Source organism: Bradyrhizobium sp. 45 (genome assembly GCF_023073155.1).
Taxonomy (GTDB): Bacteria; Pseudomonadota; Alphaproteobacteria; order Rhizobiales; family Xanthobacteraceae; genus Bradyrhizobium; species Bradyrhizobium canariense_D.
On the sequence record NZ_JADPIX010000138.1, the window covers coordinates 1 to 57671 of the forward strand.

Below are 57671 nucleotides of genomic sequence, written 5' to 3' on the forward strand. Positions count from 1 at the left end.
GATAGCAGTATGCACTGTGTCCATTCTAAGCCTAACGGTCGAAACCGAACCGCAGACTCGCAGATCACACCGTCATCCGGTAGGTGGCCGCTGAACAGCGCTTACCCTCGACCCGCGGCTGTGATGGGTGAGAGTGCGGCTGTGCCGGTCACAGCGGCGAGCGTTGTCGTCGCCCAATTGCCGTATGTCCCCGCCACCAGCGCTGCAAACGTGCCGCGCTCAAGCGCGGCGGATAGTCCAACCTGCGTCCAACAGCACCCCAGCCCCAAAGGAAAGTCCCGTTCATGACGCCCTAAAGGTGCGCCGCAAGCCCACCCTCCTGTTCGAGAAGCTTTGTTCGGCCAAGCCGGTCAGCAACCCCAATAGGAACAGAACCATCCCGTGCCACAGCAGCCAACGTCCGATTGTCTGCACGCTTCGCCGTCTGCGATTTCGGGTTCCGGTATTTAACCTGCAGCCCCGACATCAAGCTTAATTCGCGACTTAGGTTGCCCCGGCCTCCGGCGACGCTAGGCTGAACACCGGACATTGCCCCCGTCCGGGTCCATCAATGGCGAAGTCGGCGCGCCATCACATTGGGCGCGTCGGTTTCGCGTTTTTGCTATGGATAGCGCGAGCCCCGTTTTGACGAATGATCCGGATGATCACCCGCTCGATTTAGTCGAGAGACGAGGACAGATCACGGCGTTGCGCTCGCAACACTCTGACAATCGTCTCGTCACATCGCGATTGAACCGCTTCCTCGTCGAGATTCTTAGAGCCAAAAGATGCGGCGCACACTCGACATCTTCGGTCTGAATCCGCTCGGATGCTGCGAGCTGTCGAGGAAATGGTCTCACGCGGCCGATCCACGAAGCGGCCGAACGTAGTTAGGCCGCGGTTCAAGTAACACTAACGCACGGACGATCTTGCGTCGATCGGGCCCAGCGCCCATGCTGGATGCAGTCGCGAAGTGGTCCGCGTCTCGCGTAACGGCGCCTTCGCGGCGAGGGGTCGCCGCAGTCACAAGCGACGGCCCCGCCCATGATCAGCTCTAGTGACCGCGCCGCACTGCTCGGGGCACAAACGGCAGTCTCGGAGAAAACGACTTCGCGATCGCGAGAACTGCGGCTTCGTCAGTTTCGAGTGCGATCTTCTGGGCGAGCATCACATCGCCAACTGCCAACGCCCGTTCGGGGAGGAAGCACCACCCCACCTTAGGCTCCAAGTTTTCATCCAGCTCCAAAACATTACTCATCGTGCCCTGATAAATTCGGTATCGACGGCCAGTAAGAGAACCAGCGACTTCAAAAAAGCCATTGGCATCAAATTGCGCGCGCTGTTCTGGAGATAACCATTCCCGCAAAAGACGACGTGCACGCGCTTCCGGGCCATTTTGCTCGTTGAAGCTCCGATAAAGGGCACGCAGGGCACGTAGACGCGCGCCCTGGGCGACGTTACGTCCGAACAAAAACATCTTTGATGCTGGACGGTTCTAACCGCCGACTAAGTGCGGATAGAACAGCGTTTCATCCGCTGTTGGATCAAATGACCGTATCAGCTTGAGATCGCCGGCCGGCGTCCGAGTGGCAGCGGTAAATCCCTGGGCGGTGAACTTCTTGAAGCGCCGCTCAGCCTCGGCGAGCCCCTTCGGGTCCTTTCGCTCAAAGAAATGTCTGCTGTCGCCTGTGCTGTCCATTACGATCTGGGTAGCCATGGAAGAGAACTCCGCGATCCCTAGCCTCTGATGAAAAACAAACCTCGCCCCGGTGAATAGTGTTCCTGCTCTCGGCAAATTTCGTTCTGCCGTCTTTTTAGTCGGGATCGTCTGGCTCGCTGAAATCGATGAGAACCTGATCCGCGACCTGAGGGCGGCACAACGGGCGAAGCTGGTCGCAAAGCGGAAGCCGGCTTATGAGGCGGTGCATCCGAGACGAAGAAGGGCGGCGACCGCAGATCAATCCGCCAAATTGGCGGTACGGGCAGCTTCGCAAAGGACACGGCAGAAAAGAGCGGAACACCGCTTCGTACGGTCGAACGGATAGTACGCGCACTCGGAAGCTAGGTCCCGATCTCGGACCATGTTTCAACAAGTTGCGTACCAACCCTCAGGAAATGGAACGAGCAGCGAGGGGCCGTCCTCGTTGTTATCGTTTGCAGCTTCGGGCCTGCCGGTCGCTAGAGGCTCGGCGGCGAACTCTTCCACCTCAACGGCACTCGCCGCGTGACGCCCGGCGCACCTTAAATCGCTTTGCATGAACAAAACTCCCCACCGGGGTACGATCAAATTTGGAGCGTCTTCAAAGATTTCGATAAAGATTTCGATCAAAAGGTTACGGCGGCAAAATATCAGGTCTCCTTCCCAAGCGATAGGAGCGCGACCCTGTCCTTTTCGCATCCTAATCGTGCAGCGCCATCGGCGTTGCAGTGCAGCCAAGAGTCGCCCCTCATCGTTTGAGCAACGGACGCGAGTTGCAACGGCGAAGCTCGCTCGCCACAGTCACGTCCATCTCAGCAGCGCACACACAATGTGGAAAGCCGCCCCCGTGATGCTTTGCGACGGGAGGTGATCGGCCGTCACGACGTCGTCATGGAGCAGCTCGTAGGTAAGGTCATCTTCGTTCTCGAGCCCACTGTTTCGCGAGCACGTAGCACTTTTGAGCCTAGGCCAGAACCGGGGCGCGTCTGCATGTCGTTCTCCTCAACCGCCTCAGCATTGCGCTCGACAGCCTGTGCGACCAGGTCCATCGTGCCGCGCTCTTCATCGGCGAGCGCGACCATCCTCGGCCGGATCACGATCGGCCGCGGCTCGACGATTGGGGGCAACGTCTGGGTGACCGAAGATGCGCCGCCAAACAGCTTCGTGACGCAGGCTACGGCCCGCAACAACGGGGCTAGGCCGCTACGGGCGCCTTCCAGCGCATCAAGCGACGTTCCAGCGCCTCGAGGATCGCGTTGAAGACGAGGCCGATCACGGTGATGCCGAGGATGCCGAAATACATCTGCGGGATCAGGAAACTGTACTGGCTGTTGATGATGAGATAGCCGAGCCCGGACTTGGCACCGACCATCTCGGAAGCGACCAACACCAGCATCGCGGAAGCGCTTGCCAGCCGAATGCCGACGAAGATGGTTGGCAGCGACGCCGGCAGGATCACCTTGCGGAACAATTGGCCTGGCGTCGCGCCCATCGTCCGCGCCGACTTGACCAGCAGCGGATCGACCTGCCGCACGGCCGCGATGGTGTTGAGCAGCAGCGGCCAGGCGCAGCTATAGACCACCATCGTGACCTTCGAGAGCTCGCCGATGCCGAGCAACAGGATGAACACCGGCAGCAGCGCCAGCGGCGCCGTGTTGCGCGCGATCTCAATGGTCTGGTTCAGCAGATCGCCAAGCCGGGCGTACCATCCCGTCAGCAGGCCGAGCGGCACCATCAGAACGACCGCGATCAGGAATCCGCTCAGCGCCCGCAGCAGGCTCGCACTGACGTCCTCATAGAGTTCACCGTTCTGCGCGAGCTGCCAGCCCGCGGCGATCACCTCGGAGAACGGCGGCAGGAACGTCACGTCGATCAGACCCAGCCGCGGCGCCGTCTCCCAGACTGTCAGGAACAGCACCAGCAGCAGCGATCGCTGCCCGATGACACCGAACCATCGCGCGAAGCCGCCCGTGGCCCCGGTAAGCGCACCGACGCGTTGTGCGGCCCGGTGCTTCGGACTTCCCTCGGCCAGCTCCAGCAGCGTCAGCACCTCCAGATTAGACATGAGCCAGTTCCTCCGCCTTTGCGACGCCCTCGCCGTCCGCTGCTGGGCCCTGAGCTCCTTGCGCCTTCAACACCTCCTCGCGCAGCAAGGACCAGACCTCATGCCGCACACGCCCGAACTGAGGCAACGAGCGGACGTCCTCGGTTTCGCTATGCAGTTCGTCGGGAATATCGACGATCTGCTTGATGCGGCCGGGACGCGAAGTCATCACCGCCACGCGCTGGCCGAGGACGACGGCTTCGTCGATGCCATGCGTGATGAACAGGATGGTCTTTCCGGTGCTGCGCCAGATCCGCAACAGCTCGCCTTGCAGCGTCTCGCGCGTCTGCGCGTCGAGCGCCGCGAACGGCTCGTCCATCAGCAGCACCTCGGGATCGTAGGCGAGGCTTCGCGCGATGGCGACGCGCTGCTTCATGCCGCCCGAGAGCTCGTGCGGGTAGCGGTCGGCAAAGCCGGACAGCCCGACTAGGTCGAGATAGTGCAGCGCCTTCTCCCGCCGCGCCCTCGCTTTCAGGCCGGCGATGTCGAGCCCGAACTCGACATTCTGCACAGCCGTGCGCCAGGGAAACAGCGCGTATTGCTGGAATACGATGCCGCGGTCGCGCGCCGGTCCGTCGATGACCTTGCCGTCGAGCAGGATGCGCCCATTGCTCGGTGCCGTCAGGCCACCGAGCAGATCCAGCAAGGTCGACTTGCCGCAGCCGCTCGGCCCGACCAGCGCAAGGAACTCGCCGGGCCGAACATCCAGCGTGATGTCGTCCAGCGCAGTGAAGCGTTGCGCCGGCCCGCCATCCTTGCCCCGGACCAGGAAGTCCTTCCGGACATGCTCGAAGCGGATCTTGGCCATGGTCATTTGGCCTCCGCGGTCTTGCCGGCGCGGAAATAGTTGAACTCGTTGGTGTAGAGATCAGCTGGCTTGAGCTGGTCCGGCTTCAAGAGACCATCCTTGACCAGCCAGTCGACCCACACCTGAAGCTCGGCATCGCCGATCACGCCGCCCTTGGTCGCAACACCCGTGCTCTTCCAGTACTTGATCGGTGTGGCGTCCTCGTTCCGCTTGCGATCGGCGATGATGCGCTCAAAGCGGGCGCGAACTTCCTCCGGCGGCGTCGTCTGCGCCCAGGCGATGGCACGGGACACGCCCTCGACCAGCCTGCGCGAGGTGTTGGGATTGTCCTTGATGAACTTGTCCCTCAGCACGTAGGACCCGCCGGTGAAGTTTCCGAAGATGTCGGTGTCGGCAAACAGCCTGCGGATGCCGCCGCGTTCGAGCGCCTTGTCGCGCAGCACGCCATTGAGCGTGGTCACCTCGACTTGCCCCTGTCGCAATACCTGCTCGCCGGTGACGGGCGGGATCGCGACCAGCGTCACCTGCTTCGCCTCCGCCGGCGTCAGGCCATTGCGAGCCAGATACTCGCGGAGCACGAATTCGAGATGTGCACCGAGCGTGTTGACGGCGACCTTCTTGCCGATCAGGTCCCGCGCGGACTTGATCAGGCTGTCATCCTTCACGTAATAGCCGTTGTAGGTGTTGTCGTCCGAGCCGTAATAGCCGACCACCGCCTTGATCGGCGCCTTGGCCGCGATCAGCTTGATGATCGCGCCATAGAACGCGCCGCCGATGTCGATGTCGCCGGTCACCACCGTCTGGATGTCCTGCGGACCGCTAATGGTGTTGCCGATCCATTTCAACTTGAGCGGGGCGAGATAGCCGAGATCGTCGGCCAGCTCAACGAACGTCACCTGTCCGGCCCAGCCTTGATAGCGGACCTCGGTCCTTTCGAGCTGCGGCTCGGCCATGGCGCTGCCGACGAGCCCTATCAGCCCGAGGGCGGCGAGGCCAAGTTGCCGCCCTCTTGCACGCAGACCGGCAACCAGGCGACGCAACGCAGAGATAGCGATTTCCATTGTATTCACTCCTCGCTCGTTTCAGGCGGCCTTCGCCTGTGGCTTGGTCGACTTGACGCGGGTGACGCTGTTGCGGCCATCGATGCTGACCGGCACTTCGCCGTCGATGGTGGCGCGCCGGACGACGCGGTGCTGGTCGCCGTAATCGTTGACGGCGTAGTGCTGGGTAGCGCGATTGTCCCAGATCACCACATCACCCTGCTGCCAGCTCCAGCGCACCGTATTCTCGGGCGCAGTGATGTGGGACTGGAACAGGTCGAATAGCTTCTGGCTGTCGTATTTCGACAGGCCGACGAAGCGCTGGACGAAATTGCCAAGCACCAGCGTCCGTTCTCCGGTCTCGGGATGGACGCGAACGACGGGATGCTCGGTCTCGTAGATCGTGCCGGTGAAGACCTCCTCGAAGTGCTTCCTGTCGGCCTCGCTCGCGCGGGTCTTGACGGCGTAGTCATAGGCGTTGCTGTGCACCGCCCAGAGTTCGTCCGCGAGCTTGCGCAGCGGCGCCGGCAGATCGAGATAGGATGCCGCGGTGTTTGACCAGATCGTATCGCCGCCGAACTCGGGGATCACGACGCCGCGCAGCACGGAGATCTTCGGATAGGCGTCGACGAAGGTAACATCGGTGTGCCACTGGTCGGCGCGGCCGCCGCCGCGTCCGGAATCGAGTTCCAGGATCGACGCCGTTCCCTTGGTCGCGCCGACCGTCGGGTGCGGAACCAGTTTGCCGAGCCTCACGGCAAAACTCTCCTGCCCCGCGTCGTCGAGATGGTTCTGGTCGCGGAAGAAGACGACCTTGTGCTCGAGCAGAACCTGGTTGATCGCCGCGATCGTCCGGTCCGGGAGATCGCCCGAGAGCTTGATGTTCCTGATCTCCGCGCCGATACGTGCCGACCGCTTGACGATATCCGCGCGCGGAATGACGTTGTCGATGGTGATTGCGTCCGTCATGTCATTTTCCCCAAGATCGCGATCCCGTTTGGACAAAGCTCCGCCGTTCGCCGATCGCTGATGCGATGGCGGAGTAAACACACAGCTCATGGTCGTGATCGATCCTCTTGCAGTATCGCCGTCTGCTCTGGCGGCAATCGGGTCTGGCGGGATCTTCCCCGAGAGGCTGCATCAATGCAGCGTTTCGCTCAGTCACAGGATGCTAACTCAAGGTCCTCGGAAATAGCTTCCAAAGTTGGAGGGAGCTGGAAAATAGTTGCACGCACTCGCACGACGTATCCGATTGATATCTGCGCTTTCTGCTATTCAGCCGCGACGACGCTCTGCGTGCGCCACACCGCAGGCGCATAAAGTGCAGGTTCGAAATCGTCGGCGATCGGCGCATTGATGCGGGCCTCATGCGAGGCAAGATCGTCCAGAAAGAGATCCCTGCTGATTTGCGCGATGACGGCCGGGATATCACGCTTGAAGCTCGGGACGTCTCCAATTGGCAAGCCGAAGCTCACGAACGCCGCAGGGTTGAAGACGTGGATGTTACGGAGATAGGGCGCGCGGCCGGGTGCCTTCTCGAGGAATTCGTGCCCCGACCCGAGATAGGGATGTGCGCTCAGGGTTTCGTCCTGCTCGTCCGCAGAAGGCGAAAAGCGGTCGCGCCACAACAGGATGTTGTCGGAGAAGGCGGCCAGCTCCGGTGTTTTTGCGAGATCGACCCGATAACCCGTACCGGCGATCACGAAACCGAATGCGATATTGCCATCCGGCGTGGTCGCAAGCAGCCGCCGCTCGAACGGCTTGGCCGACGTCCACGGCGCCGACAGATGAAGGTGGAAATTCGGGAACTTGACGGCGCGCGCGACCGCATCAGGCGGTGGCGTGGATCCGGCACGGCGGAAACGGATGGCCTGGTGCCAGCGAAGAGCGTCCGGCAACGATCCGTAATTGTCGTAAGCTCCCGGATAGCCGCGCGTCCTGATCACCGGCTCCGAGGCAAGCCTGTCGCGCCGCGCGAAGAGATGCACCTCCCTCGCCCCGGCTTCGAGCGCCACCGCCGTCGCGTCGAATGCGGAGGCCGCGCTGCCCAGCACCGCGACTAACCTGTCGCGCAGTTTCTCGAAATCGATCGCTTCCAGCGTATGAGCGTAAAGCTCCTTTGGCAGATTGCGCGAGAGCACGTCGGGAACGGACGGACCGCCGTTACTGGGGAAGCCACCGGCAAGAATGATCTTGCGGGCCGTTTCCGTTCGCGCTTCGCCGGCCAGGTCGAGATGAAGCCGCAAATGATCAGCGGTCGGCTCGACACGGAGAAGCCGCGTCCGGCAGCGCACGTTGATGCGAAGCGTGCTGCGATATCAGTCGAGGTAGGCGGCCCAATCCACCCGGGCAATGCGATCGATCGCTTCATACGCGGCGGCGCTGTGGCGGGCTTCATACCAGGCCTGGAAACTCAGCCCTGTCAAACCGAGTTCGGGCCCAGGCAACCCTTTCGGCGTACGCAGCTTGTTCATGCGCGCGCTGCTCAACCAGGGGCCGGACGAAGCAGCGTCGTCGGCGGCATCGATCAGGGTGACCTTGCCGATGCCGGCACGACGCAACGCAAAGGCGAACGCGCTTCCGGATTGCCCGCCGCCGATGATGGCGACGCTGTGATCGATCCCCTGACGGTCAGGGATCCAGTTCTGCGGATCGGGTCCAATCAGGCGCAAGGTCTCGCGCGCCGCAGTGTCGACAACGGACTGAAACATGTTCGCACCTCGAGGTTTCAGCATCAAATGCGGTCAAATCGTAGAAGCGAACGATACTCAGTCAATGAAATGGAATCGGCGTTGTTTTTCAACCCGCACAACGAGCCAATCGCCGGGCTTCGGCGTGTTGAAAGATTTGCGTAGTGTCGTGGAGCGAGCCAGAGACCGGGGTGAGACGCTCGGCATGCGCTGGGGCATCCAATTGAGACGATCGGTTTGCAACATCATCTCTTCCAGGGATGCGCGCCGCTAGATTCATGCTCGCATCACACCGAACGACGCAATTCAATTTCATCGACATTCCTCGTTCCGACAACATAAACTTCGTCCAATCAAGCTGTCTCGACGGCCCGTTGGAGATTTGAGAAGCACGATGTCGACCTCCGGCGTCATCAGCCTTGAACGAGACACACCCGAGCTTGCTCGCACCTATGAGCAGGCCGGCATCCTCCAGTTTCATCACGGTAAATTCCTCGTCGGCCCGCTCGCATTGAAGGCCGGGAATCACGTGCTCGATATCGGTGCCGGTACGGGCCGCCTTACCGAATTCGTCGCACAACTTGTCGGGCCTGACGGCCGTGTGACCGGCATCGATCCTCTCGAGAACCGCATTGCCATCGCGCGTCTCCGCGCGTCGAAGACGTTGACATTCGCGATCGGCCGCGCCGAAGACCTTTCGCGCTTTGAACCTGCGGAATTCGATGCCGTCTATCTCAACAGCGTGTTCCATTGGATCTCAGACAAGCGGCGAGCCCTGCACGAAATTCACCGCGTTCTCAAGCCGGGCGGCCGGATCGGGTTGAACGTTCAGGACCCGACCAAACCTCACGAGTCCCGCACTTTGCTTCGGCAGGCGACCGAACAGGCTGGGTTCGCCGAGAGGAGTGGTGAAGCGCACCGGGTGCTCGGAGCCACCGACGACGAGCTCAAAATGCTCTTCGTTGAGGCCGGTCTCGTCGATTACCGAAGCGACCTGCGTTCACTGGTCGATTTGCATGACGACGTGAGTTCGGCGCTCGGATGGTCCGAGGCTAGTGCATTCGGTAACTTCCTCGGCGGCTTTTCCACAGCGGAACGGGAAGCGATCGAGCGCGCCTTTGCTGGCTTGGTCGAGGCGAAGCGTACCCCGGAGGGCCTCCGCCTGGAGCGATATCTGCGCTTCGCGTTCGCTCGAAAGCCGGAGCCACGGGATTCCTCTCCGGGTCTTTAATCGTTCAAGTCTCACCATTGGCCATCGCATCGGAACAAACGAACCATGAGCAACCAACGCCAGCTTCTTCTCAATCTCTTCATCTATCCGGGCGGCCATCACGAAGCGGCGTGGCGCTATAAGGGATCTGAACCAGACCGCATCCTCGACATCACCCATTATCAGGAGCTGGCGCAACGGGCCGAGGCGAGCAAATTCGACGCCATCTTCTTTGCCGACGGGCCGGCGCTGGCCGACAATGTTCGGTACGCCCAGCGCCTTCGTTTCGAACCAATCACCTGGCTCGCAGCGATTGCCGCCGTCACCAGCCGTATCGGGCTGATCGCGACGGCGTCAACGACCTATACCGAGCCGTACAATCTGGCACGGCTGTTTGCGTCTCTCGACCATCTCAGCCGGGGTCGCGCCGGCTGGAACATCGTCACCACCGGTGCGCAGCAGGCCGCACAGAACTTTGGGTTGCCTGAACATCCCCCTCACCACGAGCGCTATGAGCGCGCCCGCGAATATCTCGACGTGATCTCCCGGCTGTGGGATAGCTGGGAGGATGACGCGCTCGTCAACGATCCGGCTTCTGGCATCTTCGCCGACACCAGCAAGATCCACACGCTCGACCATATCGGCAAGCATTTTCGCGTTCGTGGCCCGCTGAACATCTCGCGGGCGCCGCAGGGACGGCCGGTCTACGTACAGGCCGGCTCCTCCGACGACGGCCGCGCGTTCGCCGCCCGGTTCGCGGAGGCAATTTTCACGGCGCATCAGACACTGGAGTCGGCGACGGCGTTCTATGCCGACATCAAGCGCCAGGCCCGCACCTTCGATCGCACTCCCGACGAGATCAAGATCCTGCCCGGCATCAGCCCCTTCATCGGCAGCACGCAGGCTGAAGCCGATCGACTTCAGGACGAATTCAACGAGCTGATCCAGCCCGAATTCTCCCTGACGCAGCTGCGTCAGATGATAGGCCTCGACCTCACCGGCTACGATCTCGATAGCCCGGTTCCCCGGGATCTCATCGACACAGCGAGCGCGCGCGGAGTCGCGAGCCGCTTCAAGCTCGTGGTCGATATCGTCGACCGCGAGAAGCCGACCATTCGCCAGCTGGTGCAGCGCCTCGCCGGCGCGCGCGGCCACTGGGTCATTGCCGGCACGCCCGAAAAGATCGCGGACAACATGCAGACCTGGTTCGAGCGCGGCGCAGCCGATGGCTTCAACGTGATGCCGCCATGGCTGTCCGGCGGCTTCGATACCTTCGCCGAGCAGGTCATCCCGATCCTGCGCAAGCGCGGCCTGTTCCGCGAGGACTACACCGGCACGACCTTGCGCGAGCACTACGGACTCGCGCGGCCGGCCAGCGTCTACTCCAGCGCAGTCAAGGCGATTGCCTGAGACTGTTTCCGCACCCACATCCAGACTCGCGAACAGTAAGCAGGCATGAAGACGGCGTTCTTTCTCCTCTCCAGCCTTTTGGCCATTTTCCTCCTCGCCGCCGGGTCCTATGTCGATTTCTCAACAGGTGCTGAAGCCAACAACGCCGTGTTCAAGTCCGAGATCGACTCCATCCTGATTCGTACAGTCGTGTCGGCCTTCTTGCTATTAACGATCGGGCTGGCCAACTATTTCATTCTAAATCGACGCGACCGATAATAAGGTCCGGTTCTACGCGAAGGGCGGCCGACCGCGTCAACCGACGCAATCGCAAGGACCGAGTGTTGGAGAGTCGGCAGAAATGGGCGGTCGTTCGCCAAGGGCTAGTAAGTTCAGGTTGCGGGAGCAAACACGGTTTCTTGCGATTGATCGACAGTATAGTTCCGCGACGGATTGCGTGGCGTAAATGTCTTCCGCTCGCCGGTCGCAACGTCAGGCGACAGAAACGACGTTTACTGGGTGCCGGACGAGGATTTCGCGCAGAGCTTGAAGGACATGCTGAGGCAGATGCGGGTTGCTGCGGGATCCCCCTCGCCGACCGCTGACGCGGCGCGTGGACGGCCTCCCGATCATCGGCGCCCATCCCAAGCACGGGGCAAACGCATTTGAGCGTGGCATAGAGGCGGTCACCAATGCAGTCGAGTTTCAGCGCCCTTACGTTTGTTGGTGGACGTGATCGCTGATGAAGCTGCTTGACCAGCATCAGCTACGTTGGGCTGCGATGACGCAACCGAAACCATTGAGCGTTCTGCGCACCGACCGCTCTACACCACCGAATGAGTGCCGAAGGGCTCGGTCGCGATCTTCGCTAGAAGCGAAGATAGCGACCAGCAACCGACTGTCAAAGCACGCGCAAGGCGCCGTGGTTGATGGCGCCCGAATGATTCTCTCTGTCATGCGGAGCTCTTCATTCGGCAAAGTCGTTATTGGCGGACCAAAGAGTGCGGACCAAGAGAATGGATCGAGCTCTCAATCGAAGAAGGCAGGTCTGTTCGCGTCAGCTGCGAATGCGAAGGCTGCTTCAACGTCACTCTCGATAGTTCTACCTCGCGACAGCGGAGGTAGCCGATCTTTCGGGAAAAAGATCGCCTCGCTCGTCTCCAATCTGGGCCGGGCCTCACCGCCTGAGAGCCTATCGCAAAGAAAGAAAACTTTGTAGAAATCCCGGACATCAGGCGAATAGGAAGTGCCGGCCTTGTGTCGGACCCCGTAGAGGCGACGAACAGACACTTTCAATTCAGCCTCTTCGTACAACTCCTTTGCGATATTTTGGGCAGCAGAAAGGCCAACGTCTGCAAAGCCGCCAGGCAAGGCCCAAAGACCATCGCTCTTCTCACGGACCAGAAGGACCTTGTTCTCTTCTACGATCGCTCCGCGCACATCGACTTTCGGTGTCGCATAGCCCTTCGCGAAATCAGAGATGAGCCCTTCTATCCTCTCGATGGGAACACTTCCCAAGTTGGCGAGCATTTCATTGGCTATAGAGGCAATCTCCTCGTAACGTTCTCGATCAAATTGGTCTCGGGCAAAATGGAGCCCGCTAGAGGCAATAGCTTGCAAGCGTTTCCCATACGTCAGCCACTGAGGCTCCATAGCGCACTCCGTCGTCGTTCCGCTGATATCATACCAAACGGCGCATGGAGACGAAAGCTTATGCTTTGGAATTCGGCCCGAGTCAGAGCGCAGACAGCCATAAATGACCAATCCCGAGTCGCCGCGCATTCCAGCGAAGTCGCTCCCGCAAAAACGGATTGCGAGGCAGGGTCTTGAATGCCCAGCGCGGCGATCATCGGACAACGAAGGGCGGAATTCGCCGCGACGCGGCCTCCTGAAGATCGGGATCTCCTGCCCCAGCTTCTGTGTACGGGTCCTGTGACGGCCCCTGGTACGTCATTTTGAGCTGAGCGCGCTTGTGCGGCGTGAGCGATGTTATGAGGTCGCAAGTTCCAGCGCACGAGTCCGCAGATGCGCTTGGCGCGATGTCCTGGAGATCGGCCTGCATCAGAGGCCCGTGTCGATGCTTGTGCCGGTCGCCTCCACACCGGGCGTCCTTGCAAATCGCCGGACTCGAGGCTACGCGGCGGCGACTAATTAAAAACTAGCTCCGCTGTGGCAGGGTGGCCGGTGCGAAGAGCGAATTGGGGTTTAAGGCGCAGCAAAGCAGGCAAGCTGACATCGACTGCTTCGATGATGACAAATGTGTTCCTGGCGAAGCACCGATTGTTCGAGCGGTCGAAATGAGTTTCGTTCGTGCGATCGGAAGAGGTGAGACGATGGTCTAGGTTGTTCGTGGCGGCACGTCGTGCGGCTTGGGAGGAAGGCTCGATCATGATGTTTCGAAATCGCGCCGGCCTGCAGATAGAGATGATATCTGAGGACCAAGTGCTCTGCACTCTGCTCTATCGTGCCATTTCCATGAGGACAATCTCGATCGGATCTCCGCCAAGCCCATGAGAGAAGTAGCCCTTCTGGATGGCCCTGAAGCCATGACGTTCATAGAACCGTTGCGCGTTCAAGGTTGACTCGATCTTGATTGGTCCTGGGTGTTCCTTTGCCGCGGCTTCAAGACCAGCTTTGAGCAATCGCTCACCAATTCCGCGGCCTGATGCCTTCGGCAAAACGAAAAGGCGGGTCACCTCGCCAGGAACTGAGTCGACGAACCCCAATACCTCTCCGTTCTGCTCGGCTATGATCGTGGTGCCCGCAGCGATGACATCCTCGTAATATTTGGCAGTACGTTCTCCCATCCACCCCTCCAGTTGCTCGGGCTTGTAATGGGTGATTGCCAGTCCTTGAACCGATTGTGCCGTCACGTCATAGAGCGCCTGGGCATCGCCAGTGCAAGCCGCGCGCAATACCGTTTCGCCATCAACTTTGGTGCCGCTCATTGGTGATTCCTTCGCAACCATTCACCAAAACTTATCTCAGATTGTGGCCCCAGCATTCCCGCAAAATTGCAGCGGGATGAGCCAAATCGTGATCTGTAGCGGGTCGCGTGCACCGAATCGCTGCATCCTGACGCCGCGCATTTGCACGCCCTGCCGGGTGAGAAGATGTACGCGTCATGCCAACGTGAAATATCTCCACTTCGAAGGGGCCAAGCTGCGAGACGTCATACTCGCCGAGCTCGCCGGGGTGGGGTAGATCGACGCAAAAGCATCAAATAAGCCGCTTTTCGAAACAACAGCGCCGGTTGTAGCGAAAAAACTCCTGGAGGGCTTGTATGATGCGGGGCTTACGCAACGTGGTGCTCGAATATCCTGACCAGCTTGAGATCACACAGGATGTGGAGAGGTGCTGGGGCCGTGGCAGCTTGGCCGTCGTCCCCGGGTATTCAGGCATGGCCATCGGCTGGCCCTTATCCTGAGTTGCATGACGGCTTTGAACACATCACGATGAACTGAATGGCCAGGATCATGAGCTTATCCCCTCCTGATACACGAACAAAGCTAACCCTTGCCGCTCTGATGATCGCTGCGTTCGCCATTGGCCTAGATACGTTTGTCATCATCGGGGCACTAGAAGTGATTTCTCGTGACCTCAACATTTCAACCGGAGCGGCGGGATGGATCATCTCAATCTACGCACTCTCCTACGCGGTTTTTGCGCCGCTGAATGCCTGGATGTTCCGGGCCCTAAGCCGCCGCAATGTCCAGATCCTATCCGTTTCAATCGTCATCATCGGCAACGTGATCTGTGCGATCGCTCCGAACTTTGCAACCATGGCTGCAGCTCGCGTCATTTCAGCCTACGGCGCAGCCATGTTCACCCCGGCGGCCACCGCATTGGCAACCGAGCTCCTGCCGCCCGGTCGCAAAGGGTCGGCATTGTCCCTTATCTTCGGTGGTATGACCGTTTCACAAGTTGCGGGTGTTCCGGCGACTAGCTGGATCGCTGATGCCATCGGCTGGCGGTTCGCATTCGGTTTCGTGGCAGTTGCGGGGCTCCTGGCATTGCTGATCTTCGCCCCTATGATGTCCGGTGTCTCTGCAAAGGCGCCGGAGCGCGGAAACGGCCCGGCTTCGAAAGACTTCCCCAGGGCCATCTACGGTGTTCTTTCGGTTACCCTATTCGTGGTCATTTCCGAGTTCGTTGTTTACTCCTATGTGAGCGTCATTATCACCGGTTCTCTGCTTACAGGCGTGCCGCTGCTCTCAGCCGCGCTCTTTGCGTACGGTTTCGGAGCTGTGACAGGAAACGCAGCGTGCGGCTTTCTAACCGATCGCTTCGGCCCCTACAAAGTTCTCATTGCGGTGATCGGCGCACAACTAATCGTTCTCGTAGCTCTGGTTGGATTCGGGCATCATGGTGCCTTAACCGTGCTCATCGCATTTCTTTGGGGCAACGCGAGTTACATGTATCTCGTTCCGATCCAGCACCGGCTTCTCGATCTAGCCGGGGAGAGGTCGAAGCTAGTTTTGGCAATGAACAGCTCGACCACCTTCGCAGGAATAGCCATCGGGGCCGTTCTCGGCGGTATCCTCGTCGAAACTAGCGGGGTCGCATCCCTTGCTGCAGGGTCGATCCTGATTGGCCTCATCGGCTTCGGACTGGCTGTTGCCTTTATGAGTGAAGTTGCAGCTGCAGAAGCTGCCACTCCGGCAGTCCGTGGGTTCGACTAAGGCATACGACCCTATGACCAGACCTCATAGAGCAACGGCATCCACCACTTGGCACGCTCGACGATCCTTCACCGCGCCCAAAGTAAGAATGCGCTGGCCTGGTCGCGCTGGCCCGCACCGCGGCGGCTGGCAGCAGGCTAGGAAGTGCAGTAACGTACGTGGTTCTTGAGATTGTTGGCCGAAGACCCGCCGGCCTCGATGGCCACATGGGCCAATACTGATTTACTGCGCTCGAGTCAGAAATGCTTTCAATGCCGAGGTGGCGTACTGAGATTGATCGAATTCGTTCAATCAGACCGGGCTGTTAGGGCCCAGTGACTCGGAAAGCCTGAAAATGTTTCAGCCAGAGACCCGGTGTCAAGCTGGAAAGTATGGTTGCATAGAAAGGAGGCGCGAACTTGGAAACTCCATCCGAATTGAACGAACTGCGGAGCAGCATCGACAATCTCGATGCGGCCCTTATCCACATTCTCGCGGAACGTTTCAGGTGCACTCGGCAGGTCGGAAAACTAAAAGTGCGACTTCAATTGCCTTCGGCAGATCCAGCTCGTGAGGAACGCCAAGTAGAAAGACTACGCACGCTCGCACAGGCAGCTAGCCTTGCCCAGAGTTTGCCGAGAAGTTCCTATCATTCATTTTCAAAGAAGTGATCCTGCATCACGACCTTACTCGTGGAGCAAACGCCGACGTGTAAAAATGCTCGACCACGCGCGTTCTCGTCGGAGCCGGTGATCTTCAACCTGGCTGAACAGGTATGCGCTCGATCAGTGTAGGTCGTCTTAGCATGGAGGATCACGCTCGAGCCAGAAGCCCGGCCCGCTAAACCACACATTCTCTGAGTCGTTAAATCGCGGCTCACCTACGTGCAACGCGCGAATTGGAAGGTTGCGAAGCGGCAACCGGTCGATCGCGTTATGTGGACGTCTTGCAGCGTCCTCATCGCGTCCACCCGTGCAAGGATAAATAGAGACGGCACCAATGGAAGAGGCCTCGAAGTGGTCTCGACGCCGTACCACAATGGAGAAGAAAGCCTTTCCAGGTATCGTCCGTCATAGGCATCAGAAGCCGGTCACCTTCGACAAGGCGATCAAGCCAGACACGGGATGGGTGAGTGGCTCCGGCGAACACGATGGCGATATCAAGCTCGCCGACATCTACCGCCCGGCCGTCGCCCGAGACGACATCGACCTGGGGCCAGCTCTCGAGGTTCACTCGGGCCCGCGACGCCAACTCTGTGTCGGTTTCGATCGCCGTCACACGACCAGCGGGTCCGACAATCTCGGCCAGCACCGCCGAATAGTATCCGGTGCCGGCACCGACCTGAAGTACCTGCTCGCCGGCGGCGATGTTAAGATGGTCAAAATTGCGGGCCCAGAAGCTGGGCATCCCATTGTCGGTGAGAACCGTGTGGATTCTGTAGGGGACCGCGGCGATCAGAGCTTCGAGGAAGGCCGAGGCGGAGGTCCTTTCCGCCTTCTTGACCAGTTGCACGAAGGCGAACTTACTGGTGCGATCGATGGGGAAGTAGAGGTAGAGCTTGGCTTCAGCGGTCTGGAGCTCAGCAATGTCGATGTGGAAATAATCGGATAAGCCTTGAACTGTTTCTTCGAAGGCTTGCTGCCTTCGACCTCCGGCAATCGGCTAATCCCATGACGCTGGAGGTAGCGATGCAGAGATGACCTCGTCAGATGCGGGATGGATGGTTGGCTGCAGCGCATAGAGGCAATCGTCCAGTGGCAGCAGCGTATGCCGCCGGAAGGCGACGATGATCGCCTCCGCCTTGATGCAAAGGACAGTGGACTTGGCTTCTTTGGGGGCTGTCGAGCGATCGACGACGGTCTCGCGCTGCTTCCCCTTCGCGACAGTCTTCTGGTTGATAGTAGCGCTTCGCGAGCGCTCTCAAGCTCTCGTGACTATTTTGTATTGCTCGACGGACGGCCTCCGTCGTGGTGGCGCAGCCGTGTAAAACTTGACCAATAGCGCATCCTTCAATCATGCGATAAGAATGCACCATCAAAGCTTGGGACCAACCACCTAGTCGCGCACCAGCTCGAAGGCGTCGCGTCGTTCGACCAGGGACTGCCCTTCTGCCGTCAGTCGCTTCAGCAAAGCAGGCGGTACCTCGCTGCCGTCCTGTTGTCATTGCGAGCGCTGCAAATTTTTGCGATCCAGCCGCACGATGGGCAGGCTGGCGAGAGGCAGCCTGAGTGTGCCACTTCAGCTACAAACTCCGATACCGCAAAGCTGGTTCGGCGATCAATCGGGGATGGCAGATGAGTGATGGTGCACGATCTTCCACACGCCGTCCTCGCGACGTAATACGAAGGTGAACCGAGCCGGTGTCGACACCTCATGACCATTCCGCAGCTGTGAAAAGACATAATTTCCCACCACCAAAACAACGTTGTACGCCAACGTGACGGAATGCCATACGTCCATTTTTACGGTAGCGATGCCATGAAAGTAAGTGCCTATCTCTTTAGCGCCGATGCAGAGCTTAGCACTCGATGTACCCTGAAACAGCGCATCATCGGCGTATAGCACAACCAGACGTTCCGGCGCGTGCACATTGAAAGTTTGCTCCCAGAGCTCCAGGAACTCGCTGACGTCCGGCACCAAGGAGTTGTTGTTCACTACAGATTCCGTTTCGTTCGAAGACTCTGATAAGCTGGAATGCCGCTTCCGGTACGCCGTATATCACGGCTAACACCGGCTACTCGCAATCAAGCACCCGAGCCTGACGTTTCCTTATCCGATGCTGATGACAAGGGTGGAGCCAGTAAAGCCTGGTGGTATCGCAGTTGTCGCCGAACAGTGGGGCGCTCGATGACTTTGAATGTCACACTACGGTGCGGCTGCGGGACGAACGGTACCGACATTTGGCGGATCGTCATTTGGGAAGCGGACGAAGGGTTCAACCTATCGCCGTCGGACGCTGGGCTTGCCGACCAGCGCCGAAGAACGCGTTCCGCCGCGCTTTCATCACCTCGTCGGCATCGGTTGAATGTCATTGCCTGTTCGAACCTCCGAGGAGCTCAGAAAAGCCGCCAGAGCATTGCATCCGGCCCGCCGCATCACTGCACCAGATTTCGACCGAAAGCGCTTCTTCGATAACCGGGAGCAAATCAAAGAGCCGAATGCTGTAGTCGAGCCCAAGCAAGGTCAGCTCCTGGTCTCACCGTTGAAGAATCAGAGCGTTGTCGGCGATCATTGTTCGGCCCGTAGTGCTTCGTTTCTTAGGGCGGATGTAGCGAAATTGTCCTGAACCATTTTAGCAGGTGACAATACGGACGTTGTTGGTTGCACCTATTTGCCCAAACGGCACGCCGGATACGACGATCATCAAATCACCTGCTTCAAGATAACCTTCGTTGCGCGCCACCGCTGCGGCTATCTGCGTCATCTCCTCGTCGGTGGCGGGGTCGTCTGAAACGATGCTGTGCACCCCCCACAGCAGGCACATGCGCCGCGCGACTTTCTCATCTGGAGTGAGAGCAAGAACCGGGACCGGGGGCCGCTTGCGCGCGATGCGCGCCGCCGTCGTGCCGCTTGCGGTGAAACCGATGATCGCCTTCGCATTGAGGGTCACCGCAAGGTCTGCACCAGCGGCGGCGACTGCATGCGGTGGGGACATCTCTTCGTCGGCTTGCGAGGCTTGGACCAGCGACCGATAGAGATGATGCCGTTCAGTACTTCTGATTACTTTGTCCATCATGACAACTGCCTCGATTGGATAGGCGCCGCTTGCCGACTCAGCCGACAGCATGACCGCGTCAGCTCCATCGTAGATGGCGGTAGCGACGTCTGAGGCTTCCGCGCGCGTCGCTGTCGGTGCAGCCACCATCGACTCCAACATCTGTGTTGCGACGATCACGGGCTTTCCGGTCAGCCGACAGGCGCGGATGAGTTCCTTCTGTCGGCCCGGCACCTCCTCGGGCGGGATTTCGACACCGAGATCACCGCGTGCGACCATAATGCCGTCTGACAGGAGAATGATATCGTCGATACGATCGAGCGCCATAGGCGTCTCGATCTTCGCTATCAGACCGGCACGCTCGCCGATCAGCCCGCGCGCCTCTAGGAGGTCGGAAGGCTTCTGGACGAACGACAGGGCGACCCAGTCGACCCCGAGGGCGAGGCCGAAGGCGAGGTCGCCGCGGTCCTTCTTCGTCAGAGGAGATATAGCAAGCAGCGAACCTGGCAGGTTTACCCCTTTGCGATCGCGGATAGCTCCACCGACGAGAACTGTCGCGATGATCTGCCCATCGCCCGGACTCTCAACGCGCAGGCGCACTCGGCCGTCGTCGACGAGAAGAGTCTGGCCCGGACGTGCGGCCGCGAATATTTCCGGATGAGGTAGTGGGATCGATTGCTTTCCGCCCGTAGCTCCGTCGAGCACAAATCGAACCTTCTCGTCGGCGCGTAGATCGAGCTTGCCGCCTTCGACGGCGCCGATGCGGATCTTCGGTCCTTGCAGATCCTGCAGGACGCCTATTGGCGTGCCGAAGTCCCGTTCGAGACTGCGGATCGAGTCATAGACCCGTGCGTGATCGTCCGGGCTCCCGTGACTGAAATTTAGTCGGAACGTATCTGCGCCTGAGAGATAGAGAGCACGCAATCGTTCTGGTGCAGCTGTCGCCGGACCAACGGTCGCAACGATTTTGGCGAGGCGCGAACGACGCATGTTGATTCCAGACGTAAGAGGATGAAACGCGTGTGAATAAAATGCGAAGGTCGGTCTTCGATGACGGCGTTCAGACACTCGCGTGATGGGCTCGCATCCCGCCGCCACAATGCACCTCCGCCGAAGGCGAAATTGATCGCCCCGGTTCAACGCGGTCCGGGAGGCATCCAGCAGAGGTTCGAACAGGAGAACGCCGCCAGAATGAAGACATGGTCCTTGCTTCCCAAAGCAGCAAAATCGACGGCACAAGATGACTGAATTGACCTCTTGTCGCGATACAGATGCCGTGAGACGCGATTTCACGTTGCGGATGCAGGCGCCTTCTGCACGCGATGAGCGGATGCCAGAATGTTCGAAACTGCCCGGTAAGCGAAGACTATGCCGGGGCCGATGGTGATGCCTGCTCCCGGATAAATTCCACGCATTGGTGACGTCATATCATTGCCGCAGGCATAAAGACCCGGGATTGGCTCGCGTTCTGCGTCCAGAACCTTGCCGTAGCTATCGGTCGCCAAGCCAGCGGCTGTGCCGAGCGTTGCCGGAACGATCGGCAGCGCGATGAAGGGGCCACTCTGGATAGGCCCAAGATTTGGATTTTTCGTTCCTACCAACGGATCGCCAAGCGTGCGGTTGAACGCCGATTCACCGCGTTTGAAGAGCGGATCGACGCCAGCGGCGGCGTGCGCATTATGCTCCTCGACCGTCCTTTTGAGCTCGCCGGGATTCAGGCCGATTTGCATGGCGAGCTCCGGTATCGTTCGGCCCAGTTTGATGTAGCCGAGCCGCGCGTACTTCCGGATATTCAGCGTCCATGGCCAAGGCAGCAGATGTCCCATGCCCCTCAGCCGAACGAACTCGTGATCGCAGACGAAGTAGAACCGCTTGTCTGCGGGATATCCGTTTCCAAACATCGCGAGGCAGATATCGTGGTATGAATTGGATTCGTTGACGAAGCGTTGCCCATTTGGGGCAACCGCGATGACGCCGGGTCGTCCGCGGTCGAGCCATCCGTAGGGGACAATTTGGGAGCCTGTCCCACTCCTGAACATCGAGACTGGAGTCCAGAACCCTGCAGAAGCGACATCCTTGTCGATTGCAGCTCCGAGCTTCGTGGCAAGGTTAATGCCATCGCCTGTAACATCGGCATGAGCCAGCGTGTCGTCATGCTGGTGTGGGCCGCTCAGCTCGGCTCTCAGCTGCGCGTTGCGGGCGAAGCCGCCGGTAGCGAGAATGACAGCGTGGGATGCGCGCACGCGGATCTCAGAATTGCCGCGCTTGACGATTGCCCCTGTGACGCGCCCGTCTTCCATGACGAGCTCAACGAGAGGAGACGCCGGCCATATTTCGACGCCTAACTTCCGCAAACTCACGAGCAGGCGCGCAATCAGGGCATTGCCTCCGCTGAACTCGGTGCCGCGCCTGTAGCTCAAGCGATCCCGCGCGTAGCGAGTCACGCGACGCAAGACATGCTTGAGGGAAGCAAACGATTGGAACGGATTCAGGAAGCTTCGGACTTCGCTGGAAGAAATCATCATCCCCCCGAGCACAACGCGAATGGGGTCGCCGATCAGATCGAAGTCGGAGCCGAGCAGCCGCGCATCGTAGGGTGCAGGGCTGAGTGCCCGGCCTTTGTCGACTCCGCCGACCTGGCTTGAGTGATAATCGGGCGCCGAGGCCAGCGTGAACTTGACCTCTGTCCCGGTCTCGAGAGCGGCAAGCGCAGTCGGCCCGTCCTCAAGATAGGCTTCGATGAAGTCTTGCCGATAGTAATTGCCAAGCTCATGCTCAAGATAAGTCCTGGCTTTTGGAAGCGAGTCATCGATTTTGGCGGAGCGCGCCTGAAGCGAACAGGGAACCCAGATCATGCCATTCGACAGCGACGTGGTCCCGCCGAGACGAGAAGACTTTTCGCAAACCGTCACGCGAAGGCCATTCTTTGCGGCGTAGAGTGCCGCCGAAAGGCCGGCTGCTCCGCTACCGACCACGAGCACCTCTGTTTCGAACGTTTGAGTAGCACCTATTGCTGGCAATGCCGCTGTCCTTTTTTCGCCTGATTGGTTGATCGGCTTGTCCATCTCCGCCTCGCTGCGGTGTTTCTTTGAACGTCAGTGATGTCGCGGAAGGGGAACGGCTTTGAACTCCTCTGCCGCCGCTTTGACCGAGCGTTCAATCGGTATTCGTTCGATTGAGGAGGCCCCGACAAAGCCGACACACTCGGTCGACCGATAGACCTCGAACGTGTGCTGGGGCTCCGCGACCGCCCCACCATGACAGAGCAGGATGACGTCCGAGCGGACCGCTTGCGCGGCCGCGTTGATCTCGTTGATGCGCCGGATCGCCTCCTGGATGGACTGGCCCTCCTCATGGCCCACGAGCCCGCCGCGCGTCGCGCCGACATGTGGGACGATGCAGTCGGCTCCGCTGCTTGCCATGGCTTTGGCATCTTCGGGGCTCGCAACGTAGGCAAGCGAGAAGATGTTCTTCTTGCGGGCAGTCGCAATCATCTCGAGCTCGCGCTCGAAGCCAAGTCCAACGCGACCGCGGCGGTCGCGCCATTTCTCTCCCATCGTGGAGATGGTGGGATAGTTGATCACACCGGAGAATCCGGCGGCTAGGAAATTGTCGAGAAGATCGTCGAGATCGAGCCGCAGGGGATCCCAGGCCTCGACGCCGCCTATGACGGGGACGGAAGACACGACGTTGCGGATTTCTGCCGCAAGCTCCAGCGTACGCGCGTTGGAGTCACCGATACGACTGGTGGGGAGCCCCATGAGCCGCGAGAGCCCAGTAGAGTAGACCACCAGCATATCCGCCCCTCCGAGTGCGGCGCATTTTGCGACGAGGCCGCAGCTGCTCGCCGCGGCAAGGATCGCTTTTCGCTCCGCGACCTGACCTGCAAGCCGCGAGAGAATGTCGGTTCGCTCAAACATCCGCACGGGACGAGCCTCCTTGACCTAGTTGTTTGAGGAGCCACGTCACGGCGGCCTCGGCAAATTCGGGGTCGTTGATGTGACAGTCCAGCTCGCAAACAACGATCTCTGGCCGGAGATTGTCCTTAACTGCCTGGAGCCATGCCCCATCGGCATCGGCATCGCGAAAGACGCCACCCTCTCGGTCGTAATCGGACACGCCTTTGGCTGGCCAAAGCACGGCTGCCGGCCCGCGTGCTTGCGAGAGCCGCTCGGCCGTAACCCGGCCGATTTTTGCGCTCTCCGCAGGCGTGGTTCGCATCAGTGTCGTGTACGGTGTATGTGAATAGAATTGGCGGCCGCGAAATTGATCGGGAACGCTGGCCGGTGGACCAAAATTGACCATGTCGATCGCGCCGGGCGCGATGATTTGTGGGATTGAGCGGCGCGAGGCCGCCTTGAGCCGATCGGGCCCGGCGCTGGCCGTGCCTCCCATGAGTTCATCGGCCAATTCCGTTGTGGTCAGATCGAGCACGGCATCGAATTCGCCGGCAGCAATCAGCTGCTCCATTTTGCGACCGCCAGCACCGTTGGCGGGAAAAACGATCGCGTCTGCGCCGGCCTCTGCAAGACGTGCCACGCATTGAGTTGCCGCGGGCGTCGTCACACCGAAGGCCGTGATCGCAACAATCTTTCTTTCGCACCCATGCTTGGCCGGCACATAGCGCATGGCCGCAATGGCTCGGCCTGCATTCTCCAGCACCCTTGCCGTGAACGCGTTAATGCCGAAGAAATCGACCAAGGTTGGATAGAGCATGATGTCGTTGTGAATCGCGAGTTCGGCCAGGAGCGCTGGTCTTGCACTGGTCACCAGCAGCTTGGGGAAGCCGTAAGGCAAATCAGACACGACCTCGCCGAAAACAGCGCTTCCCTTTCCTCCTGCAATGGCCACAATCGCGCTGATTGCGTCCGAGGCGAGCAGGCCAGCCACCTTTATGCGGGTAGCTGCGGCAATCTCTTTCAGGAGCTCGGCGGGCGAGGCTGAGCGCGCGCGGCTCGCGTCAGTTGCGTGGGCGGCCTTCACCTCATTATTCGAGGTCCCGATATCGATCAGGATGGTCTTTCGGCCGCATGTTTGGATGATGTCCGAGAGGAAGGATGCTTCGGGGCCTTTGGTGTCCAGCGTAGCCACGATTGCAACCGCGCCTGAGGCGCCGGCCGTAATCCCAGATCGATTACCATCCCGGACCGACCCCTGGTCGCCCGTGCAATGGTGAGACACGATCTTCCTCCCGGATCATTTTTAATAGCATGTGGTCTAAACCGAGCCGACGCTGGCTATAACATCGGCGAGGAGTGTGATTGGGTAAGATTGGGTAGATGCCCTGAAACGGCGGCCTATAGGAAGACTGCCGGCCTCCCCTCGGCTTTTCTCAAAAGCGCGTCCTTCTGGAAATTGATGTAGCGTGTCTGTGGGCTCGACCAAGCAATCCTGCTGTGTCACAGCCCTGGAACGAATCCCTCATCCAGGTTGCGTTGCGCTTGCAGGGGCGCCAGTTCGCCTCCATGCCACCGCAGGTGGAGTGCATTCGGCAAAGGCCGCCGCGCTCTACGAATTGGACGTGAGGACCTCCGTCCTCAGCAACAAACCGCCGGGCCCGTGGTGGGCCTATTCGTGCTGCACGCCGGCGCAATGCCCGCCCCCTGCGAAGGTCACACGTTTGTGGGACGTCATCGACTGCGCCGAGACACTCTGTGGCGGTGCGATTGAGCGGGCCTATGTCGACAGGGGCACTGCGGTGACGATGCACAAAATCCACCTTCGCGTCTTCATTTCCGGGAGAAGCGCGGCGTCTTCGGTGTCATGAGGCGAGAGCTGCGCCGCCGCTTCCCCATCACAAAAGCCGAACGTGACCTCGGCCACGTACCTCAAGTGCAGCGCCGACGATGCCGCAAATGTCATCCTCTCAGTCGTTGGCCACAACGTGCCGCCGCATCCTCGCTGACAACAACGCTTGAGCGGCCTGTTCGCCGACTGCTATGGCGAACCCTCGCCTGCTCCGCCAAGCTCACTTAGCGAGTGAGTTAACTATCTCGGACTGGCGCTAGAAACTAAGGTGCGAGGTACCGCAGAAGTTCCGGATTGCCGCGGACATCGCCTGCCGCGCCGTGCAGCGCGATGCGGCCGCGATCGAGTACGTACGCGTGGCTCGCCACGCGCAAAGCGAGATCCAGGTGCTGCTCGACGATGATCACCGCGATCTCCTTGGTGAGCGCAGTCAGGCGTTCAGTAATCTCCTCGATCACGCCGATCCAAACTCCCTCGGTCGGCTCATCCAGCAGCAGCAGCTTTGGGTTTCCCAGTAGCGCACGCCCGATCGCTAGCATCTTACGCTCGCCGCCCGAAAGAGTGCCAGCTGCCTGATCCAAGCGGTGGCCGAGCTTGGGAAAGATCGTCAGGACCCGATCAATCGCCGAAGCGTCGGTGTTGGAGAGCGATCCCACTGCGAGATTATCACGTACCGAGAGGCGTGCGAACACCGAGTGCTCTTGCGGCACATAGCCGATACCGGCGCGCACACGCTGCTCGGTCCGGAGGCGATTGAAATCGTGGCCATCAAAGAAAACCTCGCCTCTCCAGCTTGGTAGCTCGCCGACGATGGCCTTCATCAGCGTAGTCTTGCCTGCACCATTCCGGCCAAGCACGGCGACACCGCCGCGCCTGGGAATGCCGAGGGTAATGTCAAACAGCACCTGGCTGCGGCCATAACCCGCGTCAAGATGCCTTATGTCGAGGAACTGTTGTTTAAGCACGGCGTAAGTAGATCTCCTGGACACGTTTGTTGGCCTGGATCTCCGCGACGCTTCCTGTCGCAAGCACCTTGCCTTGGTCGAGGACGGTGAGGCGGTCGCAGATATCGCGGATGAAATCGAGATCGTGCTCTACGATAACGAGAGAGCAATGCTCCTTGATTGGTCGCAAGAGTTCGCCGGTGACGCGGCGCTCCTCCAGACTCATGCCTCCGGTGGGCTCGTCCAACAGCAGCAGCCGGGGCTTGCCCGCGAGCGCCATCGCAATCTCCAGCCATTGTTGCTGACCATGAGAAAGCGCTGCTGCGGCATCAAACGCACGATCAGCAAGACGAAACTGGGTGAGCATCATCATGACTTGGTCGTGCAACTGTCTGCGGCTGCGCGAGAACACAAGATCAAGAAGCGAGCAGTGCCCCTGCAGCGCGAGCAAGATATTGTCGTAGAGGGTGAGGGTTGGCAGCACCGATGTGATTTGGAACTTCAGGCTCATGCCAGCCCGAGCGCGCTCGGTGGGCGTGAATGCGGTGATATCAGCGTTGATGAAGCTGACCTTGCCTTGGGTCGGCACCTCCGCCCCGGCAATGCACTTCATCAGCGTGCTTTTGCCCGAGCCGTTCGGCCCGATCAAACCGTGGAACTCGTTCTCGCCGACCGTGAGAGCCGCGCCATCGAGTGCCGTAAGCTTGCCAAAGATCTTTCCAATGCCTGCGGCTTCAAGAAGCGGCATGATGCTGCGCCCTCTTCTTGTTTTGCGCTTTCGCGGCGAAGCCACCCACGCGCTCGCGCTCCGTCAACACTATGCTGATAAGCCCGAGCGGCCGGAAAAGGATCACGAGTAGCAGGAGCAGGCCCAGAATGATCGGCCAAATGTCGCGGTAATTGTCCGACAGCCAGAAGGAGAGGCCTTCGACAATGGCCGTACCGATCACCGCGCCGATCAGCGTGCCGGAGCCGCCGAACAGCACGTAGAGCACGACCTGCGTGGAGACCACAACGCCGATCATATTGGGCCACACAAAACCCTCGTGGAAGGCATAGAGGCTACCGGCCAGGCCTGCGATGGCGCCGCTGATCGCGAACACTATGGCCTTCAGATGCTGTGTCTTATAGCCGAAGAAAGCGATGCGCTGCTCGTTCTCGCGGAGTCCTGCGAGCGCGAGACCGAACTGCGAGCGCACCAGGAAGCGGCATGCTAAGTAGACAATGACGAGAAGCCCCAGTGCGAGATAGTAAAAGATCGGCCCTTCCGAGAGTTCGTAGGAGCCGAGCGTCATCGGCGGAATCGAGGGAATGCCGTTCTGGCCGCCAAGATAGTACCAGCCTCGCGCGAGACGATCGGCGGCATAGGCGCCGGTGAGCGTACCGAGCGAAACGAAGATCACGCTGGCTGGATGCCGGCCGAGTAGGAGGAAACCACCGAGCAGCAGCGCGAAGACGAGGCCGATTAGTGTGCCCGCCGGCAGCACTAAAAGGATTGAGGTGATGTCGAGATCGCGTGCAAGCAGCGCGACGCCATAGCCTGCCGAGCCGAAGAAGAGGGCCTGCCCGAAACTCATGATCCCGGCATACCCCCACACCAGATCGAACGAGAGAGCGAAGAGCGCCAGGATCACGACGCGAGTCGCAAACACCGTAAGATAGTCGTGCAGCATCACCGGAAGGACTAGTGCTCCAATCAGCACTAGCCCTTCGATGATGAGCAGGACCCGTCGCGCAGGGCCAACTTGCCCTGCAAAGGCGGTTTCCGCCATTTCAGCCGTCGCACAATTCACTTCTAATGTGGGCACCGATGGCCTCTCTACCGCGCTCATCGCTTCCGCCGCGACTCGTCAGCATTCCCTGGGATCAACAAGCCCATTGCTACGTTCCACGATTTCAAACTTCCCGCTTTTGCACACCGCCGTGTACATGTTCATCTTACAGTGCCGCTTGCCCGGCACCATCTCGGCGGGTCCGCCCGGACCTTCCGCGATCTTGGCGTGATCGAGCGTCGCAGCCACCGACTCGCGATCGACCTTCCCGGCTTCCTTGACCGCGGCCTCCCAAAGTTTCAGACCGCGATAGGTGCTGGGCGCGGCACTGCTCGCGGCAAACAGGGAATCTCCAGGATAGTCCTTTTCATAGGCCGCCTGAATTCTGGCGGAGACGGGATCATCTTTGGCGACTGCTTTGTAATAGTCGAGGCAACTCGCAAGCCCTTCCATCTCATTGACCGGATGGAGGCTAAGATAATTCTCATCCTCATTCACGGCAGCAAGCCGTCCGCCGTTCTTGAGATAGCCCGCTTCATAGAGCTGCTTGAATAAGGGGCCGACACCGGGTGGAATGACAGTGTTGAAGACAGTGTCGACCTTGTTAGAGATAATCCCGTGGACAGTAGCGGAGAAATCGACCTGGTCGAGAGGATAATACTCCTCGAACACGACCTCGCCGCCATTTGCTTCAATCAACTTACGGGCGTATGCATTCAGATTACGCGACCAGATATAGTTAGAACCTGGAAGGGCAAACCTCTTGCCGCCGTTTTTGATCAGCCAAGGGATAAATGTGTCGCATTGCTGCGCCGGTGTGGCGCCGGTGCAGAACAGGTATGGTGTGCATTCCTGACCTTCATAGAATTGTGGATAAATATAGAGTGTCTTGCCCCGTGATACGATTACATCCTTGATCGCGTTGCGCATCGAGCTCGCGAGGCCGCCGAGGACCATGTCCACCTTGTCGCGCTGGATCAGCTTGCGCACATTGCCCACCGCCACCGATTCATTAGAGGCGGTGTCTTCGATATAAAGCTCGAGCGGCCGGCCCAAAAGTCCGCCGGAATTGTTGATTTCCTTGATCACCATTCTGGCGACGTTGGCATCCGCCTTTCCGGCAAAGCCGATTGGGCCGGTGAGATCGATCGCGATGCCGACCTTGATGGGGCCTTCGGCCGCATTGGCCCAGTCGGGGCGGATCACCCAACTGCTGGCTCCTGTGGCGATCGCACCAGCCGTGAAAGCGAAGTTCGAAAGGAAACGACGACGTGTGAGTTGGACGCGATCAGCAATCATATGACTACACTCCCCTTTGCGCGATGAGGCCTTGCGGGCGGAACTTGATGAAACAGATGGCAAGCACGAAGACGAGCACGTCGGCGACTACCGGTGCCACTGCCCAAGGTAGCGCCGCGGTAAGAGCGCCGATTACGCCGGCCCCTGCCACCGGTCCGATGAAGGAGCCGACGCCACCGACCATGACGGCAACAAATCCCTGGATCAGAAAACGAATTCCGAGATCGGCAAATAGATCGAAAACCGGCACGATAAGCGCACCGGCGAGCCCCGCTAACGCTGCGCCGAAAGCAAAGGTGGCGCCATAGATGAACGTCGTCGAAACGCCAGAGGCGCGCGCCAGCGCTGGATTTTCCAGCGTCGCCCGAACGCGCAGGCCGAAGCTCGTGCGCGACAGGAGCAGATAGCAGGCCCCCATCACCAAACCCGTGATCACGAGTATCGCGAAGCGCCAGGCCGAGATGTGCATAGTGGCGATAGCGATAGATCCGCCAATCGGCTCCGGAACCGTCAGATAGAAGCCGCCAATCAGGCCCCGCACCGTTTCTCGGATGATAAGACCGAGGGCATAGGTGCCGAGCATCGCCACGATCGGTGCCGCATAGAAGCGGCGGATAATGAGTGCTTCGAGTACAAAACCCAGCAATCCGACGAGGATCGGTGCGGCCGCCATACCGACCCAAACGGGGAGACCATGGCTATAGGCGAGATACGTAATATAGGCACCGAGCAACACGAACTCGCCTTGGGCAAAATTGAAGATGCCCATCATGCTCGCTATGACTCCGAGGCCCAGTACGATCAGGACCATGATCGCGCCGAAGCTCAGAATGTCGAATGCCGCCATGAATGCGTTGGTCATATGTTGCGATCCACCCGGACGCCATCGCAGCCCGTCTCACATCTTCTTCCAGTCGCCCATCTGTTCGAAAGTATGGGCGGCGCGGTAGACGGTGGATTCCTCGAAGTAACGACCGACCAGCATCAGGCCCACTGGTAGGCCGTCGACCATTCCGCAGGGCAGTGACATGGCTGGATGATGCGTAATGTCGAATGGCGCGGTATTGGTGAACATCTCGATCGCGCGAGTGAAATAGTCTTCGCGACTGGCGCCGGCAGGCGGCAGCGGCGTTGCCTTCATCGGCGTCGTCGGCATGAGTAGAAGGTCATAGGTCTCGAGAGCCTTGTCGTATGTTGCAGCGAGGCGGCGGGAAATATTGACGGCCTTGCCGTAAAACCTGGAACCAAAAGTGTTGTTGATGTAAGTGCCGAGCAACAGGAACAGCTTGTTCGTCTCGGACAACGAGTCTGCCTGCCGCCGCCACCCGCGATGGAAATCCATCAGTGAGGTCGGGTAGAGATCGCCTCGGCTGAGACCATAGCCGTCGCCGAACATCATGGTCTGGACGGCGCCCTCGGTTCCGATCGGGGTCCAGATCGCCGCCCCCAGGAGATGCATCGGAATGGAGACGGTCTCAACAGTCGCACCAAGATCTTTAAAGCGCTTGGCTGCCTCGCGCACGCTTTCATTGACCGCAGCCTCCGCGGACGGCTGCTCGAAACCTTCCTTAAGGATGCCAATCTTCATCCCTTTGATGCCTGCACCCAAGGCCTTGGTGTATTCGTCAACCTTTGGTGCCTTGATGCGCGAATCGTAGCCGTCGTCACCGGCGATCACCTCGAGCAGCAGCGCGTTATCGGCCACTGTTGCCGTGATCGGTCCGGTGTGATCAATAAAGACCTCGATCGGCATGATGCCCGTGTAGGGAACGAGACCCCAGGTCGGCTTCATACCGTATGTGCCGCAGAACGAGGATGGCATGCGGATCGAGCCGCCCTGGTCGCCCCCGATCGCCATGTCGACCTCGCCCAGCGCGACCACAACCCCGCTTCCCGAGGAAGAACCGCCGGCCGAATAGCCCATCCTGTGTGGATTATGCACCGGACCGGTCGCATTGGTGTGGCTGCCACCCGAGAGACAGAAGGCCTCGCAGTGAACCTTGCCGGCAATCTCGGCACCAGCATCGAGCATGCGCGTAACGATGGTGGCGTCGAAGTCGGGTACGTAGCCTTCGAGGGTGGCCGAGCCATTCATCATGGGCACCCCGGCCAGCATGATGTTGTCCTTCAGGGCCACCGTCTTGCCCTTGAGCTTGCCGCTCGCCGCGCCCTTCACCGTCGACTTGCGGTACCAGGCGTTGCGCGGGTTCTCCTCCGGTGACGGCCGATAGCCCGGAGTGCGTGGATATTTGACCACCGGCAATTCGTCGGGCATTGCAGCGACGAGATTGTACGCTTCGAGCGAGCCCTGCATCAGGCCTAGGAACGAGGCAACGTCCTCATCGGTCAGTGAGAGACCACACTGTTCGGCGATGCTACGAAGCTGGGTTGGCGTGGGAAGGGCGACTGACATGAGGCTCTCCTAAGAAATTTCATCCCGGCATTTGGACGTGCCGCCCATCGATTATTCTACGATGGCCACTTACTCGCCACATACTGCGGAGCAAGTGCATTCGCCCAAAGTGGGCGCGCAACGTGATCTGGGTAATATTGGGTAAAACGGCTTCGGGTGCTGAATGCATTTGGGTGCGGAGCCCCTGCCGAGCCGCCAAACCTTGCCACTTCCTGTCGCGGTTAACGCGAGCAGCTCGTTTTTGACGAAGCGGCGCGGCGACACAAGCAAACCAGCGTCGTCAGCTTAGAGTTGCAATGTGGCAGCGATCTGACAGAGCAACGCAATGCATTAGCGGCTTAGTTTCCGCAGGGAAACATCCAGCTACTTCACCTTGGAGATGTGCTCCAAACATTTAATGGCCAGACGTTGAAAGCTGCAACGTATCGATTCAATTCCCTTCGGCGCGCCGCCAAGTACGGGGGGCCGTGCCAGTGCTGCGCTTAAATTCGCGACTGAAGTGATAGACGTCGCAGAAACCGCAGCGTTCGGCGATAGCATCGAGCCCCGCGTCAGTTTCTAAAAGTAACTTTTGCGCCATCAAAATACGCTCTCGGATCAGCCAGCGCCGCGGACTGATCTGTAGATACCTTTGGAATAGCCGCCGCGTTTGTGCGGCACTGAGACCGGTGACGGAGGCCAGTTCCTCGGCATGCCAGGATCGCGCTGGAGCCTGCCGCATCTTTGAGACGATGGCGCGCAATGGGGCTGGAAGACGAGACTCACCGTGCGGAGGTGAAGGCGCTGCTATGAGGTGCAGCAGTTCTGCCACAAGGTGATTGAGGGCCATATCGACGTTATCATCTCGAGCGCGCAAAACACCAAACAGCTCTTCGAACCACCGGTCGATGTTGTTCGGCGCCAATATTGTTGCGAGGGTTGCACCACCGCCGAACACCTTTCGCCGAATGGCTGCACAGTTTGGTCCGTCGATCCGTACCCATAGAACGGTCCAGGGATCGCTCTCGTCGGGCCAGTGCGCATGCGGTGTCTCGTTGGCGATCCACATCAATTGATTGCGCCCAACGCTCAATGTCCTTCCCTCGCTCGATACGAAGCCATGACCCGCTGTGCAGTAGAGAATGTCCTGGCCCGGATAGCTATCTCGCGCGATGTGATGGTCAGGGGCAGTGATGACTTTACCAGCCCTCAGCACCGTAAAGGCGCAGCGAGTCCAGGCGACATCAGGAAGGACATACTGATGGCTCTCAGGGAAAAATGTGCGCTGCAGTATTTTTACCATGCGCGTTTTATATAAGTCAGAGCGTGCTTTGTCCATTTCTACGCACGAGCTGCACATCTATGCTCGCTCACAACGACTAATAAGCAAACTCGCCGATGGGCCATCCTGGATGCACGTTTTGTCTCCTTGGGCGGCTGCTGCGAGTATTTAGGGAGGAGCTGGTGTCAATACTCAGCGCCCGCGAACAGCGCCTTCACGCTGAGCGCCGCACTTTCCTTATGCCGATATCGTGGAGGCAATCCACACAAGCGCGAGCCTTAAGCACCTTCAAGGGAGGAATCGATGGGTAAACCGAAAATCACCGTCGTAGGCAGCTTCGCGGTGGGACTTACCATTAGGGCTCCGAACATTCCCGTCTTCGGCGTCACAATGCTCGGCAGCAGTTTCGATATGGGGCCTGGCGGAAAGGGCTCAAACCAGGCGGTTGCGACCGCGCGGCTGGGGGCGGACTCCTCGCTGGTGGCCATCATCGGCAAAGACAAGTTCGCCGATATCGCAACCGATCTGTTCAAAGCCGAGGGCGTTGGTACGGCGCATGTCAAGCAAATCGCTGAGAGTCCGACGGCGGTGGGCTTCATCATTCTCAACGAGCGCGGTGAGAACTTCATCATCATGGACTATGGCGCAACCAACGCTATGGACCCGGCTTATGTAGATCGCGCCGAGAGCCGCATCCGGGAGAGCGACGTCGTCATGGCGGTGCTCGAACCCCCGGTCGAGGTAGCAATGCGAGCCATGGAGCTGGGCCGAAAACACGGCAAGAAAACTGTCCTTAATCCAGCTCCCGCCGCGCCGCTTCCTGATGAGATTTTCCCGCTAGTCGATTACCTGACGCCGAACGAGAGCGAACTTCGTATTCTGCTCGGTCTACGGCCGGACGATCCGCGCCCTTCGCGCGAGCTAGTGGAGATGCTGCGCAAGCGCGGCGCCGCCAATGTCATCGTAACCCTTGGCGACCGCGGCGTGCTCATTGTGACCGACACGATCGATACAGCCATCCCAGCCGCCGAGGTCGACGTCGTGGACACGACTGGCGCTGGCGACGCGTTTAATTCCGGCTTCGCCGTGGCTCTGGCCGAAGGTCGGGATGTGATCGAAGCGGCGCGGTTCGGGGTTTGCTGCGGCGCCCTGGTCTGCACCAAGCTCGGGGTCATTCCTGGCATGGCAACACGTAGAGCAGTCGACGAGATGTATCGTACAAGTTTCGCGTCGGCTTGAAAGGATTCAGAATGAGCCTGAACCATATGCTTCCAGATGCCGACTTGGCCTGCTCTGTCGTCAAGAGAGGCATGAGCGAGGAGAGGATCGGCTGTGAGCCACCATATCCAAACCCGCCGCACTTCGTTTGGCATGGTCTCGCTGTCGCTGCAGGGCATCCGCATATCGAACCATGTGCACAGTGATGGCCGGCGGCTTGACGACTTTGTACATGGACACTCGACCGAAGGACGACACGCAGTTGATAGGTAGCGAGGCGACCCTCCGAAATTCCTTGACAGGCGCCGGTTCGACGCGCCGGACCTTTGGCAATAACTTTGAGAGCTCGTGAGCAAGATGCCGCGGATTTACGATTGGGCCGCGCGCGAAGCTGAGCGCACGGTGACCGTAGCCGATCTGTGCGCGGCCCGAGACTCGGGCAAGCGCTACACTCAAGTCACCGCTGAGACGGCGGACGAGGCAGCAGCTGCGGAGGAAGCTGGTGTCCAGATGCTGGTTGCCCGCGCCCGCAACGTGGAGGCCGTGCGCAAGGGTTCGAAACGGCTTTTCGTCACCGCGGCACTGGGCTTTGCCGATGCCGTAACCCGGGACGATATCCTACGCACCGCATTGAAGGCGCTGACCGACGGCGCCGATGCGGTGATCACGGCACGCGGCATGGCGACCGTCTCTATGCTCGCGGCCGAAGATATTCCGGTCGTGGGTCACCTGGGACTCGTTCCAAGGAAATCGACCTGGGTCGGAAAGCTTCGCGCTTTCGGCAAGAATGCCGACGAAGCCTTGACGCTTTTTCACCGCTTCCGCCGCCTCGAAGAGGCCGGCGCTTTTGCAGTCGAATGCGAGGTTATCCCCGCCAGAGTCATGGCAGAGATCCGTCGGCGAACCGGACTGGTGACGGTTTCGCTTGGCTCCGGACCTGATGCGGACGTGATCTTTCTCTTCACCGAGGACATATGTGGTGGCGAAGGCCGGCGGCCCCGGCACGCCCGGACCTATGGGAACCTGCAAGCGCTGCAAGAGCGTGTCAAGGAAGAGCGTGTGAAAGCCCTCAGTGCATTTCGCGCTGACGTCAGTGCGAATGCGTTTCCGGGGCCGCAGGAAACCTCGATTATCGACGACGACGAATTCGCCGCGTTTATGTCAAGGCTGAAGCAAGAGGGCGTTTGAGTTTTGATCTGAGTCTCGTGCGGGCGATAACCGCGATGATGTCTCGGCGCCTGAGAATCTGGCCGCATAGGCGAGCTTCTCTCTTCAAAACGTTGATGGAGTAGCAAATATGGATGACATCTTATACGGGGCGCGCGACAAACGCGGGAATTGGACACCGAACAAGAGGCCCGAACGCGCGCCGATTTTTGTCTGGCCAGTGCAACCGAAGAAAGTTATTCGTTGGTTGCCGGGGTACTTCTTGCCCTGGAATACCCTCTATTTCGTGATCTCGCTTGTATCGTGGATCTATCTGACACCCGCGCTTGATACAATGCGGGAATTCCGCGCTGACTGGATTTTGCTCATTCTGCTGCGCAACGCTGGGCTAACGCTCCTAGTCTATGGCAGCTTTCACTTCATCCTCTATATCCAACGGCGCCAGGAAACCAACTTCAAGTATAATGCAAAGTGGCCCGACACCGACAATACGGCCTTTATGTTCGGAAGCCAGACGGCTGAGAACGTGTTTTGGACCATGTGTAGCGCGGTGCCAGTATGGACCGCATACGAGGCGGCCACCTGGTGGCTCTACGCTAACAGCTATCTGCCGTACGTCGATTTCGGACAGCACCCGGTGTACTGCGCCATCCTCGTGTTGGTGATGCCGGTCTGGCGCGAGTTGCACTTCTATCTGATTCACCGGCTCATTCATATCGGGCCGCTGTACCACATCGTACACAAAGTACACCACAAGAACGTAAACCCGGGGCCGTGGTCGGGCTTGTCAATGTCTCCCCTTGAACACATCGCCTATTTTTCCGGCGTGCTGATCCATTTCGTCGTGCTCTCCCACCCGGTGCATGCAATGTTTCAGCTCATGCACGCAGGGTTGTCCGCCGCGAAGTCTCACACCGGTTTCGACCGGGTGGTGGTGGACGATGCGAAGGCCGTCAACACGGACAACTTCTATCACTACCTCCACCACAAGTATTTCGAAGTGAACTACGGTGAGCGTCGCATCCCGCTCGACGAGTGGTTCGGCACAGCTCACGACGGTTCTCCGGAAGCGGACGAGAGGATGTACAAACGCATAAAGGCCAAGAAGTGGGCGCGCGGCAGTTAGCTCTGATGTTGCGGAATGTCCGTCCGGCTCTCTTCTTACGAGCACTGCGCACGCGCGGGAGCCTCCCGTCCGCCCGCCAAGGACATCTGCGCCGGTCGAGGATTTGCCAAGGCATCGGTGCAATTGTTGCGATATAGATTTAGAGGGATACGGAATGACCAGCCAAGGAGAATGGGTTTCCGCCTGTGCTACCAATGCATTGATGCCCGAAGAGACCCTTCGCTTCGATCATGGTAGCCGCACGTTTGTTATTGTTTGCTCTCCCGAGGGAGACTACTTCGCGATCGATGGCCATTGCTCCCACGAGAAAGTCCACCTAGCGGATGGCATCGTCGACGGCGGAATCATTGAGTGTCCCAAGCACTTCGGGACCTTCGACTACCGAACGGGCGAGTCGCGTGCTTTGCCCGCATGCGTCGACTTGCGCAGTTACGAGGTGAAGGTCGAGAACGACACCGTCTTCATCAAGCTCTAAACGGAGCCAAAGGGCGGAATGCAGGACAATGTCGAAGCAGAGCTTGCTTATACTACAGTCCCTTTGGGCGATGGAACGGCGCCAGCCCGACGGGGTCGAACGTTCCATCGATCAGAACATAGCGATGATCCAAGAAGCCGGGTTCGACGGCATTAGCACCTCGTGCACTGATCCTGCGCGCGTCGCCCTGATTGCACGTGCCCTAGACGGCTCGGGACTTGCAGTCGAGGGTATGTGCTTCCCGCAGACGATCGATCACCTGAAAGCTGCCATTGACCTTGCTCGGCGCCTCGACGTCGTGCATCTCGACGTCCAGCCTGACATTCGCCCGCGCCGTGTCGCCGACTGTGTCCCGCTGCTGGAAGGCTGGATCAGGGTGGCGCAAGATGCGAACATGCCGATCTACTTCGAGACGCATCGCAATAGGATGACGACAGATCTCCTGTTTACACTCGAGTTGATGGATCAGGTTCCCGAGATGCGGATGCTCGCTGATCTCTCGCACGTCCTATTGGGCCGCGAGTTTTGGTATCCGATCTCGGACGAAGACGAAGCGCAGGTGCGGCAGGTGCTCGACCGCACCTGGGCATTTCATGGCCGCGTTGCATCGCGCGAGCAGATACAGGTTGAGATCACGTTCCCTCAGCACAAAATCTGGTTGGATCTGTTTCTCTATTGGTGGAAGTATGGATTCAAGAGCTGGCAAAGGCGCGCTGGTGCGGATGCCCGTCTCGCTTTCGTCTGCGAACTTGGTCCGCAGCCTTATGCAATTACCGACCGACAAGGCAACGACAGCACAGATCGTTGGAAGGAAGCTCTCTTACTCAAATCCCTCGTGCGCAACGTGTTCGAGAGTCTGGCAAACGATGCGCCGCCTTCAACTGGCGATCGGGTGGCCACTTGAGTGCAAAATCCACAATAGTGATTGTCGGCGCGGGCGAAGCCGGCACAGCCGCCGCCATCGCCCTGCGCGAACGTGGATGGCGGGGCAGACTGGCCTTAGTAGGCAACGAAACTATACTGCCATATGAGCGCCCGCCTCTATCCAAGGCGCTCCTGCTCGACGAAATGAACCCTGGACCCAAGCTGATTGTGACGTCACAACGCCTTGCCGAGTTGGAAATAGAGTATCTCCAGGGAAGCGAAGCGGTCTCAATTGATCGCGCGGCCAACATGGTTACGCTCTCAAACGGCTCAGCGATAGCGTATCACCGTCTCCTACTGGCCACGGGAGGCCGACCTCGGAAACTGAGCGTTCCGATCGCCGAAGGAGCCGAGGTGGCGACACTACGGACGTACGAGGACGCCACGCGCATCCGCCATGTCATTGGTCAAGGATGCGACGTGATCGTGATCGGAGGCGGCTTCATCGGGCTTGAGGTTGCCGCGAGCGCCGTCTCGAGAGGTGCTTCGGTGACCGTACTCGAGGCAGGATCGCGGCTACTTACGCGGGCAGTGCCAGCTTCTATGGCCGAGTTGATCAAAGCCAAGCACGAACGTTCTGGCGTGCGCATCGAGATAGCCGCGATCGTCGAACGCATCGATAGGAGCGAAGGCCGTTCCAAAGTGGTAATGGCCGACGGTCGCTCGCGTGACGCCGATCTCGTGATCGTTGGGGTCGGCGCGACGCCGAATGTCGGCCTTGCGCAAGCGGCGGGACTAGCAATCGAGGACGGTATCGCTCTGGACGAGACGCTCGCGACTTCAGATCCGCACGTTTTCGCGGCGGGTGACTGCTGTTCGTTTCCTCACCGCCTCTACGAAAAGCGAATCAGGCTGGAGGCCTGGCGCAATGCCCAGCGGCAAGGTGCGGCGGCGGCGGCGAACATGTTGGGCGAGAACCGTCCTTACGAGGACGTTCCTTGGTTTTGGTCGGATCAGTACGACGAGACACTGCAAATCGTGGGCCTCGTTCCGGAAGGAGGAATTCCCATAATCAGAGATTTTGGTGCGAGGGCTCAGATCTTGTTTTACCTCGCAGCAGATGGACGCCTGGTGGCCGCATGCGGATTCGGGAGCCTAGGTGTCGTAGCGAGAGAAATTCGTGCCGCCGAAATCATGATCGCGAGGCGGCTTAGACCTCCAGTAGACGCGCTCGCAAGCCCCGAGATGAACATGAAGAAACTAATGGGTTAGAATAGAATTCAGTATCCGAGACCGCCTCAGCGCCGATCCTGATTGCAGCCGGAGAACTGGCGTTAATCCGATGCCTATGCTGCTCGCCGCTCGGGCGCGCTACGCGGCTGGCTTATGTGGTCCTCAATGACGCTGGAGCTATACGAGCGCGGGGTAGAACGGCTGGATGCTGATCGCTGCGCTCCCTGCGCCAATCAGCTTGCGCTCGACGTCGCGCCAGGATCCATCCCCGGCCGACTTTGGGGGGGCGCCGCGGCCACGATCGAATGGTCCTAGATACGAGGACCGAAAACCTGCCCGGAGTGCCCGCCTAGGGCCTCGTCTAGGACTGCGACTATCGATCACAAACGTCTATAATCTGCGGATGACCCTCGATCCAGAGCAGGCCAAATCTCCGTGTTGCAATCGGTCTGAATGAGAAGGGCCCCGTCAGAATGCGGGGCCCTTCGTGATGTGGATCGTTCACGCTGGGGTAGCCAGAAGTAGGAGACGAAGCCCCGCCGTGCCTAATCCCCGACGTAGACGCCGCCTCGTTGTTTCGCGATCAGATAAACTATGATGCTAAGCAACGCGACGGCCGTGCCGTAGAATGGAAACACCCAGGACAGATTAGAGCGTTGGAGCCACAGCAGCAGGAATGGTGTGGTACCGCCGAATATCGTTGCGCCAATAGCGTACCCGAGCGCGACGCCGGTGGTCCGAATATTTCTGGGCATCAACGTTGTGGCAATAAAGTTATAGAGCGCCATATTGCAACCGACCAGAGTTCCGCCCACCAACATAACGATTGAGAAGGTCAGAATGCTCTTCTCGGCATAGAGCAGGGATAGAAAGAACGACGGGATTAGCAGCAGGCGCATCATCACGAACGCCCGCGACGGTTTCACCTTATCCGCAAAGGCACCGATTGTCGGCGAGAACACCATCCAAATCGCGCCCATGACCGTCACGATGCCATACACATAAGTGCTGTTTTCCTTGAATACGCCATTGGCAATGTTAGGCAAACCGAAATTGTACGTGTAATTAGCGATCTGGACGCCGCCAACAACCAGAATCGCGGCGAAAAGGGACAGCCTTGCCTTCCAAAGCGCTTTCCACACTCCGCCGGTCGTTTTTTGAATGCGCGAGTCCTCGTCGACCCGATGCATGGCGCGAGCGATTAGGGTTTCTGGAAGGGTCTGCCGAAGATAGATGATGAGCAAGCCTAGAACACCTCCGACGCCAAACGGAACGCGCCAAGCCCAATCGCGCATGACTTCAGGGGACACGGCGCCGCTGACCAGGAAAGCAACCAAGCTGGCTCCGATCGAGCCCACCATGATGAATGTGCCATTGATCAGTCCGAGGTATCGTCCCTCCTGACCTGCCGGTGCCAATTCGATCGCGATCGCATTTGCAACGCCCGCTTCGGCGCCTACGGCGAGGCCTTGCACCAGCCGAAGGGAAACCAGCACGATGGTGGCAGTGATGCCGAGATCCTTGTAGCCTGGCAGCACTGCGATCATCAGCGACGATAGTGCCATGGCGGAAACAGCGATCAGCATCACGGCTTTGTGGCTGATGCGATCTGCAATCGGGCCGAGCAGCGCCGCCCCTAAAGGCCGTGCGGCAAACCCTGCTCCGAATACTGCCAGTCCCGCGAGCAGCGAGACGACAGGGTCAGTGGCTGGAAAGAAGTGCGGCGACAGGAATGCCGCCATGAAGCCATAGAGCTGCCAGTCGTAGAATTCGAGGGCGACGCCCCCGCCGAGGCCCAGAGTCATTGACCTCGTCGCGACGGATTTATCGATCTCAACGACGTCCCCTACGGGGTGTGCTGTCAATTGCATGGTTTGCTTCCGCTCTTTTAATCAATTCGTCATGGATGATGGGCGCAGGAGTCCGAGGCGAGAGGTCATCGCCGTTCGTGGGCTTCCGTGGCGCTGATGCGGAATACAAGCGAGCACCTCCGCGCTGTGAGCGGCGAACTCAGGCGAGAAGACCGAGGTGCGCGGAGAAGACGTCCCCGAGCCATTTCGTTTTGATATTGCAAGCAGCCTGCATATGCGAGCGTCTGGCTCATTTCACCGTTCCCTCCTGTTGCACCCGCGCTTTGCGCGTCGCGTTCGTCTTTCTATGGCGATGACGCCGTGAGTTGGCGGCATCCTCCGCGGGCGAAAAGTGCCTCTCGCTCACGGTCGCTATTTCCCAACGCCGGTCGTACTTGCCCTAGTCCGTACGTGAGGAGCACAACACGCAGATAGCCCAATGTCAATATTGCGACACAGCAATACGACATTGGGCTAGCTGATGCGAAGTTTGCGATCGGCAGAGCTCCTGGGGGAATATGGAGCGCCTGTAAGGCGCAGAGAATCACGTATTCTAGCTCAATTGCCGTAATTCCCGGCCAGATTGCGCTATCCCAATGCGCGCGTTGGTTGCCTTGCGGGCCTGAAATGCCGAACGTCTCGACGAAAAATGGCTCTGAACCGCGGACTCCGCGGGAGCGATCAGCGCCCGCCTCTCTCAACGTCCGGCGCAACTGACAACACCAACAATTCAATTGCTCGAAGAGGAAAGGCAATGGACAGCGGCGTTACGATGGGCTGACTCGGGATCTCCGGTCGCCGTCCATGGGAGTCACGCGCACGAGGAGGTGATCGCGCTCGCGGTCATGTCGCTGTACTCCCCAACCACCTTGACCAAGCTTAGTGGAAGGCAAACGGCTGGGCCGCCGTCATCGAAGGTGTCGGCAATGCTTCAGTAGATTGCTGCGCGGCCCTGTCATACGGCGAAGGCGGTTTGCGCTTTTTTGCGAGGTGCGACGAAGGTGCGCATCACTAACAGTGCGCACGAGTCAGTCGCCGTGGCGTCGCACATCGCCCGCTTTAGGAACTCAGCCACTGGGCGGTTACATCGCGAACCTAATACTGCGAACGGCTCCCTTACTCTCAAGCCGAGAGGGGAGCATGGCCAGGTAGTGGCATTTCAATTGGTAAAGACCGCCGCCTTATGCCTCGTTCTGGTGGGGCCGTTCCGCACCAACGACGGAAGGCAAAGGCCCTGGTCGAATATCTCATTCTCCCCGATATCTGGGCGGGCGTTTTTCAAAGAAGGCATCCATGCCCTCTTGCTGGTCCGAAGTCGTGAAGGCCACCCGAATTGCCTGTCGTTCGAATTCCACACCCGCATCCAGAGGCGTCTGATACGCGGCGAGCACCGCTGATTTGGCGAGTTCGACGGAGCGCGGCGGCTTCTGCGCAATGCGGCCTGCGATCTCGAGCGCTCGCGCGTTCGCCGTGCCGGTGGGGACGATGTCCGCGATGAGCCCGGCACGCAGCGCGGCCTGAGCAGAAATTGGCTGACCGCCCAGAACCATCAACATTGCCAATGATTTTCCTGCTACGCGGGTCAATCGTTGAGTGCCGCCGTCGCCAGGGATCACGCCTATATTGATTTCTGGCTGCCCAAACTGTGCATTCTCGCCCGCCACCACGATGTCGGCGAGCATGGCCAGTTCGTTCCCGCCGCCGAAACATACGCCTTCAACGGCTGCAATGATGGGCTTCACGCAGGTCGTAATATCTCTCCAATCATTCCGCCTGATAGGGTTGTTGATGGCTTCGAACCCGCGCTGCTGCATTTCCTTGATGTCCGCGCCCGCACAAAAGAAGGCGTCGCCTCCTGTGAGCACGATGCAACGTACCTCCTCGTCGGAAACGGCAGCGCGGCAGGCTTGCGCAATATGTGCGATGAGTTCATTGCTGAGAGCGTTTCGTTTCGCATGTCTATTCATGCTCAACAGCCGAACATGTCGGGACGGCGTGGACGCGATGACGAGGTCTGATGTGGTCAAAGGGTGATCCGTGAAGGTTTGGCTTGGAGTTTATGGCGCTTCTTCGCGCAAGCCGCGAACGAAGGTCACGGCGGCTAGCCGAACGCCCTTCTATTGCGGGCATCGGCAATGGTCTCGACTGAGAATCCGAATGAGGACAACACCTCGTCGGTGGCAGCACCGATCGGTGCTGGGTGGATCCGGATGCCTGGCGGGGTACGCGACAGGCTAATCGGAAGACCGGCCAACGGGACGGTTCCGCGCCCCGGTACATCTACTTGCCACATGATGCCATTGTGCGCAGTTTGGGCCTGACTGACGGCGCCCGCGATCTCATTGACGGCCGTGCAAAGGAGATCCACCTCAGACAGTCGCTGCACCACCGCCTCGGTCGTGAGTGAGGCTATCGCGTCCGCGCAATGTTCCTGAACCCTCGAAAGATTCGCAACCTGACCTTCGCGGGTTGACAGCTCAGGTCGCGTGCTGATGTCGGGCAGACCGAGCGCTTGGCACATCAGCCCAAGCGGATTGTCACGGAACAGCATAACCACCGAGACCCAGCCGTCTTTAGTTTTGAAGAAGATCGACTGACTGATCCAGTTCGTCTTCGTTCCGTAAATGCTCTCGCTCGCAATTTCACAGAGTTGCATGGCGAGTGCAACATCGTACAGACAGGTCGAGACGACTTGGCCGAGCCCAGAGGTTTGACGTTCAATAAGGGCGGCGAGAACACCTTGTACAAGCGACATTGCAGCGCCGTAGTCAACGATAGGCGAATTGGTCAAGTGAGGCGGCTGATGCTCTTCAAGCCCGCCGCGAGCAAGCCCGCTGAAAGCCTGCGCCAACATATCCTGGCCGGGCCGGCTCGCCAGAGGCCCGCTTTCACCGAAGCCGAACCCAGCGGCATAGACCAACCGAGGATTGCGCGCGCTCAGTTCGGGGAATCCGAGGCCTAGTCGCTCCATCACGCCCGGTCGGAAGTTATGCATGAGCACGTCGGCCTTATCGACCAGCTGAAGCAGGATTTCCTTGGCGACTGGATTCTTGAGATCCAGGGCGAGTGTACGCTTATTGCGTCCCATGGCTGCATAGTAGGAGCTCATTCCCCCAACCCGAGTCGCCTCGAAATCGAGCCCACGGGTGATGTCGCCCTGGGGTCTTTCGACCTTGATGACGTCCGCGCCGAGATCGCCCAAGACTTGGCCGGCAAGAGGGACCTGCATCACCATTCCCACTTCCAGCACGACAATTCCATTAAGGGCGCCGGCTTTCGGGGTGAGCGTGTTGTCTGCGGGTTCAGCGATCACTTGGCGACCTCTCTAATGAATCTGATTTTGGCTGGCCACAAGCCGGCACACGAAAGCTACAGCACAACCCTAAGCAGGTCAAATCATATGCTAGCTCAATGCGGCATTGATATATCCCAATATATGTGGAATTGGATTGCGGCGCGGTCGAGCACTGTCCCCGGGAATTCCGGTACCAACGCCGGCGTAGAGCGATGATGAATTCGCCATCGCGCCCGCATGGCATTTTTCGACGAACCTAATTTGGATGGACACCGATGAATTTGAATTACATCGCCGGGGAATGGCTTGCTGCGTCGAACGCAGTGCCGAACGTGAATCCTTCGAACACGTCCGACGTGGTCGGCGAATTTGCGCAAGCTTCGGCAAGCGATGTGGAGCGAGCGATTGACGCGGCATTCGACGCTTTCCGAGCCTGGTCCCGTTCAACCATCCAGACTCGGCACGATTGCCTCAATGCGATCGCCGCCGAGATCCTTTCACGGAAGGAGGAACTTGGGCGGCTTCTCTCCCGCGAAGAGGGTAAGACCCTTCCAGAGGGGATTGGCGAGGTCACGCGTGCAGGACAGATCTTCCAGTTCTTCGCGGGTGAATGTCTGCGTCTTGCAGGCGAGAAGCTGCCGTCCGTTCGCGCTGGCGTGGACGTCGAGATTACCCGAGAACCCGTGGGCGTTGTGGGGCTCATTACGCCCTGGAATTTTCCCGTCGCGATTCCTGCCTGGAAGATTGCTCCTGCTCTCGCCTGCGGGAACACGGTCGTATTCAAGCCAGCAGAGCTGGTGCCAGGATCGGCGCACGCGTTAACGGAGATCATCTCGCGCGCAGGTATTCCGCCAGGTGTGTTCAACCTCGTCATGGGCCGCGGCTCCGTCGTTGGTGAGGCCATGCTGAAGAATGTCAAAATAGCCGCGATTTCATTCACCGGCTCGACCTCCACGGGGGAATACATCGCGCAGAGTTGTACGACGGCTCATCCGATGAAAAAGGTTCAGCTTGAGATGGGCGGGAAAAATCCGATGGTCGTTCTGGACGACGCCGACCTCAACGTGGCCATCGAATGTGCAGTGAACAGCGCCTTCTTCTCGACGGGCCAGCGTTGCACTGCCTCCTCCCGCTTTATCGTGACAGATGGCGTCCACGACGATTTCGTTGCAGCAATGGCAGAACGTATGAAATCCCTTGTAGTGGACGACGCCTGCAGAGCCGGAACCCACATTGGCCCGGTGGTCGATCAGCGTCAGCTCGATCAAGATCTATATATTCGTCTAGGCCAGGATGAAGGCGCCAAGCTCGTGGCTGGCGGCGAACTGCTTAGTCGAGATATGCCGGGCTTCTATTTATTTCCTGCCCTCTTCGCGGAAGTCGACAATCGAATGCGAATCGCACGGGAGGAAATATTCGGACCCGTTGCAACGGTGATCCGTGCTCGTAACTATGAAAATGCCCTGGAGATCGCAAACGATACCCCGTTCGGCCTGTCGGCTGGGATCTGCACTTCGAGTCTGAAGTACGCGAGTCACTTCAAACGCAATGCTCAAGCGGGGATGATCATGGTCAACCTGCCAACCGCGGGGGTGGACTACCACGTTCCGTTCGGCGGCCGTAAGGGCTCATCCTACGGACCGCGCGAACAGGGCAGATATGCCGCCGAGTTCTACACGACAGTCAAGACGTCCTATTCCTTCGGCGGCAACATCTGACCAGGTGCCACTTCCGGAAGAGACAGCACAACCAGAATGCGCTCGGCGCATTCTGGTTTCAGATGATGGACATGTCAGCTTCGTTGGTGGGCTCTAATGAGCCGGCCAATTGCCGCAAGGCCCACTCGAGATCCTCGATGCGATCCGGCACGCCGATCGAGACTCGCAATCCCGAGATCAGCGACGGATCGACAAGCAGAGCGGAAGACGGCGTGGTGATCACTCCGCGTTGCAATGCTCGGGCGGCAACATGCTCGACGGCGCCACTCGGCAAATCCAGCCAGACGTGAAAGCTCGGTGGATGGTTGGCCCTAACATGCGGCCGTAGGATCTGTGAAGCGAGTTTGACGCGGTTCTTCGCTTCTTGTGCCAACGACTGACGCACCTTGGCGGCAAGGCCGTTCTCGATCCACTCGGATGCGATCATGGAGGAGATGGGAGACGCCATCCAAACGGTCGCCCGCATGGCCTGATGGATACGGGGTATATACTGTTCGGGCACGACGAGCATGCCCAGGCGTAGGCCGGGCGCCAGACATTTCGACAGCGTATTGACGTAGAACGTCCGCTCCGGAGCCAGCGAGGCGAGAGGAATGCTGGCCTGATCCAAGAAGCCGTAGGCATCGTCCTCGATGATTAGGATGTCGTGCTTGCGTGCAATTCGCACAATCTCCTGGCGGCGAGCGGCTCCCATGATTGTGGCCGTGGAACTCTGGACCGTGGGCATCGTGAACAGCACTCGCGCATTGCCCGAAGCCGCCGCTCTGTCGAACGCTTCCGGAACGAGGCCTTCGCTATCCATTGGAAGCCCGACCAGCTCAAGCTTGGCGAAATGAGCGTACGATTTCATGCCATGGTAAGTGGCGGCCTCGACGAATACCTTGTCACCCGGTTGACAAATGGCGCTCAGTGTCAACGAGAACCCGTGTTGCGCCCCATTCGTGACGACGAGATTGTCAGGTCCGGTATCGAAGCCGGTATCGCGCAACAGCCTGGCGAACTGGCTGCGATGATCCATCACCCCGGACTGAGAGAGGTAGCCGACATAATCGGAGATGTCACTGGGGAACGTCCACCTGCTATCTGCGAGCACTTTCGGCAACCGCGAGGGGCCTGGTATGTTCAAGCTCAGGTCGATGACCCGCCCGCGAGACTGGACGCTCTGGCGCTGTTCTGCAACAAACGTCCCTCGGCCAACGTGGCCAACGAGCAGGCTTCTGCGTTGCCCCTCTGCGTAGGCCTTGATCACCGTGCCGACGCTGAGACCGAGGCGCTCCGCCAAGTCACGCTGGGTCGGGAGTTTCGCCCCGACAGCAAGCGACCCGGACGAAACGTCCTTCTCAATAGCCTCGAGTAAACGGAGAAAAGCGGGTGCCTTGCCGGGGCGCAGTTCGGGATACCATTTTTGCATTTCAACCGCTTATCCTAGAGGACCTTGACCTTCAACTCCCGAGGCCGCGCTCGCAATCATGAATTTGGGCGAGAAGCCGCTGATTTTCAACAGATTTCCGACGTGTCGAAAGACGGCGGAGCGCTCCGGATACAGGAGAGGTCAGTGACCGCCGCCTCGCCGCACGGTCACTCGCTCCATGAAGGACCCAAGCGTCACTTAGGTAGACCTGCCTCGATTGTGAAACCTACAGTACCTTGACTGAAAGGAGCTCCGTCTTTTCCTCCGCGATAAGTGGGTTGCGCAATGGTCGGCCAAACGCTTTCGATTCCACCTCGAAGACGTCACCGCTGCGCGGCCTGACTCCGGCGGCGAAGCTCAAAACGCTCGCGCCGAAGAAATGCACGTGAACATCACCCGGCCGACGGAAACCGCGATACTTGAAGTGGTGATGTTCAAGGTTGCGGATGGTATGGGACATGTTGTCTTCGCCGGAAATGAATTTGTCAGACCAGATCGTTGAACCGGCCCGCGATACGCGGACGGTACCCGTTACGTCACTCGGGAGTTCGCCGAGCAAGGCTTCGGGACCGTAAGAGCACTCGCGCAATTTTGAATGGGCGAGATAGAGATAGTTCTGCTGCTCCATCACGTGATCCGAGTACTCGTTGCCGAGGCTGAAGCCCACACGCAGGACCTCCCCTTGGTCGCCGATGACGTAGAGGCCCACGACCTCTGCTTCATCGCCGCCATCTTCGGCCCACGCCGGCAGACTAAGCGGATGCTCGGGAGGCACCGCCCACGAACCATTCCCCTTGTATGCCCACTCGGGCTGCACCCCGATGCTTCCATGATTCGGCTTGCCACCTTCAAGACCGAGTTTGAACATGCGCATCGAGTCGGAGAGATCATCTGCTGCTAATTTTGCGTGCATGGCATCTCGAGATTCGGCGCTTCCGAGATGCGTTAGGCCCGTCACGGAAATGGTGCAGCGGGACGGCTCCGCATGATCGAGCGGCAGAAGCAACCTCTTCTCGGCAACAATTTCGTCGTAATCGACTTCTCCCTCACCCCCCCGTGCCGAAATAAGTTGTTCCAAGGACGCATCCGAGCGCGCGGCTTCCAGCGCAAGCTCGCGGACGCTCGTCGCATCTTTAACGACCACCGGCTGGGCACCATCATTGAGAATGGCGCCCACCTGCCGACGGCCTTCCGGCGTCACAAATTGAACTAGTCGCATCTCGCGTTCCTTACACCTCAGAGGGCTGCAGGCGGCCGCTGAGCATCAGCAGCGCCTCAAACAAATAATAGCTACCGAAGATAAGCTCGGCATTTTTGACGTAGTCCTCGGGCCGAGAATCTTCCCGTTTGTTGAAGCAGCCCTCGACCAACATGCCGGCGGGTCTGTTGTCATCGTCTCCCAACGGGGTGAGATAGCCATCGACGAGAGCGGCGGCCGTCTTTTCCGCAGCATCTTTGTATTTTTGACGCTTGCCTTCACAGGGCGCGACCGAACTCAGCTTGAACAGAGTAGACGCCATGAAGGCGCTCGCGGCTGTGTCTCGTTCAGTATTCGGGGCCGCAGGATCGTTGAAGTCCCAGAAAGAAATGCCGTCGGCTGGCACGTGATCAATCCACCAATCCGCACCCTTGACTGCGGCAGCAAGGAAGCGCTCGTCGATGCCTCCCGAGAGGCAACTGATGGTCGAACCCAGCACGCCCCATGCCTGCGCCCTCGCCCAAACGCTGCTTTCGCTGTATCCCTTGTGCGTATAGCGTTGAAGCACTTCGCCACTCTGCACGTCGAGGGAAGAGGATTGAACGAAGGCACCATCTTCTCGTTGATGGATTGAGAGAACCCGGGCTGTATGTTTGGCGGCGACGTCCAGCATTTGGCTGTCGTTCGACTCCCTTGCAGCCCAAAAGAGCAGCAGAGATACCACCAAGCTATCGATGCTGCTTGCGGTCGCTCCAACATGTGATCCTTCTTCGGCATTTGCGCCGAGCGGCACCAAACCCAGCTTGGGGTCGAATCGATGTTTGATGTCTCTTGCCGCTGCGAGACCCAACTCTCGCGCTGACTTGCTTCCTCCGAGCAGCGCCCCCAGGCCCGCACCGTAGTAGAACGTCGCAGCCTTGAAGGCTGTGTCGGCATTTACGCGGGATACGAGACGCTTACAGACTGCGTCAGCCAAATGCTTGTAGCGCTCGCCCGCCTCGTCTCGCGACGCAAGCCACAACATTCCGAGCCAGTAGCCGCCGGTCCAATCACCATGAGCTGTCGTTTTCCAGATTCCGGTATTTGGATGGGCCCAATGCGGGAAACTATCGCCAACCTGCTGCGCTGTCGAACGAATGCGATCTTTGATGCGCTCGATCGCTTCATCCCAGTTCCTAGTCATCTCACGTCCTTGTTGCCGTTATCGGGCGCTTGGCCACTCCATACACATGGCAAGGGTTGCATGATTATTGAGATATATCAATTGCGGATTGGTTCAGCTCTCTTGGTTGACATCGGGGCATTGCCCTCTTATCGTCGCCCGACTAGCCCGCACTTGCTTGCCAAATTGCTCGTCGGGTCACGATTGGTGCGACGGTCTCGATCTGTCCTAAACGGCGCTCACATGGCCAGTCGCGACTGGCTATCGGTCCGAGTCGCAACGGGCATCGGCCTCGAATACTGCGAACGTTCCCCTGCAGGAGCCGCGCGAATTCGTCCTCACAAGGCTAACGCAACGTCCAACAAGTTTCGGCTACGATCTGGCCGGACCCTTCGCGGTCGGAATGTACGAAGATCGGGCGGCGCCACCCGGCAAGAGCTCTAAAATTGGTACAACCCTCTGTCGTGCCTAAGAGGAGGCCGGACATGCCGAAGATCACCCTTCCGAGACTGACGCGCGTGGAGGCTGAGCAGATATCAACGAGCATTGGAACGAAGACCAGCAGATGCGTTGAGCCTGCGAGCGCCTCGGCCGACGTGAGAGACCAGCTTCAGTAGATCCTTCGAGACGAACATTCTCGCAGGTCATAGCCAAGATGAACAAGTTCTATCTTATGCACCAAGAAAGTCTGCGTGCTTCTCCCGCCGCCCTTGGTGTCCGGGATCGAGGACTTCGACTAGGAGGAGATCGCCGCGCCGTACAGACTTATCGGGTGTCGCACGCAGAATGCCGACCTGCTTTTACCTGCAATCTGATTAGTATGTCCGCGGAAGGACCGGATGGAGCCACACTCCTGCGAGTGCTTCGAAGATGGTCCCCCGCAGTTCAAAAAAGCACGCCTGCTCGGAAAGCTTCTGACGGAATGGGTGGCATCGCATGCCCTCACTGGCCCGGAACCTGAAAAAGAGGCCGCTGCTGGACTTCTCCAACAGCGGCTTAAGTCGAGGGAGGAAGCAGACAAGCCCGGTCTGCCAGCGGATCCGGCGTGCGCTCACATGTAGACCGGGTTCAAATCACGTGTAAGATCGGCGAATGATACGATGAGTAAAATCGGGTATAATGCGTTGAAAGTGACAGGCATCGGGAAACTTGCCAGTCTTCTGCCCGTCGGCCGTAAAGGTGCGTCGTTGGAAATCTACGCACCATCTTTGCGCAGCCTTCCGAAGGGCTCCATACTCGTGATGGCTACCTTGCCTATTATCGATTGGAATGACTGTCTGCTGCGCGGCTTGCAAAACGTTTCCGAGATAACGCGCGCCCACACGTACGCGGCCATCATGATGATCGATCCGTTCGCGTGTTGGGAGGACGTTGCCGAAGCGTTGAAAAAAGCTGGGGTCAGCGGAGTAGTAAATTTCCCACCAGCGTCCATGATTGAGCGATCTGCGGCTGGCGAACCGGTCGATTCCGGCCAGGAGCTCGAACTTCGGCGCATGGAATGGTTTGCTAGCCTGGGGTTTAAGATCTTGTTCGCCGCTGCCGATGATGCTGCAATGATATCGGCAGAGAGACGTCTTGGTCCGCATCTCCATGGCATTGTCTACTTGCCGGAAACGGCTCTCGCGCTGAGGATTTGCGACGAGATGGAATTGGCCAGGCTTGACCAACAGGGGTCGTCGATCCCAAAGTTCGCGCTCTTGGACGTGACAGCTTCAAGGCGGCCGTTGGGCAAAAACAAGAGGGCAACTGCTACTCCAAGATCCTCAGCCCCTTGATCTTGTTGTACAGAGTTTTTCTTGAAAGCCCCAGATACCGGGCAGTCTTCCCTCGATGCAGCTTGTTTCGTTTCAAGCCCTCGATGATCCACTCGCGTTCGGAGAACGCGCTTGTCGGCTTCAGAGGTGATGACGCCGTCAAAAGTGGCCTCAGGACATCAGCCGTAATGTGCGTTTGTTGCAACGTCACCAGCTGATTCACGATCTGGCGTAATTCTCTCAAATTGCCCGGCCAGTTGTGGCCTGCGAGCGCCAAGAACGCAGAATTTTCTATACCGAGCGTCTGGGCGTTCGAATCTCCTTTAGCCTCGACCGTGAAATGCTGAACAAGCTGCGGAAGGTCCTCGAGACGATCGGGCAGCGGGGGTAACCCAATATCCAGCCCGGCAAACAGCGCAACAAGCCGAGGGCATAGTACAGCGTTAAGAGCCCCCCCGCGAGCAACGGTTGCAGTTGCAATGATCCGTGCAGAGGAACGTGCCAGTGCTACGCTATTCAGCGGCGTGAAACTGCCGGTTTCCAGATAGTCGGCAAGACGCTCTTGCCCGTCCCGCGACAATTGATCGACATGCATGAGCAGGATCGTAGAATCCGTTGCGGTTTCCAGGAGCGACACTTGGCGTCGCCTGGTCTCAGTCTGCCCGGCGCCGAACAGGACGCCGACCGTATCGATGGCTGGACCGGGCCGACATTGAAACAGCGCCGGCTTGGTCAGTTTCTTGTCGCTGAAGGCGTGGACCAGACTGGCTATTCGTCGCTTTCCTGACCCCGCCTCGCCCCACACCAGCACAGGACTGGGATGGCCTGCCAAGCGCCTTGCAGTCTCGAGCACGCGCTTCATGATTGAGGATTGCGCGATCACACCGTGCCTGAACCCGCTCAATTGGAGCTGACGCTCGAGAAGATCGACCTTCTCCCGCAACAAGTGAATGGTCTTGAAGCCTGAAGTCACCTCAAGGACCGACATTTCCAACGGGACGCGGTCGAGCGACGAGCCGCCGATGAAGCCCTGAACACCTGTTTCGCGGCAGATATCGAGGAGTTCGTCAGGCTTCGTAATTGGCCCGCCCCCCATCAGGCAGATCGTGTTCCTGTCGATGGATTGAGCGACGCGAGCAACAGCGCTTGTGCGCGCGGCGAGCTCGGACAGGCTGATCGTGGGGTCGCATCCGCTTTCGATCGGCCGGTTGAGATTGAAATTGATGCAGATGGCCTCGACGCCGGCTTCGACCATGCGCCTTGCCTCGGGCTGGGTGCGCGTATAGCCGATTGCCATCAGGCCGTGTTGTGCAGCTTTGACCAGGAGTTCGATTTCCCGCTCGTAGCCAAGGCCAGACTTTTCCAGCAGAGATCTTCTGTAGTCATCGATGTGGATCACGGAAGGAAAGTTGGTGACCCCGGAAAAGCCCCACCTGATGATGCGCTCGAGAAAGCGGTCGATGTCGAGCTTTGGATCGAAGGTACAGGCCCCGAAAAAGACTGGCAATTTCGTTGAAGGCAGGATCTCGGTCCGGCCGAAGCCAGCCACGAATTCGTTGCTGTTGCGGATCGGAAGAATTGAGGCAGGTGAAGAGCCACCCATTGCGCGAAACCGGCCGGCATTGAGCGCAAGCACGAAATCCGCGCCCGCCCGTTCGGCAGCTCTGGCGGCCATGCCTGATCCGATCCCCGCCCCGAGTACAAAAGAACGAGAGTTCCGGAAGAACCGCCTGATCCCGCCGCCCTTGACCTGGTCCACCCGCGTGTGCATGCCGTCCCGCCTCCTGCAGGGCAGGTCGGAAGGCTAGCTCCAATTTGCCGGCGCATGCAACCGTCGCAGCGCATTTCCGTTCATCATGAAGAGGTGGCAGTCCGCCGGCGAAGCCGCAAGACGAACCTTGCCGGACCTACTGGGCGCCGCCGCGTTCGGTGCCTTGGCAACCATCGATTCTCTGCCAGCATTGCCGTAGATGTAGGTGACGCTGCCAAGATGCTCGACGAAATCGACGTCGATCTCGATCCCAATATCGGTCTTCTCCGCCGCGGATGGAGAGAAATCATCGGGGCGAATTCCGACCGTGATCGGCTTGCCGACAAGCGATTGGTTCGGCTGGACGGGAACGAGGATTGTCGCGCCTGCATCGAGCTTGACGCCCATGCCCGTCGCGTGCGCTGATTCGATGTGGCCGCTGAGAAAATTCATCTTAGGCGATCCGATGAACCCGGCGACAAAGCGAGATGCCGGATTGTGATAGAGGTCGTGCGGACTGCCCACTTGCTCGATATTGCCGTCCTTGAGTACGACGATCTTGTCGGCCATTGTCATTGCCTCAACCTGATCGTGGGTCACGTAGATCATGGTGTTGCCAAGCTGCTTGTGTAACTTGGCAATCTGCACCCGCATCTGCACCCGCAACTCAGTATCGAGATTCGACAGCGGCTCGTCGAACAGGAACACTTTGGGTTCGCGTACAATGGCACGCCCAATAGCGACGCGCTGCCTTTGTCCGCCTGAAAGTTGCCGAGGCTTGCGTTCCAGCAGATGACCGATCTGCAAGAGTGATGCAGTCTCGGTGACCCTGGCCTTAATCCCGGCCTTCGGAACTTTGGCCATACGCAGGGGGAAGGCAAGGTTCTCGCGCACGGTCATGTGCGGATAGAGTGCGTAGCTCTGAAACACCATGCCGATGTTTCGGTCGGCGGCATCAACGTCATTGACGACTTCATTGTCGATCAAGAGCCGCCCGCCGCTGATACGCTCGAGCCCTCCGATCATTCGGAGCAGTGTCGACTTGCCTGAACCCGATGGTCCAACGAACACGACGAATTCGCCATGTTCAATGATCAGGTCGACATTCCGCAGGATTTGGATCGTCCCATAGGCCTTATTGATACCTTCCAGGCGAACATCGGCCATCACGCTCTCCTCGGTCGCTGGCTTCCAATGGTGGCTCGGGCTATCCCAACCTCAGACAGGCTGGACACGATGAAATCGGGCGATACCAGTGAGGGATCATCTCGGGGCGGCACGCCGGTCGTGACCAGCACGGTCGGAAGCCCTGCTCTCTTGCCAGCCTGAATATCAGTCTGAATCTGGTCTCCGATCATCAAGGTGGCGCTGCGTACCGTGCCCAGGCGGGAAAGTGCAGTCTCGATCATATGCGGCTCCGGCTTACCAACAATCAAAGGCTCCACTTTCGTGGCGGCAGCCACGGCGGCGATCGTAGCTCCTGCCCCGGGCTCGAATCCACCTGCCGTCGGCAACAGGAGGTCGGGGTTGGTGCCAATAAAGGCTGCTCCATTTAGGATCGCGTCGACCGCAATCCGCAGCTTCTCATGCGTAATTTGTCGATCGAGCCCCATGACCACGGCGTCGGGCTTTCGATCCGTCACCTCGAGCCCCGCGTCTGTCATGGCTTTCGTAAGGGATGGCGCGCCGATGACGAATATACGCCCAAACTTCGGGTATGTAGCGCGGATGAGCTCGGCGGCGGTGATGGCGCTGGTGACCACGTCCTTCGGCGCAATAACAAGCCCAAGGCCTTCCAGTTTTCTGACGACATCTGCTGGCGTGTGCGTCGAGTTGTTCGTCACGAAGCAGATGGGCAATCCGGCTGCCTGCCACCGTCCAAATGCCTCCACGGAATCGACGATAGCCGCGTTGCCGCGGTAGACGACGCCGTCGAGATCCGAAATGATACCGTCCACTGGCGGCCAAATGGGGGGAGAAGCGACACTAGCCATTCATCAGCATCCCGCCATTCACGTGTACGATCTGCCCGGTCATGTAGGAAGCTGCAGGACTTGCAAGAAAAACAGCAAGACCTGCGATATCCTCCGGCACGCCGACCCGTCCGAGCGGGATACGGCCCCCGTGACGTGCCTCGGTTTCCTCGCGCGGGCGCCCGTGCATCGGTGTATCGATGATCCCGGGCGCAATGGCATTCACATTGATCTTGTGTGGGGCACATTCATAGGCGAGCAGCTTGGTGAGGTCGTGAACAATTGCTTTCGACAAACAATAGTCGGCGCCGCCCGCCTGGTAGTTAAAGACTGCACCTTGGGACGATAGCGAGGATCCGATATTGACGATCCGGCCCCCTTTGTCCTTCATGAAGCGCTCGATCGCGAGCTTTGAGCAGCGCAGGACCGCGACCGAGTTGATCTGGATGGTCCGCTCGATTTTGTCCGCATCGCCATTCAGGAGCGGTTGGGCAGATTTGACGCCCGCATTGTTAACCAGCACATCGAGCCGGCCAAAGTGCTTGGCGACCGCGTCCAGAACCCTGTTAACATCGTCCTCGCTTGCGACATCCATCGCCATCGGTAGTACGCCGTTGCCATGGGGCAGGCTTGCCAGAGTGCTCCTGAGAGTTTCCAGGTTGGCATCGGTGGCAAGGACATTCGCTCCACCAGATCGAAACGCATTCACGATGGCAGACCCGATGCCGCCCCCGGCACCGGTCACGAGCACCGTTCTGTTTGAAACTGAGAACTGTTCGGTCATTCCAACTCCAGGATCGTTTGGGATTTCAGAAACTCGTCAACGGTCTCGGCGCTCGGCATGGAGCTTTGCGCGCCGCGTCTAGTCACACAGAGCGCGGCTACCGCCAGCGCTTTCCTGACCGCTTCTCTCAAGGGCAGCCGTTCGGCCAGTGATGCGGCGAATGCTCCGTTGAAGGCATCGCCTGCGGCGGTAGTATCGACCGCTCTCACGGGAAAGGCTCGCAGGGCAAAAGAGCGGGTGTTATCAGCATAATAGGCGCCCTGTGCCCCGAGGGTGATCAGCGCGGCACCTGGCCCGAGATCAAGAAGCTTGGACGCAGCATGGGCGGCACCTTCAAAGTCGTCGACCTCGATACCTGTCAGCTCAAAAGCCTCTGTCTGGTTCGGTGTGACGAAATCGACACAGCTCCACGCTGTCGACGGAAGCCCGGACCTCACTGGCGCCGGATTGAAGATCAGCTCGAAGCCCTTGTCCTGCTTCAGCTCGAAGAGCCTGTTGAGCGCTCCGATCGGCATACCCATTTCGGCGACCACGATCGCATTGTGCTGAATGAATTCCGCGGCGTTCTCAATCATCTGTGGCGTGACGTTTAGGTTGGCGCCGGGATCTATGACAATCATGTTAGTGCCGTCGTCACCGACCATGACCAGAGCCGAGCCGGAGACTTCGCCCGGCGCGATTTTGATCGCGTCGGCGCAAACGCCGGCCTCTGTCAGGGACTGCAGGAGCCAATGACCCGCATCATCATCGCCAAGGCGCGTGTAAAAGTGCGGTCTCAAGCCAAGCCGAGCCGCGGCGACAGCCTGATTGGCGCCTTTCCCTCCCGGGTGACGGGTCAGCGTTCCCATCAGGCTTTCACCTGGCGTTGGCAGCCGCTCGACATTGAAGCAGAGATCGAGGTTTGTCGTTCCGAAGAACATCAACGGCCTGGCACTCATTTTACAGCACCAAAGGTAAGGCCACGCTCCAGGTGGCGCTGGCCGATGACGATCAGGATCACGGGAATGATCATCGTCACGACCAATCCTGCCGCCATGACGGGATAGAATTGCACGCCCGGGTTTAGCAGCTTGAGCAGAGCGACGGTTACCGGCGCCTTGGTCGAAGAGAGGATCAGGCCGAGGGCAAAATTGTGCCACGCGAGCAGGAAGATGAGCAGAGAGGCCCCAATCAGACCAGGTTTCAAAAGCGGCAGCACGATATGCAACACGACCCTGACCGGCTTGGCGCCATCCATGGCAGCCGCCTCTTCGATGTCCTTTGGGATATCTTCGATATAGGAGCGGCTCAGCCAAACGATCATCGGCAGTGTGACGACCTGGTAGACCCAGATCATGCCGATATAGGTGTCATACAGGCCAATCGTTTGGAAAACGCTGAACAGGGGGATGACGACCAGTAGGACCGGGGCAAAGCGGAACCCCAGAATGAAGAAGGCAATGTCTTCTTTGAGGGGTATGTCCCGTCTTGCCAGCACGTAGCCGGCAGGGACCCCCACGAGCAGGGACACGATGACAGAGCCAAGCGCTATGACAACGCTGTTCGTGATCGGGGTCAGGAAATCGATCTTGATAGTGCCGTAGCTGGTTGCTCCGGCTTGGGCGACGTCAAACAAGACGCGAAAGTTTTCCAATGTCGGCGAGAACAGGAAGGTCGGCGGCCAGGTCATGACCTCTGCCTGCTGCTTGAGCGACATCATCACGATCCAGACAAGCGGGAAGGCCAGGATCAATGCGCAAATGCCGACGAGCAGGTTGAGGATCAAATTGACGGAGGTGGCGCGTCTCAGTCGCATACGTTGGCCCTCAGCTGACGCGCTGCCGCACGACGCGCCACAGCTTGACCATGGCGAACGTTCCCACCAGCACGATCATCCAGTTGACGACCATGAGGGCTGCACCACGCCCGAAGGCGAGATTCTGGAATGCGACAATGTAGGCGCGCACGGAAAGAACGGAGGT

48 protein-coding genes and 4 pseudogenes (1 of these 52 running past the window's edge) are annotated in these 57671 nt (G+C 59.2%); 15 read left to right on the forward strand and 37 right to left on the reverse strand.

Annotated features, from left to right (window positions below):
- Positions 1–1033 precede the first annotated feature (1033 nt).
- Together IVB42_RS31760 and IVB42_RS31765 are read right to left on the reverse strand one after the other, a co-directional pair.
- Positions 1034–1456 (reverse strand): hypothetical protein, encoded by a 423-nt coding sequence (locus tag IVB42_RS31760; protein WP_247471754.1) that lies wholly within the window; start codon positions 1454–1456, stop codon positions 1034–1036.
- Between the two features lie 18 nt (positions 1457–1474).
- Positions 1475–1696: a hypothetical protein gene (locus IVB42_RS31765; protein WP_247298876.1), complete on the reverse strand. Its 222-nt coding sequence runs from the start codon at positions 1694–1696 to the stop codon at positions 1475–1477.
- Positions 1697–2746: 1050 nt separating this feature from the next.
- Here IVB42_RS31765 and IVB42_RS31770 point away from each other — a divergent pair.
- Positions 2747–2938 (forward strand): annotated as a pseudogene (locus IVB42_RS31770) (hypothetical protein); the annotation flags it as partial.
- On the opposite strand, the gene IVB42_RS31775 reads toward IVB42_RS31770, so the two are convergent.
- The 6 genes from IVB42_RS31775 to IVB42_RS31800 form a co-directional block, all read right to left on the reverse strand.
- Entirely contained in the window at positions 2874–3743 is an 870-nt protein-coding gene (locus tag IVB42_RS31775) for an ABC transporter permease (protein WP_247471756.1), read from the reverse strand. The pseudogene IVB42_RS31770 and the gene IVB42_RS31775 overlap by 65 nt on opposite strands.
- The gene (locus IVB42_RS31780) at positions 3736–4596 is read right to left on the reverse strand and encodes an ABC transporter ATP-binding protein (RefSeq protein ID WP_247471758.1); all 861 of its coding nucleotides are present in this window, start codon (positions 4594–4596) and stop codon (positions 3736–3738) included. Before IVB42_RS31780 ends, IVB42_RS31775 begins: the two co-directional genes overlap by 8 nt.
- Positions 4593–5651, reverse strand: a complete 1059-nt coding sequence (locus tag IVB42_RS31785) for an ABC transporter substrate-binding protein (protein ID WP_247471760.1) — start codon at positions 5649–5651, stop codon at positions 4593–4595. Before IVB42_RS31785 ends, IVB42_RS31780 begins: the two co-directional genes overlap by 4 nt.
- 21 nt (positions 5652–5672) lie before the next feature.
- The gene (locus tag IVB42_RS31790; protein WP_247298883.1) at positions 5673–6599 is read right to left on the reverse strand and encodes a TauD/TfdA family dioxygenase; all 927 of its coding nucleotides are present in this window, start codon (positions 6597–6599) and stop codon (positions 5673–5675) included.
- Between the two features lie 302 nt (positions 6600–6901).
- Positions 6902–7876, reverse strand: coding sequence for a hypothetical protein (locus IVB42_RS31795; RefSeq protein ID WP_247369451.1), 975 nt, complete (start codon positions 7874–7876; stop codon positions 6902–6904).
- A 72-nt stretch (positions 7877–7948) separates the two neighbouring features.
- Positions 7949–8341: an FAD-dependent oxidoreductase gene (locus tag IVB42_RS31800; RefSeq protein ID WP_247471763.1), complete on the reverse strand. Its 393-nt coding sequence runs from the start codon at positions 8339–8341 to the stop codon at positions 7949–7951.
- Positions 8342–8714: 373 nt separating this feature from the next.
- Here IVB42_RS31800 and IVB42_RS31805 point away from each other — a divergent pair, with 373 nt between their 5' ends.
- The 3 genes from IVB42_RS31805 to IVB42_RS31815 are packed head-to-tail and all read left to right on the forward strand — an operon-like array spanning position 8715 to position 11198.
- On the forward strand, positions 8715–9551 hold the full coding sequence (locus tag IVB42_RS31805) for a class I SAM-dependent methyltransferase (protein ID WP_247298889.1): 837 nt from the start codon (positions 8715–8717) through the stop codon (positions 9549–9551).
- 45 nt (positions 9552–9596) lie between these two features.
- The gene (locus tag IVB42_RS31810; protein ID WP_247471766.1) at positions 9597–10940 is read left to right on the forward strand and encodes an LLM class flavin-dependent oxidoreductase; all 1344 of its coding nucleotides are present in this window, start codon (positions 9597–9599) and stop codon (positions 10938–10940) included.
- Between the two features lie 45 nt (positions 10941–10985).
- Positions 10986–11198 (forward strand): hypothetical protein, encoded by a 213-nt coding sequence (locus IVB42_RS31815; RefSeq protein WP_247298893.1) that lies wholly within the window; start codon positions 10986–10988, stop codon positions 11196–11198.
- A gap of 750 nt (positions 11199–11948) precedes the next feature.
- On the opposite strand, the gene IVB42_RS31820 is transcribed toward IVB42_RS31815, so the two are convergent.
- Both IVB42_RS31820 and IVB42_RS31825 read right to left on the reverse strand, forming a co-directional pair.
- Positions 11949–12572, reverse strand: coding sequence for an NUDIX hydrolase (locus IVB42_RS31820; RefSeq protein ID WP_247298895.1), 624 nt, complete (start codon positions 12570–12572; stop codon positions 11949–11951).
- An 806-nt stretch (positions 12573–13378) separates the two neighbouring features.
- Positions 13379–13867, reverse strand: coding sequence for a GNAT family N-acetyltransferase (locus tag IVB42_RS31825; protein ID WP_247298897.1), 489 nt, complete (start codon positions 13865–13867; stop codon positions 13379–13381).
- A gap of 516 nt (positions 13868–14383) precedes the next feature.
- Between IVB42_RS31825 and IVB42_RS31830 the strand changes: the two genes are divergently transcribed.
- Positions 14384–15601: an MFS transporter gene (locus IVB42_RS31830; RefSeq protein WP_247471769.1), complete on the forward strand. Its 1218-nt coding sequence runs from the start codon at positions 14384–14386 to the stop codon at positions 15599–15601.
- Between the two features lie 398 nt (positions 15602–15999).
- Positions 16000–16295 (forward strand): annotated as a pseudogene (locus tag IVB42_RS31835) (chorismate mutase).
- 242 nt (positions 16296–16537) lie between these two features.
- Here IVB42_RS31835 and IVB42_RS31840 read toward each other — a convergent pair.
- The 7 genes and pseudogenes from IVB42_RS31840 to IVB42_RS31870 all read right to left on the reverse strand — a co-directional run bounded on the left by IVB42_RS31840 (position 16538) and on the right by IVB42_RS31870 (position 24386).
- On the reverse strand, positions 16538–16987 hold the full coding sequence (locus IVB42_RS31840) for an rRNA adenine N-6-methyltransferase family protein (protein WP_247298925.1): 450 nt from the start codon (positions 16985–16987) through the stop codon (positions 16538–16540).
- Positions 16985–17579: pseudogene (locus IVB42_RS31845) on the reverse strand (IS481 family transposase); the annotation flags it as partial. The gene IVB42_RS31840 and the pseudogene IVB42_RS31845, both read right to left, overlap by 3 nt.
- Before the next feature lie 278 nt (positions 17580–17857).
- Positions 17858–18235, reverse strand: a complete 378-nt coding sequence (locus tag IVB42_RS31850) for a nuclear transport factor 2 family protein (RefSeq protein WP_247298901.1) — start codon at positions 18233–18235, stop codon at positions 17858–17860.
- Between the two features lie 637 nt (positions 18236–18872).
- Complete coding sequence (gene pyk / locus IVB42_RS31855) at positions 18873–20285, reverse strand: pyruvate kinase (RefSeq protein ID WP_247298905.1); 1413 nt, start codon at positions 20283–20285, stop codon at positions 18873–18875.
- Positions 20286–20584: 299 nt separating this feature from the next.
- Entirely contained in the window at positions 20585–22360 is a 1776-nt protein-coding gene (locus tag IVB42_RS31860) for an FAD-dependent oxidoreductase (protein ID WP_247285604.1), read from the reverse strand.
- Positions 22361–22390: 30 nt separating this feature from the next.
- Positions 22391–23215, reverse strand: a complete 825-nt coding sequence (locus IVB42_RS31865; protein WP_247285603.1) for a phosphoenolpyruvate hydrolase family protein — start codon at positions 23213–23215, stop codon at positions 22391–22393.
- The gene (locus tag IVB42_RS31870; RefSeq protein ID WP_247285602.1) at positions 23208–24386 is read right to left on the reverse strand and encodes a Tm-1-like ATP-binding domain-containing protein; all 1179 of its coding nucleotides are present in this window, start codon (positions 24384–24386) and stop codon (positions 23208–23210) included. Before IVB42_RS31870 ends, IVB42_RS31865 begins: the two co-directional genes overlap by 8 nt.
- Positions 24387–24766: 380 nt before the next feature.
- On the opposite strand from IVB42_RS31870, the pseudogene IVB42_RS31875 reads away from it, so the two are divergent.
- A pseudogene (locus tag IVB42_RS31875) lies at positions 24767–25179 on the forward strand (IS5/IS1182 family transposase); the annotation flags it as partial.
- A gap of 127 nt (positions 25180–25306) precedes the next feature.
- On the opposite strand, the gene IVB42_RS31880 reads toward IVB42_RS31875, so the two are convergent.
- From IVB42_RS31880 to IVB42_RS31910, 7 genes are all read right to left on the reverse strand, one after another.
- Complete coding sequence (locus tag IVB42_RS31880; RefSeq protein ID WP_247369468.1) at positions 25307–26008, reverse strand: ABC transporter ATP-binding protein; 702 nt, start codon at positions 26006–26008, stop codon at positions 25307–25309.
- Entirely contained in the window at positions 26001–26735 is a 735-nt protein-coding gene (locus IVB42_RS31885; protein WP_247369471.1) for an ABC transporter ATP-binding protein, read from the reverse strand. Before IVB42_RS31885 ends, IVB42_RS31880 begins: the two co-directional genes overlap by 8 nt.
- Positions 26722–27759 carry a branched-chain amino acid ABC transporter permease gene (locus IVB42_RS31890; protein WP_247285613.1) on the reverse strand — a complete coding sequence of 346 codons (1038 nt, stop codon included), beginning with the start codon at positions 27757–27759 and terminating at the stop codon, positions 26722–26724. The genes IVB42_RS31885 and IVB42_RS31890 overlap by 14 nt, the downstream gene beginning before the upstream one ends.
- Positions 27760–27837: 78 nt before the next feature.
- Complete coding sequence (locus IVB42_RS31895; RefSeq protein ID WP_247471771.1) at positions 27838–29058, reverse strand: substrate-binding protein; 1221 nt, start codon at positions 29056–29058, stop codon at positions 27838–27840.
- A 4-nt stretch (positions 29059–29062) separates the two neighbouring features.
- Positions 29063–29920 (reverse strand): branched-chain amino acid ABC transporter permease, encoded by an 858-nt coding sequence (locus IVB42_RS31900; protein WP_026233434.1) that lies wholly within the window; start codon positions 29918–29920, stop codon positions 29063–29065.
- Positions 29921–29956: 36 nt separating this feature from the next.
- Positions 29957–31471 (reverse strand): amidase, encoded by a 1515-nt coding sequence (locus IVB42_RS31905; RefSeq protein WP_247371470.1) that lies wholly within the window; start codon positions 31469–31471, stop codon positions 29957–29959.
- 430 nt (positions 31472–31901) lie between these two features.
- On the reverse strand, positions 31902–32789 hold the full coding sequence (locus IVB42_RS31910; RefSeq protein ID WP_247298918.1) for an AraC family transcriptional regulator: 888 nt from the start codon (positions 32787–32789) through the stop codon (positions 31902–31904).
- Positions 32790–33035: 246 nt separating this feature from the next.
- Here IVB42_RS31910 and IVB42_RS31915 point away from each other — a divergent pair, with 246 nt between their 5' ends.
- The 6 genes from IVB42_RS31915 (at position 33036) to IVB42_RS31940 (ending at position 38854) form a co-directional block, all read left to right on the forward strand.
- Positions 33036–33971 carry a ribokinase gene (locus tag IVB42_RS31915; protein WP_247298919.1) on the forward strand — a complete coding sequence of 312 codons (936 nt, stop codon included), beginning with the start codon at positions 33036–33038 and terminating at the stop codon, positions 33969–33971.
- A gap of 336 nt (positions 33972–34307) precedes the next feature.
- Positions 34308–35138: a 3-methyl-2-oxobutanoate hydroxymethyltransferase gene (locus IVB42_RS31920; RefSeq protein WP_247298928.1), complete on the forward strand. Its 831-nt coding sequence runs from the start codon at positions 34308–34310 to the stop codon at positions 35136–35138.
- A gap of 109 nt (positions 35139–35247) precedes the next feature.
- Positions 35248–36243, forward strand: a complete 996-nt coding sequence (locus IVB42_RS31925; RefSeq protein ID WP_247371474.1) for a sterol desaturase family protein — start codon at positions 35248–35250, stop codon at positions 36241–36243.
- A 154-nt stretch (positions 36244–36397) separates the two neighbouring features.
- Positions 36398–36718, forward strand: coding sequence for a Rieske 2Fe-2S domain-containing protein (locus tag IVB42_RS31930; protein ID WP_247298923.1), 321 nt, complete (start codon positions 36398–36400; stop codon positions 36716–36718).
- A 28-nt stretch (positions 36719–36746) separates the two neighbouring features.
- Positions 36747–37622: a sugar phosphate isomerase/epimerase gene (locus tag IVB42_RS31935; protein ID WP_247369473.1), complete on the forward strand. Its 876-nt coding sequence runs from the start codon at positions 36747–36749 to the stop codon at positions 37620–37622.
- Positions 37619–38854: an FAD-dependent oxidoreductase gene (locus IVB42_RS31940; RefSeq protein WP_247369475.1), complete on the forward strand. Its 1236-nt coding sequence runs from the start codon at positions 37619–37621 to the stop codon at positions 38852–38854. The genes IVB42_RS31935 and IVB42_RS31940 overlap by 4 nt, the downstream gene beginning before the upstream one ends.
- Before the next feature lie 506 nt (positions 38855–39360).
- Here IVB42_RS31940 and IVB42_RS31945 read toward each other — a convergent pair.
- The 3 genes from IVB42_RS31945 to IVB42_RS31955 all read right to left on the reverse strand — a co-directional run bounded on the left by IVB42_RS31945 (position 39361) and on the right by IVB42_RS31955 (position 43978).
- Positions 39361–40686, reverse strand: coding sequence for an MFS transporter (locus tag IVB42_RS31945; RefSeq protein ID WP_247297957.1), 1326 nt, complete (start codon positions 40684–40686; stop codon positions 39361–39363).
- Between the two features lie 1226 nt (positions 40687–41912).
- A complete protein-coding gene (locus IVB42_RS31950) occupies positions 41913–42692 on the reverse strand; it encodes an enoyl-CoA hydratase-related protein (protein ID WP_247471774.1) in 780 nt (259 codons plus the stop codon).
- Between the two features lie 74 nt (positions 42693–42766).
- Positions 42767–43978 (reverse strand): CoA transferase, encoded by a 1212-nt coding sequence (locus IVB42_RS31955; protein WP_247371489.1) that lies wholly within the window; start codon positions 43976–43978, stop codon positions 42767–42769.
- Positions 43979–44235: 257 nt separating this feature from the next.
- Between IVB42_RS31955 and IVB42_RS31960 the strand changes: the two genes are divergently transcribed.
- Positions 44236–45678, forward strand: coding sequence for an aldehyde dehydrogenase family protein (locus IVB42_RS31960; RefSeq protein ID WP_247471777.1), 1443 nt, complete (start codon positions 44236–44238; stop codon positions 45676–45678).
- A gap of 58 nt (positions 45679–45736) precedes the next feature.
- Here the strand turns inward: IVB42_RS31960 and IVB42_RS31965 are convergent, their stop codons facing one another.
- The 3 genes from IVB42_RS31965 to IVB42_RS31975 all read right to left on the reverse strand — a co-directional run bounded on the left by IVB42_RS31965 (position 45737) and on the right by IVB42_RS31975 (position 49470).
- A complete protein-coding gene (locus IVB42_RS31965; RefSeq protein WP_247369482.1) occupies positions 45737–47089 on the reverse strand; it encodes a PLP-dependent aminotransferase family protein in 1353 nt (450 codons plus the stop codon).
- A gap of 226 nt (positions 47090–47315) precedes the next feature.
- The gene (araD1, locus tag IVB42_RS31970) at positions 47316–48308 is read right to left on the reverse strand and encodes an AraD1 family protein (RefSeq protein WP_247369484.1); all 993 of its coding nucleotides are present in this window, start codon (positions 48306–48308) and stop codon (positions 47316–47318) included.
- 10 nt (positions 48309–48318) lie between these two features.
- Entirely contained in the window at positions 48319–49470 is a 1152-nt protein-coding gene (locus tag IVB42_RS31975; RefSeq protein WP_247471781.1) for a glycoside hydrolase family 88 protein, read from the reverse strand.
- Positions 49471–50549: 1079 nt separating this feature from the next.
- On the opposite strand from IVB42_RS31975, the gene IVB42_RS31980 reads away from it, so the two are divergent.
- Entirely contained in the window at positions 50550–51224 is a 675-nt protein-coding gene (locus IVB42_RS31980; protein ID WP_247371500.1) for a hypothetical protein, read from the forward strand.
- Here IVB42_RS31980 and IVB42_RS31985 read toward each other — a convergent pair.
- The 7 genes in view from IVB42_RS31985 to IVB42_RS32015 are tightly spaced (at most 33 nt apart) and all read right to left on the reverse strand, a layout consistent with a single transcriptional unit that may run on beyond the window.
- Complete coding sequence (locus IVB42_RS31985; RefSeq protein WP_247360778.1) at positions 51199–52974, reverse strand: phosphoenolpyruvate hydrolase family protein; 1776 nt, start codon at positions 52972–52974, stop codon at positions 51199–51201. The genes IVB42_RS31980 and IVB42_RS31985 overlap by 26 nt on opposite strands.
- Before the next feature lie 33 nt (positions 52975–53007).
- Positions 53008–54120 (reverse strand): sn-glycerol-3-phosphate ABC transporter ATP-binding protein UgpC, encoded by a 1113-nt coding sequence (gene ugpC, locus IVB42_RS31990; protein ID WP_247337842.1) that lies wholly within the window; start codon positions 54118–54120, stop codon positions 53008–53010.
- The gene (locus IVB42_RS31995) at positions 54120–54911 is read right to left on the reverse strand and encodes an HAD-IIA family hydrolase (protein WP_247371504.1); all 792 of its coding nucleotides are present in this window, start codon (positions 54909–54911) and stop codon (positions 54120–54122) included. Before IVB42_RS31995 ends, ugpC begins: the two co-directional genes overlap by 1 nt.
- A gap of 28 nt (positions 54912–54939) precedes the next feature.
- Positions 54940–55710 carry an SDR family oxidoreductase gene (locus IVB42_RS32000; RefSeq protein ID WP_026233437.1) on the reverse strand — a complete coding sequence of 257 codons (771 nt, stop codon included), beginning with the start codon at positions 55708–55710 and terminating at the stop codon, positions 54940–54942.
- Positions 55707–56648 carry a ribokinase gene (locus IVB42_RS32005; RefSeq protein WP_247369495.1) on the reverse strand — a complete coding sequence of 314 codons (942 nt, stop codon included), beginning with the start codon at positions 56646–56648 and terminating at the stop codon, positions 55707–55709. Before IVB42_RS32005 ends, IVB42_RS32000 begins: the two co-directional genes overlap by 4 nt.
- Positions 56645–57505: a carbohydrate ABC transporter permease gene (locus tag IVB42_RS32010; RefSeq protein WP_247369497.1), complete on the reverse strand. Its 861-nt coding sequence runs from the start codon at positions 57503–57505 to the stop codon at positions 56645–56647. The genes IVB42_RS32005 and IVB42_RS32010 overlap by 4 nt, the downstream gene beginning before the upstream one ends.
- Before the next feature lie 10 nt (positions 57506–57515).
- Positions 57516–57671 carry the 3' end of a sugar ABC transporter permease gene (locus IVB42_RS32015; RefSeq protein ID WP_247369499.1) on the reverse strand. Its footprint extends 780 nt past the window's final position, so only the last 156 of its 936 coding nucleotides appear in the window; the start codon falls outside the window, past its right edge — the gene reads right to left on this strand; its stop codon occupies positions 57516–57518.

Bases quoted from the DNA above. Each gene is read 5' to 3' on its own strand.
- IVB42_RS31760 (WP_247471754.1), bottom strand. From the start codon at position 1,456: ATGTTTTTGTTCGGACGTAACGTCGCCCAGGGCGCGCGTCTACGTGCC.
- IVB42_RS31765 (WP_247298876.1), bottom strand. From the start codon at position 1,696: ATGGCTACCCAGATCGTAATGGACAGCACAGGCGACAGCAGACATTTC.
- IVB42_RS31775 (WP_247471756.1), bottom strand. From the start codon at position 3,743: ATGTCTAATCTGGAGGTGCTGACGCTGCTGGAGCTGGCCGAGGGAAGT.
- IVB42_RS31780 (WP_247471758.1), bottom strand. From the start codon at position 4,596: ATGACCATGGCCAAGATCCGCTTCGAGCATGTCCGGAAGGACTTCCTG.
- IVB42_RS31785 (WP_247471760.1), bottom strand. From the start codon at position 5,651: ATGGAAATCGCTATCTCTGCGTTGCGTCGCCTGGTTGCCGGTCTGCGT.
- IVB42_RS31790 (WP_247298883.1), bottom strand. From the start codon at position 6,599: ATGACGGACGCAATCACCATCGACAACGTCATTCCGCGCGCGGATATC.
- IVB42_RS31800 (WP_247471763.1), bottom strand. From the start codon at position 8,341: ATGTTTCAGTCCGTTGTCGACACTGCGGCGCGCGAGACCTTGCGCCTG.
- IVB42_RS31805 (WP_247298889.1), top strand. From the start codon at position 8,715: ATGTCGACCTCCGGCGTCATCAGCCTTGAACGAGACACACCCGAGCTT.
- IVB42_RS31810 (WP_247471766.1), top strand. From the start codon at position 9,597: ATGAGCAACCAACGCCAGCTTCTTCTCAATCTCTTCATCTATCCGGGC.
- IVB42_RS31815 (WP_247298893.1), top strand. From the start codon at position 10,986: ATGAAGACGGCGTTCTTTCTCCTCTCCAGCCTTTTGGCCATTTTCCTC.
- IVB42_RS31820 (WP_247298895.1), bottom strand. From the start codon at position 12,572: ATGGAGCCTCAGTGGCTGACGTATGGGAAACGCTTGCAAGCTATTGCC.
- IVB42_RS31825 (WP_247298897.1), bottom strand. From the start codon at position 13,867: ATGAGCGGCACCAAAGTTGATGGCGAAACGGTATTGCGCGCGGCTTGC.
- IVB42_RS31830 (WP_247471769.1), top strand. From the start codon at position 14,384: ATGGCCAGGATCATGAGCTTATCCCCTCCTGATACACGAACAAAGCTA.
- IVB42_RS31840 (WP_247298925.1), bottom strand. From the start codon at position 16,987: ATGCCCAGCTTCTGGGCCCGCAATTTTGACCATCTTAACATCGCCGCC.
- pyk (WP_247298905.1), bottom strand. From the start codon at position 20,285: ATGCGTCGTTCGCGCCTCGCCAAAATCGTTGCGACCGTTGGTCCGGCG.
- IVB42_RS31860 (WP_247285604.1), bottom strand. From the start codon at position 22,360: ATGGACAAGCCGATCAACCAATCAGGCGAAAAAAGGACAGCGGCATTG.
- IVB42_RS31865 (WP_247285603.1), bottom strand. From the start codon at position 23,215: ATGTTTGAGCGAACCGACATTCTCTCGCGGCTTGCAGGTCAGGTCGCG.
- IVB42_RS31885 (WP_247369471.1), bottom strand. From the start codon at position 26,735: ATGCCGCTTCTTGAAGCCGCAGGCATTGGAAAGATCTTTGGCAAGCTT.
- IVB42_RS31890 (WP_247285613.1), bottom strand. From the start codon at position 27,759: ATGGCGGAAACCGCCTTTGCAGGGCAAGTTGGCCCTGCGCGACGGGTC.
- IVB42_RS31895 (WP_247471771.1), bottom strand. From the start codon at position 29,058: ATGATTGCTGATCGCGTCCAACTCACACGTCGTCGTTTCCTTTCGAAC.
- IVB42_RS31900 (WP_026233434.1), bottom strand. From the start codon at position 29,920: ATGACCAACGCATTCATGGCGGCATTCGACATTCTGAGCTTCGGCGCG.
- IVB42_RS31905 (WP_247371470.1), bottom strand. From the start codon at position 31,471: ATGTCAGTCGCCCTTCCCACGCCAACCCAGCTTCGTAGCATCGCCGAA.
- IVB42_RS31910 (WP_247298918.1), bottom strand. From the start codon at position 32,789: ATGGACAAAGCACGCTCTGACTTATATAAAACGCGCATGGTAAAAATA.
- IVB42_RS31915 (WP_247298919.1), top strand. From the start codon at position 33,036: ATGGGTAAACCGAAAATCACCGTCGTAGGCAGCTTCGCGGTGGGACTT.
- IVB42_RS31920 (WP_247298928.1), top strand. From the start codon at position 34,308: ATGCCGCGGATTTACGATTGGGCCGCGCGCGAAGCTGAGCGCACGGTG.
- IVB42_RS31925 (WP_247371474.1), top strand. From the start codon at position 35,248: ATGGATGACATCTTATACGGGGCGCGCGACAAACGCGGGAATTGGACA.
- IVB42_RS31930 (WP_247298923.1), top strand. From the start codon at position 36,398: ATGACCAGCCAAGGAGAATGGGTTTCCGCCTGTGCTACCAATGCATTG.
- IVB42_RS31935 (WP_247369473.1), top strand. From the start codon at position 36,747: ATGTCGAAGCAGAGCTTGCTTATACTACAGTCCCTTTGGGCGATGGAA.
- IVB42_RS31945 (WP_247297957.1), bottom strand. From the start codon at position 40,686: ATGCAATTGACAGCACACCCCGTAGGGGACGTCGTTGAGATCGATAAA.
- IVB42_RS31960 (WP_247471777.1), top strand. From the start codon at position 44,236: ATGAATTTGAATTACATCGCCGGGGAATGGCTTGCTGCGTCGAACGCA.
- IVB42_RS31965 (WP_247369482.1), bottom strand. From the start codon at position 47,089: ATGCAAAAATGGTATCCCGAACTGCGCCCCGGCAAGGCACCCGCTTTT.
- araD1 (WP_247369484.1), bottom strand. From the start codon at position 48,308: ATGCGACTAGTTCAATTTGTGACGCCGGAAGGCCGTCGGCAGGTGGGC.
- IVB42_RS31975 (WP_247471781.1), bottom strand. From the start codon at position 49,470: ATGACTAGGAACTGGGATGAAGCGATCGAGCGCATCAAAGATCGCATT.
- IVB42_RS31980 (WP_247371500.1), top strand. From the start codon at position 50,550: ATGAGTAAAATCGGGTATAATGCGTTGAAAGTGACAGGCATCGGGAAA.
- IVB42_RS31985 (WP_247360778.1), bottom strand. From the start codon at position 52,974: ATGCACACGCGGGTGGACCAGGTCAAGGGCGGCGGGATCAGGCGGTTC.
- ugpC (WP_247337842.1), bottom strand. From the start codon at position 54,120: ATGGCCGATGTTCGCCTGGAAGGTATCAATAAGGCCTATGGGACGATC.
- IVB42_RS32000 (WP_026233437.1), bottom strand. From the start codon at position 55,710: ATGACCGAACAGTTCTCAGTTTCAAACAGAACGGTGCTCGTGACCGGT.
- IVB42_RS32005 (WP_247369495.1), bottom strand. From the start codon at position 56,648: ATGAGTGCCAGGCCGTTGATGTTCTTCGGAACGACAAACCTCGATCTC.
- IVB42_RS32010 (WP_247369497.1), bottom strand. From the start codon at position 57,505: ATGCGACTGAGACGCGCCACCTCCGTCAATTTGATCCTCAACCTGCTC.